This is a genomic window from Bacillus sp. 16GRE42 (genome assembly GCF_019837435.1).
Classification (GTDB): Bacteria; Bacillota; Bacilli; order Bacillales; family Bacillaceae_G; genus Bacillus_A; species Bacillus_A wiedmannii.
Window position 1 is genome coordinate 747,096 of sequence record NZ_JADAXF010000003.1, and the last position, 44,134, is coordinate 791,229.

The 44,134-nt window shown below is 31.9% G+C and carries 31 protein-coding genes and 2 pseudogenes (1 of these 33 running past the window's edge); 26 read left to right on the plus strand and 7 right to left on the minus strand.

The features are described 5' to 3' along the window. A protein-coding gene (locus ILS93_RS20275; protein WP_064475200.1) for a WXG100 family type VII secretion target crosses the window boundary here: on the minus strand, nt 1-606 show its 5' portion. It extends 375 nt beyond the left edge of the window; only the first 606 of its 981 coding nucleotides appear in the window; it begins with the start codon at nt 604-606; its stop codon lies beyond the left edge, outside the window. A 332-nt stretch (nt 607-938) separates the two neighbouring features. Here ILS93_RS20275 and spoIISB point away from each other — a divergent pair, with 332 nt between their 5' ends. Together spoIISB and pepD are read left to right on the plus strand one after the other, a co-directional pair. Further along, nucleotides 939-1,115, plus strand: a complete 177-nt coding sequence (gene spoIISB, locus ILS93_RS20280; RefSeq protein ID WP_000852619.1) for a stage II sporulation protein SB — start codon at nt 939-941, stop codon at nt 1,113-1,115. A 140-nt stretch (nt 1,116-1,255) separates the two neighbouring features. Further along, nucleotides 1,256-2,725 carry a beta-Ala-His dipeptidase gene (gene pepD, locus ILS93_RS20285; RefSeq protein WP_064475201.1) on the plus strand — a complete coding sequence of 490 codons (1,470 nt, stop codon included), beginning with the start codon at nt 1,256-1,258 and terminating at the stop codon, nt 2,723-2,725. Nucleotides 2,726-3,312: 587 nt separating this feature from the next. Here the strand turns inward: pepD and ILS93_RS20290 are convergent. Beyond that, nucleotides 3,313-3,783: a DUF5065 family protein gene (locus tag ILS93_RS20290; RefSeq protein ID WP_098111442.1), complete on the minus strand. Its 471-nt coding sequence runs from the start codon at nt 3,781-3,783 to the stop codon at nt 3,313-3,315. Nucleotides 3,784-4,236: 453 nt separating this feature from the next. Between ILS93_RS20290 and ILS93_RS20295 the strand changes: the two genes are divergently transcribed. From ILS93_RS20295 to ILS93_RS20325, 7 genes are all read left to right on the plus strand, one after another. After that, entirely contained in the window at nt 4,237-4,896 is a 660-nt protein-coding gene (locus ILS93_RS20295) for a CatB-related O-acetyltransferase (RefSeq protein WP_000682543.1), read from the plus strand. Nucleotides 4,897-5,161: 265 nt separating this feature from the next. Further along, complete coding sequence (locus ILS93_RS20300; RefSeq protein ID WP_064475203.1) at nt 5,162-6,475, plus strand: D-alanyl-D-alanine carboxypeptidase family protein; 1,314 nt, start codon at nt 5,162-5,164, stop codon at nt 6,473-6,475. 517 nt (nt 6,476-6,992) lie between these two features. Continuing rightward, nucleotides 6,993-8,141, plus strand: coding sequence for an acyltransferase family protein (locus tag ILS93_RS20305; RefSeq protein ID WP_222661180.1), 1,149 nt, complete (start codon nt 6,993-6,995; stop codon nt 8,139-8,141). A gap of 187 nt (nt 8,142-8,328) precedes the next feature. Continuing rightward, the gene (locus ILS93_RS20310; protein ID WP_064475205.1) at nt 8,329-8,922 is read left to right on the plus strand and encodes an SGNH/GDSL hydrolase family protein; all 594 of its coding nucleotides are present in this window, start codon (nt 8,329-8,331) and stop codon (nt 8,920-8,922) included. Nucleotides 8,923-9,376: 454 nt separating this feature from the next. Further along, nucleotides 9,377-11,347, plus strand: coding sequence for a penicillin-binding transpeptidase domain-containing protein (locus tag ILS93_RS20315; protein WP_149173319.1), 1,971 nt, complete (start codon nt 9,377-9,379; stop codon nt 11,345-11,347). A gap of 599 nt (nt 11,348-11,946) precedes the next feature. Then, nucleotides 11,947-12,480, plus strand: a complete 534-nt coding sequence (locus ILS93_RS20320) for an RNA polymerase sigma factor (RefSeq protein WP_060488847.1) — start codon at nt 11,947-11,949, stop codon at nt 12,478-12,480. Next, a complete protein-coding gene (locus ILS93_RS20325; protein ID WP_064475207.1) occupies nt 12,470-13,297 on the plus strand; it encodes a hypothetical protein in 828 nt (275 codons plus the stop codon). The genes ILS93_RS20320 and ILS93_RS20325 overlap by 11 nt, the downstream gene beginning before the upstream one ends. Before the next feature lie 11 nt (nt 13,298-13,308). Here the strand turns inward: ILS93_RS20325 and ILS93_RS20330 are convergent, their stop codons facing one another. Next, on the minus strand, nt 13,309-15,069 hold the full coding sequence (locus ILS93_RS20330) for a peptidoglycan D,D-transpeptidase FtsI family protein (RefSeq protein ID WP_064475208.1): 1,761 nt from the start codon (nt 15,067-15,069) through the stop codon (nt 13,309-13,311). A gap of 393 nt (nt 15,070-15,462) precedes the next feature. Here ILS93_RS20330 and ILS93_RS20335 point away from each other — a divergent pair, with 393 nt between their 5' ends. The 8 genes and pseudogenes from ILS93_RS20335 to ILS93_RS28745 form a co-directional block, all read left to right on the plus strand. Then, nucleotides 15,463-17,601 (plus strand): peptidoglycan D,D-transpeptidase FtsI family protein, encoded by a 2,139-nt coding sequence (locus ILS93_RS20335; RefSeq protein WP_064475209.1) that lies wholly within the window; start codon nt 15,463-15,465, stop codon nt 17,599-17,601. Between the two features lie 279 nt (nt 17,602-17,880). Next, nucleotides 17,881-18,807 (plus strand): class A beta-lactamase Bla1, encoded by a 927-nt coding sequence (bla, locus tag ILS93_RS20340; protein WP_396021597.1) that lies wholly within the window; start codon nt 17,881-17,883, stop codon nt 18,805-18,807. 702 nt (nt 18,808-19,509) lie between these two features. Beyond that, complete coding sequence (gene hblC / locus ILS93_RS20345; RefSeq protein ID WP_064475210.1) at nt 19,510-20,829, plus strand: hemolysin BL lytic component L2; 1,320 nt, start codon at nt 19,510-19,512, stop codon at nt 20,827-20,829. Nucleotides 20,830-20,894: 65 nt separating this feature from the next. Then, on the plus strand, nt 20,895-22,121 hold the full coding sequence (gene hblD / locus ILS93_RS20350) for a hemolysin BL lytic component L1 (RefSeq protein WP_222661169.1): 1,227 nt from the start codon (nt 20,895-20,897) through the stop codon (nt 22,119-22,121). Between the two features lie 31 nt (nt 22,122-22,152). Next, nucleotides 22,153-23,286: a hemolysin BL binding component B gene (hblA, locus tag ILS93_RS20355; RefSeq protein ID WP_064475212.1), complete on the plus strand. Its 1,134-nt coding sequence runs from the start codon at nt 22,153-22,155 to the stop codon at nt 23,284-23,286. A gap of 511 nt (nt 23,287-23,797) precedes the next feature. Continuing rightward, entirely contained in the window at nt 23,798-26,407 is a 2,610-nt protein-coding gene (locus ILS93_RS20360) for a putative mucin/carbohydrate-binding domain-containing protein (RefSeq protein ID WP_222661171.1), read from the plus strand. A 538-nt stretch (nt 26,408-26,945) separates the two neighbouring features. Next, nucleotides 26,946-28,421 (plus strand): annotated as a pseudogene (locus ILS93_RS20365) (serine hydrolase). A gap of 475 nt (nt 28,422-28,896) precedes the next feature. Beyond that, nucleotides 28,897-29,131, plus strand: a pseudogene (locus ILS93_RS28745) (hypothetical protein); the annotation flags it as partial. A 220-nt stretch (nt 29,132-29,351) separates the two neighbouring features. Here the strand turns inward: ILS93_RS28745 and ILS93_RS20370 are convergent. Next, nucleotides 29,352-30,641 carry a glycosyltransferase family 2 protein gene (locus ILS93_RS20370; protein WP_064475259.1) on the minus strand — a complete coding sequence of 430 codons (1,290 nt, stop codon included), beginning with the start codon at nt 30,639-30,641 and terminating at the stop codon, nt 29,352-29,354. 269 nt (nt 30,642-30,910) lie between these two features. Between ILS93_RS20370 and ILS93_RS20375 the strand changes: the two genes are divergently transcribed. The 9 genes from ILS93_RS20375 (at nt 30,911) to pseI (ending at nt 40,249) form a co-directional block, all read left to right on the plus strand. Further along, nucleotides 30,911-31,678: a glycosyltransferase family 2 protein gene (locus ILS93_RS20375; RefSeq protein WP_001124411.1), complete on the plus strand. Its 768-nt coding sequence runs from the start codon at nt 30,911-30,913 to the stop codon at nt 31,676-31,678. A gap of 4 nt (nt 31,679-31,682) precedes the next feature. Continuing rightward, nucleotides 31,683-33,086: a CDP-glycerol glycerophosphotransferase family protein gene (locus ILS93_RS20380; RefSeq protein WP_098101938.1), complete on the plus strand. Its 1,404-nt coding sequence runs from the start codon at nt 31,683-31,685 to the stop codon at nt 33,084-33,086. Nucleotides 33,087-33,313: 227 nt separating this feature from the next. Next, on the plus strand, nt 33,314-34,339 hold the full coding sequence (locus ILS93_RS20385; protein ID WP_064475262.1) for an SDR family NAD(P)-dependent oxidoreductase: 1,026 nt from the start codon (nt 33,314-33,316) through the stop codon (nt 34,337-34,339). Then, complete coding sequence (locus tag ILS93_RS20390; protein ID WP_064475263.1) at nt 34,336-35,298, plus strand: NAD-dependent epimerase/dehydratase family protein; 963 nt, start codon at nt 34,336-34,338, stop codon at nt 35,296-35,298. Before ILS93_RS20385 ends, ILS93_RS20390 begins: the two co-directional genes overlap by 4 nt. Then, nucleotides 35,298-36,503, plus strand: a complete 1,206-nt coding sequence (pseC, locus tag ILS93_RS20395; RefSeq protein WP_064475264.1) for a UDP-4-amino-4,6-dideoxy-N-acetyl-beta-L-altrosamine transaminase — start codon at nt 35,298-35,300, stop codon at nt 36,501-36,503. Before ILS93_RS20390 ends, pseC begins: the two co-directional genes overlap by 1 nt. Further along, complete coding sequence (locus ILS93_RS20400) at nt 36,504-37,499, plus strand: cytidylyltransferase domain-containing protein (RefSeq protein ID WP_064475265.1); 996 nt, start codon at nt 36,504-36,506, stop codon at nt 37,497-37,499. 39 nt (nt 37,500-37,538) lie between these two features. Then, a complete protein-coding gene (pseG, locus tag ILS93_RS20405; protein ID WP_222655326.1) occupies nt 37,539-38,639 on the plus strand; it encodes a UDP-2,4-diacetamido-2,4,6-trideoxy-beta-L-altropyranose hydrolase in 1,101 nt (366 codons plus the stop codon). A gap of 1 nt (nt 38,640) precedes the next feature. Then, nucleotides 38,641-39,201 carry a UDP-4-amino-4,6-dideoxy-N-acetyl-beta-L-altrosamine N-acetyltransferase gene (gene pseH, locus ILS93_RS20410; RefSeq protein ID WP_064475267.1) on the plus strand — a complete coding sequence of 187 codons (561 nt, stop codon included), beginning with the start codon at nt 38,641-38,643 and terminating at the stop codon, nt 39,199-39,201. After that, nucleotides 39,194-40,249, plus strand: a complete 1,056-nt coding sequence (gene pseI, locus ILS93_RS20415; protein WP_064475268.1) for a pseudaminic acid synthase — start codon at nt 39,194-39,196, stop codon at nt 40,247-40,249. Before pseH ends, pseI begins: the two co-directional genes overlap by 8 nt. A gap of 727 nt (nt 40,250-40,976) precedes the next feature. On the opposite strand, the gene ILS93_RS20420 is transcribed toward pseI, so the two are convergent. From ILS93_RS20420 to ILS93_RS20430, 3 genes are all read right to left on the minus strand, one after another. Continuing rightward, complete coding sequence (locus ILS93_RS20420) at nt 40,977-41,954, minus strand: CgeB family protein (RefSeq protein ID WP_064475269.1); 978 nt, start codon at nt 41,952-41,954, stop codon at nt 40,977-40,979. A gap of 31 nt (nt 41,955-41,985) precedes the next feature. After that, nucleotides 41,986-42,231, minus strand: coding sequence for a hypothetical protein (locus ILS93_RS20425; protein WP_000477970.1), 246 nt, complete (start codon nt 42,229-42,231; stop codon nt 41,986-41,988). Nucleotides 42,232-42,447: 216 nt separating this feature from the next. Next, nucleotides 42,448-42,681 (minus strand): hypothetical protein, encoded by a 234-nt coding sequence (locus ILS93_RS20430; protein ID WP_064475270.1) that lies wholly within the window; start codon nt 42,679-42,681, stop codon nt 42,448-42,450. Between the last annotated feature and the right edge of the window lie 1,453 nt (nt 42,682-44,134).

The following is a 44,134-nucleotide window of genomic DNA, read 5'->3' on the forward strand; positions in this document are numbered from 1 at the left end:
TATACCAAAGGGTTTCATATTTTTTATAATATGCTTAGAAATATTAGATTCTTTAATACTATTTTTAGGAAGAGATTTATCTAATTTCCCTAATGATGCAGCGGTTTTTTCTAATGTTGAAAAGTCTTTTAAGGGAATTAATTTATTCCATATTTCTCCTGCCTTACCATTAACCCATTTACGAGTGACGATATCTACTAAATCATTTCTTTTTTTGTTAGGAATAACATTTAATACACCTGCCATTATACCTAATTTAACGGTGGGAGATAAGGAGGTCATCAATCCCTTTTTGAGAGATTCAAGCAAACTTCCCTCATTTGTAGATAACTCAGCTCCTGTTTCACTATCTACTTTTCTGAATTTTTCGGCCGATCTTTTTAGTTGAATTTCAATCTGTTGAAGGCAATGAATATATTTATTCATTACTTGGCTAGATTGTTGAAAATCATAATAAAACTTTTCTTTGGTAGAACCATACCAAATTGATTCAAGATATGAGATATCTTGTCGAAGGTTAGTGAATTGTACTTGTGCTTGCTCTTGAGCACTTTTAAACTTGTTAGCAGAAGCTTCTAATAATTCTGGAGTCACGATAATATTCAATATGGTTAACCTCCTTGTGTGAAAAATTATTTTAACCAAAAATATATTAGATTATAATTCCATTAAAATCTACTTTTTTATAATATCAAATATTATTATTAAATAGTAGATTAATATTGGTAATTTTATGATAATTAACAAAAATAAAAAAGAGAGAATGCCGGGTAGGAGTTAAAGATACAACTGATTTCTCGTTAATAAAAGGAGATACTTTGCAGCAAGTAGAAGAGTTAGAAGAAGAATTAAAAAGAAAATGATACGTGTACACGCTGTCTACATTTGCGATATAATATAAATAGAAGATTGTATCTTTTTGAAGAGGGGGAGAAGAGATGGCTGAAGTAAACGTACAAAAGTCTTCATTTTTTAAAGAAAAAAAAGAAGAACCAAATACAGATTTCTCTCTTGTGAAAGGTGCATTAACGGAAAATATAAATCGTTTAGAGAAATTAATGAATAATGGTACTTCAAAATATATGAGAGCAAAAAAAACGAAAGAAAATGCATAGTGCATTTTCTTTCGTTTTTTATACGATTAAATATTTAAAGGGTGGATTTTAAAGGATGAAATAGAAAGGGAAAGTAACGAATCATGGTATAATGATAGCAGACTTACATATTATTTTGTCATTTTGAGAGGAGCTTAAAAATGTATTCTACTTTAGAACAATTAACAAAGCACCCTGTATTTTATCATTTTGCAGAAATTTCAAAGATTCCTAGAGGATCTGGTAATGAAAAGGAAATTAGTGATTATTTAGTTGGTTTTGCAAAAGAGCGTAACTTAGAAGTGATTCAAGATGAAGAAATGAATGTCATTATTAAAAAAGACGCAACTACTGGCTATGAAAATGTACCAGCTATTATCATTCAAGGCCATATGGATATGGTATGTGAAAAAAATCAAGCAACCGTACATGATTTTGAAAAAGATCCAATTGAATTACGAATCATTGGGGACATGTTATATGCAAATCAAACGACTTTAGGTGCTGATAATGGTATTGCAGTTGCGTATGCAATGGCTTTATTAGATGCATCAGACATTTCGCATCCAGCACTTGAAGTAGTTATTACTACTGAAGAAGAAACAACAATGGGCGGGGCTTTCGCTGTTGATGCAAATCACTTTGAAGGAAAGATTTTTATAAATATTGATTCTGAAGAAGATCATAAATTACTTGTAAGTAGCGCAGGTGGTGCGAAAGCTGTAGAAACAATTCCAGTAATATGGGATGAAGTGCCAGCGAATACGGATGCATACCGTCTATATGTTGGTGGTTTAAAAGGCGGACATTCTGGTATGGAAATTGATAAACAACGCGGTAATGCGAACAAAGTATTAGGACGAGTATTACGAGATTTATCAGCAAATATCCAATTTGATATAAATGAAGTTCACGGCGGATTAAAAACAAATGCAATTCCGCGTGAAAGTGTAGCTACAATTGTATTAGCTACAGAAGATGTAGAGAAAGTAGAAGAAAAACTAGAATCATGGACAAGAGTATTACAAGAAGAAATGCGTGCTGTTGATCCAGATGTTCATGTAACTCTTACAAAATTGGATGAGAAAGTAGAAAAAGTATTTGCTAAAGAGACGCAAAAGCAACTTATTTCATCATTATTCTTAATTCCAAATGGCATTCAAAGTATGAGCATGGATATTAAAGGCCTAGTAGAAAGTTCAACAAATTTAGGCGTTATTGAAACGTTGCAAGATGAAATTAAATTACGTAACGAAGTGAGAAGTTCTGTCAGTAGTTTAAAACAACATGTTGCAAATGAAATTAAATGTATTGCCGAATTAGTTGGTGCAACATTTGAAATAGAGTCGGAGTATCCAGAATGGCCATACAATCCGAATTCGCAAATTCGTAATTTGTTTGAAAAAGTGCATCAAGAAAAATACAACAAAGATGCTGAAATCTTCGCTGTACATGCGGGTATTGAATGTAGTGCATTCGTTCAAAAGATGCCTGACTTAGATGCAATTTCATTCGGTCCAGATATATTCAATGTTCACACTCCAGATGAACATATTAGTATTTCTTCTGTTGTGAATAACTGGGGCTTCTTCGTTGATGTAATGAAGGGTACGAAAGAATTAGCTAAATAATATGAATGAAATGAAAAGTAGCCTATAAAACTTTATAGGCTACTTTTTTGTATATAGTTTTATTAGAAATTCATTTTTACGATATCATTTAATTTTTGCTTTTATTTCTAGGGGAGATTATACCAAAGACTGCTCCGGATATTGCACCGATTAAAGTCATAAAAATTGTACTCCATGCTGCAAATGACATTATTACACCTCCACATAATAAATTATTGTTTCTTAGCCTTTTGAATAGAAATGATAATTGCAACAACTATTAAGAAAATAAGAGGAGACCAAGAATAGAAAGACATGTAACATTCTCCTTTCAATACTAATTTTATACCTTTATATAAATGAATTATCGCATGTTTTAAAATTGAACATATAGAATATGCAATATTGCATATCGAATTGTAGGACATAAAGAAGTAAAAATGGTTCGTGAATAAAAATGCTAATTGATAAAGAAGGTAAGGATTTCTTCTAGCCTTAAAAAGGGGAAACGATCAAAAAAGCTCCCTATATATAAGGAGAGCTTTTAAAATGATTTTTGTCTAATAAAAATGTATCCAATATTTTTTTACTGATGAGATAAATGTAAATTATTTTGAGATTTTAAAGCTGCCCCCATAATAATAATTTTCTCCAAGTTTCATAACAGCTACATATGTTCCTGGATTATAAACATTAGTAATAGGTGTAACAAATCTACCATAATTATGTTTTAGACCTGAGTCATAAATGGTTTTATATCTATGCAAGTTTATTTCATCATTTTCATTTCCACTCAATTGATATATTTTTACAATACCAGTATCTTTACCACCAGTATATATAGTAACATCGAATGTATCTCCATGCTTTAAGTTACCAACTGCTAACTCTTCTAAAAAATCTGCATTATGATGTAATAAAAAATAGCTTTGCCACCGCCAATTATCTGTAAATCGTGATTCTTTTTGTATAAGTTGCGATTCAGCAGACACAGGTGGGAGTGTACCAATTGTATTCGAAAATAAAAATCCTCCAACAGTCAATGCGCCAATAATTGTTGATTGCCTTAATAGTTTCATGTTCTAAACCTCCTATTTACTTAAGGATTCAGAAATCGTTTTTGTGAAAAACTAGCTGTGAAATCTAATGGATGATAATATCTTCTATAATCATATTAACATTTATTGATTTATCAGACAAATGAATAAATAATAAAACTATATCGAGGGAGTTAAGGCTAATATAAGAAAGAGGTTAGATGTATAGCTAAAAAATCTTTATTATATGTAATTGGGATTTGTTATTTGAAAACTCGATTGTTTTAATGCTGAAATTTCAATTCATACTTCAAGTTTCAGTACATAATTTTACAATTTGACTTATATAATTTATCACGATATGATTCCTTTATAATAAAAGAAAGGCTTGAAGACAATGATTCGTCGTTTGAGAAAGCTAAAAAATGTAGCAGTCGTAGTAAGCTTCTAAGTAAATAGCAAAATATATAATACTTAGAAGCGAGGAATAAAGTTATGAAGCATCCATTATTTAATCATTGGTCAGAAACAAAGTATTTAAAAGATATAGTAACAAATTCACTCATTGAGGTAGGAGAGTACTCCTATTATTCAGGTTATTATGGTCATCAAAATTTTGAAGATGGCTGTGTAAGGTATTTGTGGGGGGATGCTAAGTCCCGAGCGCTGTTCAATCCAATTGAACAGATGGGATGGCATCTTGATAAACTCATTATTGGGAACTATGTTTGTATTGCGAGTGGAGTAGTCATTTTAATGGGTGGTAATCATAATCATCACTCAGAATGGATTACAGTATATCCATTCGCTGAGCAAATTGAACATTCATATGAACCGAAGGGCGATACAGTCATTAAAAGTGATGCTTGGATTGGAATGAATGCTATTATTATGCCTGGCGTTATAATCGGTGAAGGTGCAATCGTTGCAGCTGGATCTGTCGTAAGTAAAGATGTTCCGCCGTATACAATAGTTGGTGGAAATCCTGCTAAGGAAATAAAGAAACGATTCACTGATACAGAAATGAAAATGCTAATGGAAATGCGTTGGTTTGATTGGGATAGAGAATTAGTTGAGAAGGCAATGCCGCTTTTATCTAGTTCATCTATTGAATTATTATATGATTTTTATAACAAGGAAGTAAAAAATAGATAGATCTGTGAGGGAAACTACATTCTATATAGGATGTAGTTTTTTTATTATAAAAAATTAATAATATAGACTAAGGAAAATTCATCTCTGGTATGAGTATAGTAAATAGCTGAATTAAATAATTAAAATCCTTGATAGCTAATAAAACCAGTGTGTCTCGATATTTAATCGGGATACACTGGTTTTATTTTTTGTAAATATGGAACAAACGTATTATTTAGATTGTCTATTCATTGTAATCCTAAAAAATATATTGGAGGTAACAGAAGTGAAAGGTATGTTTTGCAAGAGATTTATAGCAATAGTAACAGTGCTTACACTATTTTGTAGCATAATTGTTACATCTGGAAGAGCAACAGCGGAAACAGTCCCTGTTTTAGATGTAGAAGCAGGATCAGCAATTTTAGTAGAAGCGAATTCCGGAAAAATTTTATATGAAAAAAATGCGGATGAATCACTAGCAATTGCTAGTATGACAAAAATGATGAGTGAATATTTAGTTCATGAAGCGGTGGATAAAGGAAAACTTAAATGGGATCAAAAAGTTAAAATCTCTGAATATGCACATAAGATTTCACAAGATCGCTCATTATCAAACGTTCCATTAGAAAATGGTGGCTCTTATACAGTAAAAGAGTTATATGAGGCAATGGCAATTTACTCTGCAAATGGTGCAACAATTGCTTTAGTTGAAGAAATTGCTGGAAAAGAAGCCGATTTCGTGAAAATGATGAATGATAAGTCAAAAGAGTTTGGAATGAAAAATTATAAATTTGTAAATTCTACAGGCTTAACAAACTATGATTTAAAAGGATATCACCCAGAAGGGACAACTCCAGACGAGAAAAATAAAATGTCCGCAAGAGATTGTGCGATTTTAGCACAACGTCTTATTCAAGATTTTCCGAAAATGTTAGATACTGCAAAAATCCCTAAAAAAACATTCCAACAGGGTGGTAAGTATCCAATTGATATGACGAACTTTAACTGGATGTTAAAAGGTTTAATTAAGCAATACGAAGGTGTAGATGGGTTAAAAACAGGAACTACCCCAGAAGCTGGTGATTGTTTCACTGGTACAGTAGAAAGAAACGGTATGCGTCTAATATCTGTAGTGATAAAAGCAAACTCTCATGCAGCACGTTTTGATGAAACGAAGAAATTATATGATTATGGATTTGCAAATTTCGAAGTGAAGAAGGCCTATGGAAAAGACTCAGTAGCAAAAGGGCATGAAACAGTGCGAGTAGCAAATGCGAAAGACAAAGATGTTGTTGTTCAAACGAAGCAAGCTGTTTCACTTCCGATACCAAAGAACAACAAAGACGTATATAAAAAAGAATTTAAAGTATTGAATGAAGAACAAGAAGCACCTATTAAAAAAGGTGTAACAATAAGTAAAATGATTATCTCGCCTAAAGATAGTACAGATCCAGGGTTCTTATTAGGTAAATCATTACAAGTAGACCTTGTAACAAAATCTGATATAGAACAAGCAAATTGGTTTACACGTTTTATGCGTAACATCGGATCTTTTTTTAGCGGTATGTGGGATAGTGCGGTTGATATAGTAAAAAGCTAAATTTATAGGATAAAACTAAATATTAATCTGAAAAAAGAGTTTCGAAGTTTTATAAATTCTTATGTAGATAGTTTGGAATGGAAGATGGTATTAATTTTCAAATTGGATTCTTCGGAACTTTTCTTATTGTAATCAAGCTAAGCTAAATTTGTATCTATAAAAACAAAAAACGCTATTCTTTTTGTAGAAATATACAGAAAGGATGGCGTTTATTATGTATTTTTTGATTCAATGCATTCTAGTACAAAGTTAGTTTAATAAAGTTACATGAAGAAAAAACATCCATTTTTGCATCAAATGACAATAAAAAATGAATATCCGTTACTTATTTCTGTAAAAAGATTTTATAAAAATTTAATAAAATCTTTTCTTTGTATTAAATATTTTGTTTTAAATTATTTATATAAGGAAATGGAGACCAGAAAACAGATGCATAGATTGACTTTGAACTGCTTATATCTGGGATCTAGATAGACATTATGTACAATTCTCCCACTACACTAGTATAGTGGCCTTTATGAACAGCAAAATCTACAATTTACAAGGAGAACATTTTATGAGTAAGAGAATAAAAGAATTAGATTCTATACGAGGGTTAGCGGCACTTACTGTGGTATTTGGACATTTTTGTTTAATGCTACCATCGTTGCCTAATTCTATTAAATTTTCCCCGCTTAGGTTTTTATGGGCGGGTGGGGAAGCTGTTATCGTTTTTTATGTACTAAGTGGTTTTGTGTTATCTATGGCACTTTATCATTCAAAAACAAATTATTGGGGATATTTAATTAAGAGATTTGTAAGAATCTATATTCCTTATTATTTTTGGATAATCATTACCTTTGTTTTATTTATTTTATTTTCGTCGTATGAAGTGGTAGGACTACGGGATTGGTTCTATGATAGGTGGCAAGGGTCTATAACAAAATTAGATATTCTAAACCACTTTGTGCTTCTTAATAACTTTTTTACGGAAAATTATAATCCAGTTATTTGGTCATTGGCTCAAGAAATGCGTATATCTATTGTGTTTCCTTTATTATTCCTTCTTTTTTATAAACTGAATTGGAAGAAAACGATACTATTTGCTTTGAGCTTTTCTTTCATTAGTGTTTTTCTTAATATGTTGCATATTGGGAAAGCTGAAGGATTTTATAATGGTTATGCTGATACACTGCATTTTACATCTATGTTTATGGTTGGAATGTTACTTTTTAAGTATAAGGAAAAACTTATTTACTCATATAGGAATATGAAAAAATTTAAAAAAGGATTTCTTATTGCATTAGGGATTATTTTATATTTATATTCCATTTTAATTTATGGTTTTTCCCGTAATGATACTACTTTCTTATTAAAAGATTGGGGTGTCGTAATGGGGGTTAGTATATTTATTATAATGGCTATGAGTAACCTAAAAGTAAAAGCATTTTTAAATAAGAATGTATTTGTATATTTAGGAGAAATTTCATACAGTATCTATTTGTGTCATTTTCCAATCATGATGTTACTATTTAAACTTTTGTATACAAAGATACCTATCTTTTTCCTTCTTACTTTGTGCATTGCAATGACACTACTTTTTTCTATAATTTCGTATCATTTAATCGAAAAGAAATGTATCAACTGGGCAAAACAAAGAACAACCAATTTTTTGAAAAAAGTATAATTCCTAGAGAGATTTTATTTCTTTAGTAAATATACGAATATGACCGATTCCTAAGTATACTTAGGAATCGGTCAATTTTGGATTCTAAATGTAAATATAATTGAAATCGAAAACTACTTAGAAATAACAATTACGGTGTGAGCTATTGTATAGTATAGATATGGTTAATAATAAAGGGGGACTACATATGTGGAAGCGATTTGTATCGATTGGTGATAGTTTTACAGAGGGCATAGGGGATGAAGTTGAGGGAATAGCATTAAAAAGCTGGGTAGATCATTTTGTTCAACTTTGTGTAAACGATATAGAATATGCTAATTTTGCAAAGCGTGGGTTAGTAACTAAAGAAATACGCTCACAGCAATTGGAAAAGGCATTAACGTTTAATCCAGATTTGGTTAGTCTAATTGCAGGTGCAAACGATGTTTTAAAAGGACGTTGGGATCATCAAGCATATAAGAACGATATGGAATTTATGATAGATACATTAAGTAAAACAGATGCTGATATTATTATAGCAAACCTTCCAGATTTTACAGTTCGGCTACCTATTTCTTCTGAAAAAAAACAAGTGTTAAAAGAACAATTATTAGAGGCAAATGAAATTATACTTTCACTGAGTAGAGAGTACAAGCTTCATCATGTTGACTTTTGGAATCATCATTTAGTTAATGATAATACGCTTTGGTCTACGGATTTGATTCATCCAAACTCAAAAGGATATGTAAAAGTTGCTGAATTGATTTTTAGTAGTTTGCCTGTACATGACTCTTCTAAATAAGCTTTAGAATGAACGCATCGAATCCCCTGTCGCATACAGCGCAGGGGTTTTGATGCGAAATAGAAGGATATAAAGCGCCTATAAATTATACTTTCAGTAATTCTTTTTATTGTTTATACTTAGTTATTTTCTATTGTAGGACCCTTAGTATAAGGGGTCTTTTTTGTTTCAAATATTTACAAAAAAGATAAGAGCGGAGAACTCAAACTAAAAGGTATTTTAAATAAAATTGTTAAAACAGCACTAATAATGACACCGATTGCTAAATAGATTCGCTTTTTTATTTGTAAGAATTTTAAAATCTTCCCCTTCGAATGCATCTGAACCATAAATTAATTTCTTTTGTAAATATGGAACAATCTCATTACTTACACTGTCTATTAAGCGTTACAACATTTTTTATTTAATATATCAAGAAAGGAATAAATATTTTTAACTAAGGGAGAAGATTGAATTGAAAAAATTATGGATGTTGGTTTTCTTTTGTTTTGCAGTTATGTTGGTAGGATGTAATAAAAACGAACCGCCAAAACAAGCATTTGAAGAATATATAAATTTATGGAATGATAAAAAATTCGCAAATATGTATGATCATTTATCAGAACATGCCCAAAAAACGATTTCTAAAAAGGAATTCACCGAGAAATATCAAAAAATCTATGAGGGTATTGGAGTTAAGGATTTAAAAATTAAAACGAAAGGAGAGAATGCTAAAGATAAAGAACTTTTTCTTTTTGAAGTTAATATGGATACGGATGGAGGAACAGCTTCATTTATCCATGAAGCAAAACTTGTAAAAGAAAAAGAATCTTGGAAAATAGATTGGACACCAGATTTCATTTTTCCAGGTATGAAAAAAGATTACAAAGTACGTATGCAAATAGAACAAGGAAAACGTGGAGAAATATATGATCGAAATGGGAAAGGTCTTGCAACGAATGGTAAAGCGACTGAGGTTGGAATTATTCCAGAGAAAATAGGAGAAATGGCGGCTCAAACAAAAGAAATAGTAGCACAATTACTTGATATGTCTATAGAAGAGGTCAATCAGAAGCTTACAGCGAAATGGATAAAACCAGACTCCTTTGTACCAATTGGTATTTTAAAAGAGGGAACTAGACAGAATGATTATATTGAATTAGAAGGAGTTTCATCTCGCCCAGTAAATATTCGGACGTATTCATTAGGAGAAGCGGCGGCACACTTAACTGGTTATATAGGAAAGGTGAATGCAGAGGAGTTAAAATCGCTTCAAAAAAAAGGTTATCAAGCTGATGATTTAATAGGTAAGACAGGTTTAGAGAAAGTATTAGAGAATAAATTGCGTGGCGAAAAAGGTGGACGCGTATTTATAGAAGATGAGAGTGGGAAAGAGATTAAAAACGTAGCAAAAAAAGAAGCGAAAGCAGGGGAAAATGTTACGTTAACAATTGATGCTGCAATTCAAGAAAAAATCTTTAATGAGATGAAAAATGAAGCAGGATCTAGTGCAGCGGTCAATCCTAAAACGGGTGAAACTATTGCACTTGTAAGTAGCCCTGCTTATAATCCAAATACAATAGTTAGAGGAGCATCAAAAGCCCAACGAGAAGCATGGAATAACGACTCGAAACTACCAATGATGAATCGTTTCACACAAGCATTTGTACCAGGTTCCGTATTTAAAACGATTACTGGTGCAATTGGTTTGGAAACAAACACTATAAACCCTAAGGAAGAATTTAAAATTCAAGGATTAAAGTGGACAAAAGATTCATCTTGGGGAAATTATTATGTAACACGTGTGAAGGAAGCTAGTCCAATTGATTTTGATAAGGCAATGAAATACTCTGATAATATTTATTTTGCTCAACAAGCTTTGAAAATGGGAAAAGATCAGTATGTAAATGAATTTAAGAAATACGGATTTCATGAAAAATTACCAATCGAATACGAATTTCCTATTTCAATCATTGCAAGAGATGGGATAAAAAATGAGATTCAACTAGCAGACACGGGATATGGACAAGGACAAGTATTAATGACACCACTTCATTTAGCATTAACATATGCACCGATTGTGAATGAAGGGAATATTCCGTCGCCTCATCTTTTAAAAGAAGCAAAAGTAGCGGGGAATTGGAAAGAAAATGTGGTTTCTAAAAAGAATCAAGAGATATTAAAGAGCGCATTAATAAAAGTCATTAATGACCCTGATGGCGCGGGGAGAATTGCTAAGGTCGATGGTATAACTCTTGCTGGTAAAACCGGTACAGCAGAACTGAAGGAGTCGAAAGAAGCAGACGGAAAAGAACTTGGATGGTTTGCAGCTTTTGATGCAAATGCGCCCGACATGATTGTTACCATAATGATCGAAGATGTAAAAGGAAGAGGGGGGAGTAACGTTCCAGGCGAAAAAGTAAAACATGTTTTTCAGAAAAAATAAGTAACTATAAGGTGAAATCTTTTACTACATTCATTGTTTGCTTAACACGAAGGTATAAATTGAGCAATACAAAGAACAATTAAGTTTCGAAAAAGCATTCTCCTTAATTGAGAATGCTTTTTTGTTGTGGCTGAATAAAGATGATAACACATCTTTGTTTTCATTTTTGAAAGGTTGGTATTGCTAATAGTAAATAGAAGAGTAAAACAAATTGAAAGGGACAAGTGAGGGGGAATTATAAATGTTAACAAAACAGTTATTTAGTAAAACATAAATAGAGCACACAAATAAGTATGCTCTAAGAAAAAAGGTGATACAAGTGGAGTGTTGCGTGAAATGTAAAAATAATAATCAGATTTTTTTTGAGTGTATTTTTAACATTGTATGCTTTACTTGTTTTTAAGAGCTTGTCATGTTAAAGAATGTATAGATGATTATTTTATGAAAGTAATTGCACACCTTTACATTTTTAGGAGGATTTTTTTATCAAAAAAAGATAAAGAACGGAACAAATGAAACTTGTATCTTGTCTATATATTGAAACCATAATAAAAGTGAGGGCAGTTTTATCTTTATTCAAATAAGTTCGAGGTGTGGAAATGGAAGAGACGTTTATTGAAAAGTGTATTCATGATGAGCTTGACTATGTTATAAAAGACTATTGGCAAGATGTATGGAATTATTCATTTATTATTACGAAAGATCCACACTTATCAGATGATATCACGCAAGATGTGTTTATAAAGGTATTTAAAAATTGGAATTCATTTCGAAAGGAGTCATCTATTAAAACGTGGATATTAAAAATTACAAGAAATACAGCAATAAACTATTTGAAATCCTCCTATTTTAAAAGGATATCATTAGTAGGTTTTTTTAGTGACGATAAGCAATCTCCATCGGCAGAACGAGAGTTTTTTAAGCAAGAGGAAATGAATGAAGTGTGGGATGTTGTTTTAAAGCTACCTAAAAAACACCGTGAAATAATTATTTTAGATGCAAAATATGAATTATCTTATGAAGAAATGGCCGAAACATTAGGTGTATCCATTGGAACTGTTAAATCTAGATTAAGCCGAGCGAGAAGTAAGGTTTCAAAACTAATAGGGGAGGGTAGTAGTGATGAACAATAAAAAAAATCCTAACTGGTATAGTAAATTGAAAAAAGGCCCAATGGAGCATCGGAAAGATGAAGAAGAATTTATTTATAAAATAAAGCAATCGGTATATCAAAATAGTGAAGTAGATTCTGCAACATATAAGAGACCATTTCGTAAAAAAGCATTGCCTGTTGTAGTTGTTTTGGTTTGTACAATGTTATTTTTTATTGTTCAACAACCTTGGCTTGATGATAATAAATCACCGGTACAAAGTAGCACTCAAATTAAGCCTAAAACAAAAGATGAATCTGCTCAAGATCCATCATTAAAACAATTTATGTATGATTTATATCAAAGCACAAATTCAAAAAATGAAAATGATTTGTATAGAGCATTAAATGATGAAGTTCTATTTAAAGGGAAGAGTTATAAGAAGGATGAATTGAAGTTTGATGAAGATATTTTTCATGAGTTGCAAGTCGCTCTTACAATGGGGGGAGAATTTGCAAATGATACAAAAAAAGTATACAAAGTACCAAGTGGATTGACAGAAAGTAACGAACCAAAGCAAGCGCATTTTATATATGCAACGGTTACTGGAAATAAAACAAAAATTTTAGCTGAACCAAAACGAGAATCACAAGTTTTATATGAAGTATCTAATGAAATGGTAAAAGCTTGGATTCCAGAAAAAGTGCAAAATGATGAATATATAAAAATATCGACAATTAACGGTAATACTGGATATGTACAAAAAGAGTATGTTTTAACTGATATTAAGTATTCATTTATGTTCGAAAAGAATGATAATGGTGATTGGAAAATAATAAATATAGATTCTATATGGTAAAAGAGGAAGGTTCACTTTAATGAACCTTCCTCTTTGCTATTATCTTTTTTTTGAAGTGTATGCCAAGACTCTAAAATTTCCGATGTAACGAGAGCAGCGATGTTTTTTTCTGAATTACTACCAGGAATAACGACAGAAATGGCGATTTGTGGATCTTCGGTAGGAGCATATGCAATGAAAAGAGAATGATTTATCATTTTTGCTTGCTCATTCGGAAAACCTGTAATACCCGTTTTACCTGCGACATGAAAGGGTAAGTTTTTAATCTCCTCTATATTTTGACTCATTCCGCCTTGCACGACACTCCAAAATTTCACCGGATAACGATTAGAACTTTCTAAAATTGGTTTAAACTTTTTTGTTTCCTTACCATTTTGATCAATAATAGCACTTACGATTTGAGGTTTATATTTATCACCTTTACTTGCTAAAGTTGCTGCATATTGAGCGAGTTGAAGAGGAGTGTGTACTTCATTTCCTCCCCAAGAGGCATTTAATAAAGCGGAGATACCATTTTCAAACTTGTTTGTTGGATGAAATTCATATTGTCCGTCTTCTTCAAAAGGTAAATCAACCCCGGTTTTAGAACGAAGGCCAAATTGCTTTAAATACTCTGTCCATATATGTGCAACTTTTTCTATATTCCCATTATTTTGGTTGAATAAGGGTAGAGCTACTTTTGCTGTCATAAATGTGTTAGATGAATTAATGATAGCCTGCCTCGGTGTAATCTCACCTGTTGGCGTTCCAGGTGCATTCGTAATGTTATTTTGATTATCATATTGAAAAGTACCTTTATCTAAATAAGTATCTTCAGGTTGAAAAAGCTTTTCGTTTAATCCAATTAAAATAGTAAGTGGCTTTATAGTTGAGGCCATATTTACATAAGATTCACCATACTTTAATTTTTGAATTGCTTTATTTTGCGAAAGTGATTTAATGTTTTCATTTTTAGATGATACATGTGTATTTAATGTATTTGGATCAAACACTGCCGAGTTGGCCATAGTTAAAATTGCGCCAGTTTTTACATCGGTTACTACAACATAACCAGCTTTAGCATCACGTATTTTCTTAATTTGAGATCTTAATGCTTCCTCTGTTTTTTGTTGCAATTTAGAGTCTAAAGCTAGCTGGACATCTTTTCCTTTTTGAACTTTTTGAATGTTCCATAAGGATTTTTTATTATTCATTTTAAAAATCAGTGTTTTTCCGGGTTTTCCTTTTAAATCATTTTCATATTGAAGCTCAATCCCACTTTTTCCAACAGGTCCATACTTAGAATTAAGGTCATTTTCTACATACCCAATTAGCTGTGAACCAACTTCGTGTTTAGGATAATATCGAATCCATTCATCTTTAATTATTACATTATTGGGTTTGTTCTTGTTTATGAATGTAAGTTCACTCTCATTTATGTCAGAGTATAACGGTAAATCATTCATAGTCTGCTTTTTACAAGATTGTTGTAATTGAGATTTTATGTCCACTGTAGAAATGTCATGTTGAAACTCGCTTGAAAATTGATTGAAAAAAGCCAATGTGTTTGCTGCATCTTGTTTCGATAGCTTCTCATCATTAAAAGTGCAATATAGAGACTTAACTTTCTTATTTGTAGCTAGTATTACACCATTTCGATCGGAAATTTTTCCTCTTTCAGCTGAAGAAGTTGCGATAGTAATTGAGATGAAGTTGATTTTTAATAAAATTAGTAAAATCAAACCTACAATAGAAAGAACCGCAAAAAATCTCCATCTTTTTATATGTAACATATAACCCTCCCTTATGTAGCCTATTTCATCTTATAGTTAATTATTTTTTTTGTAAATGTGGAACAATTTTATTATTTAGGTTGTCTATTAAGTATAACAGCATGAAGAAAGGAATAATTAGTATGAAAAGTTACTAGCAAGTCTATGTGTAAGCTTAATATGAGTCATTATACAGTTTAGCATTTCTAATGCAAGCAATAAAAAAATAGAGAGAAAAACAGGAAAGGGGATTTATCAATTACGCGGCTAAACGAAGAAGGCTTGATGCTTACAAGGATGTAGAAAAAAAGATAAGACACTATTTATAACTGAATGGTGATTTCTAATATATAGGGAACGTATTTATTTACTAAGTATTAGTGAGGAGTTCCGGAAGAATTATATGGAGGATTTATGAAAAAACAAAAAGAAAAAAAGCAACAGACATATATATCTATTCGATTAAATATAATGTTCCTTTGCATATTTCTACTATTCTCAGCCATTATTATGCAGCTAGGAAAAGTACAAATCGTTGAGGGAGAGGCTTATAAGAACCAAGTGGAGAGCAGTCAAAATGAAACAACTAGTATACCAGTTCCACGTGGACAAATACTAGATCGAGAAGGGAAAACAGTTGTTAATAATAAATCTCTTCGTACGATTACGTATACAAGGGTAAAGGGAATTACTAGTGAAGATATTTTAAAAACAGCAAAAGACTTAGCGAAAGTGCTTGAAATGCCTGAACAAGATATAAATAAATTAACAGACATCGATAAAAAAGATTTTTGGATGCAGTTGAATAGGCAACGTGCGGAGACAATGATTACTAAAAAAGATATAGAAAAGTTAAAAGATAAGGGAGTAGAGGGAAAAGAGTTAGATAAAAAAATAGAAGACTTAAGACGAAGTCGTGTTACAGAATTAGAATTGGCAGAATTAACAGCACAAGATTTAAAGGTGTTAGCTATTAAAAGTAAAATGAGTTCGGGTTATCAACTAACACCACAAATTATAAAAAAAGATGTAACAGATCAAGAGTATGCGCGAATAAGTGAAAACCTTGCTGAGTTTCCAGGAGTAGATGCAACAGTTGATTGGGAACGTAATTATGTAAATGGTAATTTATTCCGTTCTGTGTTGGGTAATATTACGAGTAGTGAAGAAGGGTTACCGAAAGAAAACTTAGATTCTTATTTGGTACGTGGATATAACCGTAATGATCGTGTAGGAAAAAGTTATATTGAACAACGATATGAAGATGTGTTACACGGTACAAAAGAAGAAGTGAAAAATATTACTGATAAATCAGGAAACATTATAAACACAGAGATAATCTCTAAAGGAAAAAGTGGTAATAGTTTAACATTAACGATTGATATGGAATTACAAAAGAAAGTGGAAGAAAGTATAGAGAAAAATTTGAGAGCGTTTAAGAGTTCAGAGCCACTGTTGGACCGAGCTTTTGTCGTCATGACGAATCCAAATAACGGACAGATTTTATCTATGGCAGGCAAAAAGATTGTAGAAAAAGAAGGGAAATTAGAGATTGAGGATTTGGCATTAGGTAACATGACAACTTCCTATGAGCTAGGGTCCGCTGTAAAAGGTGCAACTGTATTAACTGGATATGAGACAGGGGCAATACAGCCAGGAGATCAATTTTATGATGCACCTATGAAATTTAAAGGTACACAAGCTAAGAAATCGTGGAATGTATCCGGATTTGGTAATATTAATGATTTACGAGCGCTACAAGTATCTTCGAATGTATACATGTTCCAGACAGCTTTAAAAATTGCGGGAGTTAATTACGTACCAAATGGTTCATTGGATATAAAACAAGGAGCATTTGATACGATGCGCTATTATTTTAAACAATTTGGATTAGGAGTTCCAACAGGTATTGATTTACCGAATGAAATAGTAGGACAAACTAGAAAAGTAGATAGTCAGCCTGGGTTTTTACTAGATTTTTCTATTGGTCAGTATGATACGTATACACCGTTGCAATTAACGCAATATATTTCAACGATTGCTAATGGAGGCTATAGAATGCAACCTCAAATTGTACAAGAAATACGAGAGCAATCAATAAAAGAAGAAGAGGTTGGCAAAGTTATACGCTCTATAGAGCCTGTCGTATTAAATCGAATTGATATGAAGACAGAACATATTGATCGAATAAAAGAAGGGTTTAGATGGGTATTCCAAGAAGGTGATGGAACTGGCGTGAAATATTTCAAAAATGCTCCATATAAACCAGCAGGAAAGACAGGGACAGCTCAAACTGTATATGGTGGAGATGATCCAATTGGTAGAAATGCGAAAGGGGAACGTATGGAATGTTACAACTTAACATTAGTTGGATACGCCCCATATGATAATCCAGAAGTAGCATTCTCAGTAGTAGTCCCATGGCTTCATGATGATAAAAATGGTATTAATTCTATAATTGGAAAGGAAGTTTTAGATGTATACTTTGATTTGAAAAAGCAACGTATACAAGGTGAAACTGCTAGTACAGAGAGTTCGAATCAAAATCATTAATAATTGTGTACTTTTCTCAGGGGAAGAGATCCTGTTTATATAAAAGCCTTTATAAGTTAAAGAAAAAGTAAGATTTGAAATAAGAGTTAGTAGCTATCATAGTTGCTATCTCTTATTTTTGTTAATATCTTGGTTACTAGTTAAAAAAGGTTTTAAATTTATGGAACAAACTTGTTTCTTAGATGGTCTATTATGTGTACGTATAAAAACAGGTATTCAAATAGATACATTGTATTGAATTTACTACTTGTTTTCAGTATTGAAAATTTGAAAGGAATGATGATTTTGAAAAATAAGAGGATGCTAAAAATAGGAATATGCATTGGTATATTAGGTATAAGTCTTACAAGCCTAGAAACTTTTACAGGAGGGGCATTGCAAGTTGAAGCGAAGGAAAAGACAGGGCAAGTTAAACATAAAAAGCATGCGACATATAAAGAATTCTCTCAACTTGAGAAAAAATTTGATGCTCGATTAGGTGTGTATGCTATTGATACGGGTACACATCAAACAATAGCTTATCGACCTAACGAAAGATTTGCCTTTGCATCAACCTACAAGGCGTTAGCCGCAGGAGTATTGCTAAAGCAAAACTCAACTAATAAATTAAATGAAGTTATCACTTATACGAAAGACGACTTAGTGGAATATTCACCTGTTACAGAGAAACATGTAGATACCGGAATGACACTAGGAGAAATTGCTGAGGCCGCCGTTCGTTCCAGTGATAATACTGCAGGGAACATTTTATTTAATAAAATAGGTGGACCTAAAGGATATGAAAAAGCGCTTAGACAGATGGGTGATCGGATTACTATGGCTGATCGCTTTGAGACAGAGTTAAACGAGGCTATTCCAGGAGATATTCGTGACACTAGTACAGCGAAAGCAATTGCTACGAATCTGAAAGCTTTAACGGTCGGAAATGCGCTTCCAGCTCATAAACGTAATATTCTTACAGAGTGGATGAAAGGAAATGCTACAGGAGACAAACTTATTCGTGCAGGCGTACCAACTGACTGGATAGTTGGAGATAAATCAGGAGCTGGAAGTTATGGGACACGAAATGATATTGCTATCGTTTGGCCTCCGAATAGAGCACCTATTATCATCGCAATTTTATCTAGTAAAGATGAGAAAGAGGCTACCTATGATAATCAACTAATTGCAGAGGCAGCTGAAGTTATAGTTAAAGCTCTTAGGTAATAATCTCTCAATTCTTTATTTAATGTAATTGAAAATATGAACTTGGAAAGCGATTCTTTTAAATGTGAAAAGAATCGCTTTTTTGTATTCCTATAATGAATAGTAAGTATATAAGCGAAAATTATTATTTCATGGACAATTTATCCCCTAAAGTGCATGAGGGAAATTTTCTCCTGTGGTGTTCGTAGCAATAATATTATTATGTATACGATAATAATATTTTGGACTAGTTAAGCTAGATACTCCTATATGGATATGTAATTTTACATATCCATATAAAAGACACATATGTGCTAATCCCTATTAAATTATATTAAAATCATTTTTAGGTAAGGGGATTCATATAGATTTAAGGGAATCAAAGAATTTTTATGTTTAATTATCATAGTATAATTATTTCACTTTATGAAATGAAATTTGTATATAACTTTTTTAAATATAATATTTTTAAATTCGAATAATAAATATCTGAAAAATCAAATTTAATCAATGTGATTTTCAGGTTTACTTATGAAAAACATAGTGTTTAAAATGAGGGGGAAGTAAGGTCCTTATATTCTATCAAAAATAAATAAAAAACGAGATACGATTACTCTATCGAAAAAATTTCTCTCCTCAAGTGTGTGTGATGAAATCCTAACGTTAGGTTGTACAACATTTACGATTAAAACTGTAAAAAACAATAGTGAAGAGGTGTACGGAATGAAGAATAAAATTATGACAGGATTTTTAATAACATCAATCGTTACTGGAGCGACTATTCCTATCAATACTCTCGCAATGCCAATCGTTCAGGCGGAAACGAAACAAGATAATATAGATATTTCCTCAGCATTACGAAAAATAGGTGCACACTCCAAATTAACACAAACCTTTATAGATGGAGCCTTAGCAAGTCCGAATGTGCAACTTGAAGAAGTTCCATCTTTAAATACAACTCAATTTCTAATTAAACAAGATATGAAAGAGTGGTCATCAGAACTATATCCAAAATTAATTCTATTAAATTCAAAAAGCAAAGGATTTGCAACCAAATTTAATAGCTATTATCCAACATTAAAAGGATTTGTAGATAATAAGGAAGATAAAGAAGGGTTTTTAGATAGACTGGAAGTTCTTCAAGATATGACTATAACAAACCAAGAAAACGTGCAACGTCAGATTAATGAGTTAACAGATCTTAAACTACAGGTAGATAAGAAACTGAAAAATCTTGATACAGATGTGGTAAAAGCACAGAGTGTACTTAGTTCAGAGGGAACAGGAAAAATAGACAAGTTAAAGAATGAAATGCTAAATACAAAAAAATCAATTCAAAATGATTTACAGCAAATAGCATTATTACCAGGAGCTTTAAATGAACAAGGGCTAAAGGTATTCCAAGAAATTTATAGTCTATCAAAAGATATCATTGAACCGGCTGCTCAAACAGCAGTAGTAGCGTATAACAAAGGAAAAGAAATAAACAATGCTATTGTAGAAGCAGAGAAGAAAGCAGAGCAAGAGGCAACAGAAAAGGGAAAATCAGCTATAGAAATTGAAGTTGCCAAAAAAGAGGCACGTGAAACGATAGAGAAAAGTAAAAAAGGTGAAATTGCTGCAGCTGCAGTTACGAAAACGAAAGAGTATGATCTTATGAAAGTAATTGATCCTGAAAAAATTAAAAAAACATATAGTACTTTTGCAGAAATTAATAAACTAACAGCAGAGCAACGAGCGCATTTAGATGATCTAGAGAAACAGAATCAAAAATTATATGACTTAACAACTAAATTAACAGTAGCAGATTTACAAAAATCAATGATTCTTTTCATGCAAAATGATTTGCATACATTTGCTAATCAAGTAGATGGAGAAATTGAGCTAATGAAACGTTATAAAGAGGATTTGAATCTAATAAATAATAGTATTACAAAATTATCGACTGAAGTTGATACTAATAACACTCAGTCTCAAAAAGATACATTAAGACGACTAAAAAATGTAACAAATCAACTCGAAGAACAAGTTAATAAATTTTAATATTAAGAAATAATATTTAACGAAAAAATTATAACGCAATTGAAAATAAGGAGGAGAATCAAAAAATGAAATTTTCATTTAAGGTCATAACTTTGGCCGCTTTAGCAACGGTTATAACTGCTACGAATGGTAGTACTATTCACGCACTTGCACAAGAACAGACAGCACAAGAACAGAAAATAGAAAATTATGCGTTAGGACCTGAAGGGTTAAAGAAAGTGTTGGCTGAAACAGGCTCTCATATTCTTGTAATGGATTTGTACGCAAAAACAATGATTAAGCAACCGAATGTAAATTTATCCAACATTGATTTAGGTTCAGGAGGTGGAGAATTAATCAAAAACATTCACCTGAATCAGGAACTGTCACGAATCAATGCAAATTACTGGCTAGATACAGCGAAGCCAAACATTCAAAAGACAGCACGTAATATTGTAAATTATGATGAACAATTTCAAAATTATTACGACACACTAGTAGATACTGTAAAAAAGAAAGATAAGGCGGGCCTCAAAGAAGGAATAGGGGATTTAATCGGTACAATTCATACAAATTCAAATGAAGTTACGGAAGTTATTAAGATGTTAGAAGCTTTTAAAACAAAGTTGTATACAAATACTGTAGATTTTAAAAATAATGTTGGAGGTCCAGATGGACAAGGGGGATTAACGGCTATATTAGCGGGAAAACAAGCACTAGTCCCACAACTTCAGGCCGAAATTGAGAATTTACGTTCTACGCAGAAAGCACATTTTGATAATGTATTAGCCTGGTCAATTGGTGGTGGATTAGGAGCAGCTATTTTAGTTATTGGAACGATTGCAGGAGCGGTAGTAATTGTTGTGACCGGTGGCACAGCGACACCAGCTGTTGTTGGTGGTCTAACAGCTCTAGGGGCAGCTGGTATCGGTTTAGGAACAGCAGCTGGTGTTGCGGCATCTAATCATATGAGCTCCTATAACGAAATTTCTAATAGAATCGGAGAATTAAGTATGAAAGCCGATCTTGCTAACCAAGCAGTTATTTCACTTACTAATACAAAAGACACGTTGACATATTTGTATCAAACAGTGGATCAAGCAATCATGTCTCTAACGAATATTCAGCAACAATGGAATACGATGGGAGCGAATTATAAAGATCTATATGATAATATCGACCAAATGCAAGAACATAAACTTTCTTTAATACCTGATGATTTAAAGGCTGCAAAACAAAGTTGGAATGATATTCATAAGGATGCAGAATTCATTTCAAAAGACATTGCTTTTAAACAAGAAAAAACAAACTAAAAATCAATATATATGTATAGGAGGAATTAGAATGAATAAAAACTTTCCTTATAAACTACTTGCTGTATCGACGTTTTTGACTCTGACAACAACTACTGTAGTTTCTCCAGTGGCAGCCTTCGCAAATGAAAGTAAAATGGAACAAACTAGTACCGAAGATATATCTCTTTCTGTAAACAGCGAAAAGATGAAAAAAGCTTTGCAAGATGCTGGGGTATTTGCAAAGTCTATGAATGATTACTCTTATTTGTTAATTAAAAACCCAGATGTTAACTTTGAAGGAATTGACATTAAAGGATATACAAATCTACCTAGTCAAATTCTACAAGATCAAAAGAATGCAAGAGAGCATGCTACGAAATGGGATTCACACATAAAAAAACAACTTTTAGATACACTGACGGGGATTGTAGAGTATGATACTAAATTCGACAATTATTATGACACATTAGTAGAAGCGATTAATGAAGGGGATGCAGACACATTAAAAGAAGGCATTACAGATTTACAAGGTGAGATTAAACAAAATCAAGTATATACACAGAATTTAATACAAGAACTGGCTGAGTTAAGAGATAGTATTGGAGAAGATGTCCGGGCATTTGGAGGTCATAAAGATATTTTGCATTCGATTCTGAAAAACCAAGCATCTGGAATTGATGAAGATGAAAAGCGCCTAAATGAAGTTTTAGAGCAAGTAAGACATTTTAAACAAGTAGAATCAGATGGAATTATAACTGTATCAATTCCCTCAATTCCTACGTGGATTGCTGGTGGTGTAATGATAGGGGTAGCAAGAAATAATTTAGGTACGTTAGAGCCATTGTTAGCACAATTACGTCAGACTATAGATTATAAAGTAACATTAAATCGTGTAGTTGGTGTTGCGTATAATAATATTAATGAAATGCACAATGCGATTGGATCGGCTATTAATGCACTTACCTATATGTCTGCACAATGGCATGATTTAGATTCTCAATATTCGGGAGTGCTTAGTCATATTGATAAAGCATCCCAAAAAGCGGATCAAAATAAATTCAAATTCCTAAAACCTAATTTGAATGCAGCGAAAGATAGTTGGAAAACATTGAGAGCGGATGCGTTTACATTAAAAGAAGGGATAAAAACATTAAAAATGGATCCTGTTTCTTCAAAAAAATAGCGGAATACGGTATTTGTTGCAAGGGCATTTATACAGTTATAAAATGATTTTTTGTTCTTTATAAATTGAAAAGACGGAGGTATAATCAGGCCTCTGTCTTTTGTTTTATTGAAATATTTTTATAATTCCATCCTATATGTAGAAAGTAGTTATACAAGTTTGAATTTTTAAGGTGAATGATTTTTATGAATTTTTCCGTAAAACCTAATCTATGATTAGTGAGCTTTATATTCTTATTTTCCTAATTGAATACTTTTATACAATTAGATGGAAGTTAAGAATACTAAATCAAAACATAATAGGTTGTTATTGATGAGTTTATTGTAAAGTTGTTATTTTATGTGTCATCAAATAACATTTATAAACAATTAGAAATAAAGAAAAGGAGACTATTATGAGAAAAAATAGAGTATTAGATACAACATAAATAGCGTAAATAGTTTTTGATGTAAAAACATGATAAATAAAATAATAGTCCTTACATGTACTAAGGGAAAATGAGGGAGATAATATGGGGAATAACTCAAAATATAAAACTAGAAAAATACTTGCAGCCACCGCTACAGTAACTATGCTTGCAACTGCAATGATTTCTACAACAGATATCATTGCAGAGGAAACAAAGCAGCAAAAAAAAATATCGACATTACTGCAAGAGGGAAAGTCAGTTAAATCAGAAAACAGAACATATACAGTCCCAGGAAAAGGGGATGTTGAGGTACTGAAACAACAGGAAAGAAAAAGTATGGCATTTAGTCCATATGAACCCACTGGTTTATATGCAAAGCCAAATGAACAAATAACGATTAATGTAGAAGGAAATCAAAATATTCAAGCATACATTGGAACGTATTCGTATGATGCTTCTTGGAGAGAAGATTCTAAAATAAAATCATTTACATTAAAACCTGGTATAAACACGATTCAATCTCCAAATGGGGGGATGATTTATTTTTATAATAAACAACAAGGTGGCACTATTCGAACAACAATCACAACGGGTGGAGCGACTACTCCTTTCTTTGAACTAGGCAAACATACGAAACAAGATTTAATAAACATGCTGGACCAATATCCAAATGCACATGCGGTGGAGTTAAAAGGAGAACGTGTATTAATTACGGCCAGCCCGGCACGTGTTAAGAAATATTTGTTAGGTTCTAATACAGATCCTGTACAACTCTTAAAAAAGATGGATGAAGCTACTCGAATTCAAGACAAAGTAGCTGGATTATCTGAAGAACAAGCAGATAAACATTATATTCATTACGTAGAAGAAAATCATTCTCCTGATTATTATATGTATGCAACTTCTTATCGAACCGCATATGTGGGAGACGCAATCCAATACGTGTTAGATATTAATAAATTTATAAAAGATGGTTGGGGTCCATGGCATGAGGCAGGGCATTTGAGACAGCAATCACCTTGGAAGTTTTATAATATGACAGAAGTACAAAATAATATTTACAGCCTTTCTGTAGAAAAAGCATTTACATCTAATCAACCTTTTAGATTGCAACAAGAGGGTGCTTATACTAAGGCATTTCAATACTTAGAACAATCTAATAAAAATTATGATGAAATTAGTGATGCTTTTGTTAAGCTTGTTATGCTTTGGCAACTACAATTAGCATATGGAGAAGACTTCTATCCTAAACTGCATCAATTGTATAGAGATATGCCTTCTGATGAACTTCCACAAACAGATGAAAATAAAAAACAATTATTTATGATCTCAGCATCAAAAGTAGCCAAACAAAATTTGATGCCTTTCTTTGAGAAGTGGGGATTACGTCCAAATAATGATACCATTCAAAAAGTGGCTGCATTAGGATATCCAATTTTAACAGCAGAGATTTGGAAGGGTACTGATTCTAATCCGATTAAACCAAATGTGCCTAATGCAAATAATATTTTAGAAGGAAGACAGTTTGCGTGGTCAATGAAAGGAATTAGTGATTTCGAGTTTGCTAAAATCAATTTCAATAAGTCGTCAGAAGAAATGCAAGTGGACTTAAAAGCAGGCGTACCGCATCACTATTTTAATGAAACATATGCGAGTATTAAAGTACAAAATGCATCAGGCAAAGTAGTATACAAGAAAGACATTTATGGAAACAAACAACAAAATGCTGAATCGCAAAAAGTTCCAGTTAAAGTAGGGGATTATATTGAGTTAACACATCTAGAAGGTGTGCATAGAGCTACTTTAACAAATGTAGATAACAGTAAACAAGAAAGCTTTGGAAAAAAAGCAATGTATGAAGTTACAAAAGAAGGCATGAAGAAAGTAGAAAAAATGCCAGAATCAACAATTTTAGATGGGAATCAATTTGCATGGTCACTAAAAGGAATAAGTGATTTTGAGTTTGCTAAAATCAATTTCAATAAGTCGACAGAAGAAATGCAAATGGACTTAAAAGCAGGCGTACCACATCACTATTTTAATGAAACATATGCGAGTATTAAAGTACAAAATGCATCAGGCAAAGTAGTATACAAGAAAGACATTTATGGAAACAAACAACAAAATGCTGAATCGCAAAAAGTTCCAGTTAAAGTAGGGGATTATATTGAGTTAACACATCTAGAAGGTGTGCATAGAGCTACTTTAACAAATGTAGATAACAGTAAACAAGAAAGCTTTGGAAAAAAAGCAATGTATGAAGTTACAAAAGAAGGCATGAAGAAAGTAGAAAAAATGCCAGAAACAACGGTTTTAGACGGAAATCAATTTGGTTGGTCTTTAAAGGGATATAGTGATAGGGAAATCGCAAAAGTAGATTATAATAGGGCAACAGAGAAAATGCAGGTGAATTTAGAAGCAGGTGTACCACATTCTTACTTTAATAATACGTATGCAAGTATTAAAGTACAGAATTCATCCGGTAGTGTTTTGTACAATAAGGAAATAGTGGGAAATAGACAACAAACTGCTGAAAGCCAAGCCGTGCCCGTAAAAGTGGGAGATTACATTGAGTTTACCCATATAGAAGGGGAAGCAGTAAAGGAAAAGACACGCGCTACACTTATTAACCTTGAGAATAATAAACAAGAATATATAGGCAAAAAAAGAACCTATCAAGTTACTTCTACGGGATTAAACAAAATAGATTAACATGAAGAATATTCAAATTATTAGTAAGATGCTAAATAGCAGTTCATTATGAACGGCTATTTGGCTTTTATTTATATAAAAGTGAAATGAAAATACTCTCTCTATTATATATACTCTTGTTTTCATCAACAGCTATATTTTTTAATGTAACTTGTAAAAAACTCACATTATTAACTGTTTCCCATTCATTCAAGCTATTGAGAGATAGTTAATGGTTTTTTGAATGTTTTATTTCAATTAACTATCGAGTGAATATAAATAGAATATCTTCTTAGAAAAAGCGAACTGACACGGGGTACTCTTTTTTATGGTCGTAATGTCCCACAAGAATAAGTACTAGTATCTACTGATATTGGAAAGTGAATAGCCTGAAAAATGTACGGGATTGATTTTTATTACAAATTTGTAAGGTTATGTAATGAAAATCGATAGAATTGGATGTTTGAATAAAATAATCTGTATAAAGAATAGAATATTATGAAAAAGTAAAAGAACATCTAGTTTTTTTAAAAATGCTGTATGCATATTTATATTCATTATGAGTGAATTGACTTCCACGAAAGTAGTAAGGGCACAATCGAAAATTTTAGCTGATAGGAGCATAGAAAACTTTAAGAAAAAGATGGATGAGCAAGTACCTAAATGGCAGCAGGATTATGATGTACCAGGGGTTGTGATAGGAGTTGTAAACAATGGGCGTATTGCTTATACACTAAATTATGGTTATGCAGATAAAAATAAGAGAAAAGAAGTGAATGATTATACTTTATTTCAGGCAGGTTCGGTGTCCAAAAGTCTTACTGCTTGGGGAGTTCTACATCTTGTAGACGAAGGGCTTCTATCATTAGATGAACCGGTGGGCAACTATCTAAGTAAATGGAAATTACAAAATTCGAAGTTTGATAATAATGAAGTCACGATAAGAAGGTTATTAAGCCATACGGCAGGATTGTCCACACATAAAGGGTATTTAGGAGTGGTACCTGGGGAACCGCTCAATGCTATTGAAGAATCACTGTCTGGGAAATGCAGGAATAGTGATTCTGTTGAGATAATTAAAAAGCCAGGTTCAGAAGCGATATACTCCGGGATTGGCTATACGATTTTGCAGCTTGTTATTGAAGAGGTGATAGGAATTCCCTTTGAACGTTACATGGGTAAACAAATTATGGAACCATTAGGAATGAAATCTAACTCATTCCGACAAACCCCGGATAATTCAAATCTTTCGAAAGCTTACGGATACTTTGGCCAAGAAATCCCGAATTATCAATATACCGAACAGGCTGCTGCAGGTCTCAGAACAAATGTTACGGATATGATGACTTTCATACTGGCAAGCATGGAAACTACTGATCATAAAGGTAAGGGGTATGGTGTCATCAAAAGTGAACGTGTGGAGGAAATGCAAAATCCGGTATTAGGTGAGAATGGTTTAGGTATATTTGAGAGTAAGTTATCTAATCAATGGAAAATGATGTACCATTCTGGTGATAATCGGGGGTGGCATTCCTTTTATGGCTACCAAAGGATGGATTAGTCATTTTCACGAATGGTGAGAATGGTAAAGATGTAAGACAGGACATTTACCATGAATGGATAAAACACGAGACTGGGGAAGTTCCTCGAAAGTTATTTTGCCTTCGAAGAGCAAAGAAAAATAAATGCTATTATATCCGTCGTTATTGGGGCAGTACTTGGTATATACTTGCTACTATTTGTAATTAGATTTAAACAGAGGAAAAGAGCTTTTATTTTGAAACACGAGAAAAAAACTTACATTAGAGTTGGAGTTAGAACACTTCTACTTTTTAGTATTGCTCTGTACTTGTTTTGTCGCACCTACATGTGGAGCACTTTAAGTTTAAGTGCAAGCAATAGAATAAATATAATGCTCATACTGGCATGGATGTTGGCGTTATTAATTGTAGGATTCTTTCCCCAAAAAAAACGAAGTAGCACAAATAAAACGCTAAAGTCTGAAGCTGTTGGTTATAAATCAAAAGGGAATTAAACGTTATGTAGCTGGAAGCTGGGAAAGATTTGTTATTGTACACTTCTAAATTTTGAAGTGTTATATATCTAATTGATAATGACATGTTTAGTTGGGGTTAATTCCTAAAAAATAAAGTGGTAAGTACTTAATATAAGTGTATATTAACGTGCAAACAGGGCTGCAAGTAATTGGTAGTCCTGTTTGTAATGTTAAATAAAGACTCGCTGAGGATCTAATGAGAAGAAAAAGAACCCTATAGGGTTCTTTTTCAAGGCATATTAACAGTAAGGAGAACCATGAAATGCTACTTCAAATCTTTATTAGGGGAAAGATTTTGAAAAGCTTAACATACATCTATTTTTACATAAATGTAATATATAGTGAATTGATAATGTTTATACTTACTATTACTAATATTCAATTAAGATAGTTAACGCTATGTGTATAGTGTTAATGAACGTTTAATGCAGTATACATTTAAAAATATGAGTAAATAATAAATTGTCTTACAAATATCTTGTTTTTTAATACTTATATCTATAACGTTTATCAAGATGAAAATTAACACATGGATGGCTTTAGGATTTACGTTGGTTGTAATAGAAAAAGGTATTAATGCAGGATATGACTTTTACAAACATGATTACTATGGTGTCAGTTGGAGTTTAGCTATCATTATCTATTGCATATATGAGATGAAAAATTATCATATTGAAACAAATAAATAGCCGCAAAAAAATAAGGTTTTAGTAGGCGAAATGCTTATTAAAATATACAATAAAGAATGGGGAAAAGTGTATTAGTTTTAGAAATTTGAGTTGAAAAGCGGCTAACAAAAGCTAAGAGTGATTAGAGCATTCATAGATGTAATAAAAAGAGGTTAACCCAAGTAGCTATTCAGCTATATTTGAGGCAACCTTCTTTTTATATTTATTTGTAAAATCCCTGTCACTCTTCTCGGTATTCTTCAGCTAAGTGAGAGGGATATGATGAAATAGGAGGACCAATCTTAAAGTGGGCTAAATTGGTCTTTGAAATTGCTATACAGTTCTTTAATAAATAAAGTTTTTGTAATATATCTTTATCTATTGGATGAAGCATGTGATTTGTCATAATGAAATAATTGTTATGATAAATAAATACTTTTCCTTCAGGGAGGATTGTTTGATTGGATAAATTCGGATGAATAGGTGGTCCATCTGAAAATTGATCTAAACTATTTTGTGAAACTTTAATAATTTCTTGAGCTGTAAATTTAAATTTGCGAAATGCTATCGTGTTAATGAAAAGACGTTTTTGATTATTTTCTATATAAAACAACTCTTTTTTTTCGTTTTGTACAACCCGTAAATTTGGAATTGATTCTGCAAGGGTTATGGGGGGACCTTCTGTATATTTGTAGATGAATGGATCGGGGATTAAGACAATTTCATTTTGATTATATTTGAAGTAGGAAATCATGTCTTTTGAAATGAGCCTACGTTTAAAATTATCAATCAAAAATACTTCACCTTGTGAATTACTAAACAAAATACCATTTAAATCTTTTGAAGGGAGGTTAGCATATAGGTTTTGGAAAGAAAATGGTGTCTTAAAAGTAATATCGAGCACTTTGCTAATAGGATAAAAAGGTTGGAATGTATTTAGGCGTTTCCAAAACATTGCATCTCCAACAAACCAATATATAGGGTTTGTATCCCAATATTCGCAATATTTTTCATAAACCTGTAATAATATTCTTCTAGTATGCATAACTGAACAGTGATCTACAACATTTGCAGCTGTATATAAAATTTTTGAAGCTTCTCTCACAAATTCATGTATAGGCTGTAGGTTGTAATCAACATATTTTACGTATTGAGAAGAGTACACTACATCTATTTCAGGATGTTTTTCTAAGAAAGATAACATTTCAGCTAATCTATTTGGAAGATACATAGTATCATCCGTTAAATAACAAATATAATCTCCATGGGTTAATGGAAGTGCCTCATTGATAAGAGTTGCATATCTTGTGGTTTTATATCTCTCATTATCTTGTATAATACTATTTTTATAATTAATTCGAGGATCATCTAAATAATTTTTTATAATATTTATAGTTTCCGGACAGGAGTTATCATCCATAATAAAAAGTTCCCATTCTTTATAAGTTTGCATTAGGACACTTTCAATAACTTGATTAATTAATGTTGGTTTATTGTAGCTAGTAAGGATAATTGATATTAGGGGTTGCAAAGTCTTCACCTCTTTTGAGAATATTGAATGTGGTTTTTCTAGTGAAATCTAATAATTAAACCTGTATTGATACTTTCTTATTTATACTTGAATAGTTTATTACTTTGTAATAGATATGGTATGGATTATAGTGGAGTGGAAAAATACATGCTGCTATAAATTTTAATAGATATATAAATCTTTTTAAAAATTATCGGAACGGATTGTCCTTCTTGTTTATATAATAACGTAACTGTTTTTGTATTTGTTGATAAGGAGGAGAGGGAGATTTGCCTAAAATTTCAGTTATAATGACAAGTTACAATAAGCCTACGTTTGTTGAAAAATCAATATTAAGTGTATTAAACCAAACTTTTCAAGATTTTGAACTTTTTATTATGGATGATGATTCTAATGAAATGACCCAGAAGGTTATTCGACCATTCATAAATAAGGAAAATGTACATTTTTATAAAAGTAATGTGGCTCATATTTCTGAACGCACAAAAAAAGTCAGATATGCGGCTTTAATTAATGAGGCACTTAAGCAGGCGAAAGGGGAATATATAACTTATATTACAGATGATAATCAATATGAAAAAGAACGCCTTAAAAAGATGTCTAGTTATCTTGATGAGAATAAAGAGGTTCAAATTATTTATTCTGCATCAAAAACGATTCATGTAGATGAATCAGATTTACCTATTAAAACGGTTGAAAGACCTGCTAAAAAAATTACGAATAATGCCCCATGTTCAATTGATCATTGTTCTATTATGCATAGAGCCTCTGTTTTACCAATTCTTGAAAAAAGGTGGAATTCTTACTGGGATGAAGATCCTCAGTTTTATCGGATAGGAGATGCTCGCTTTTTTTGGAGATTAAATCACTATTGGGATTTTTATCCCTTAGATGAAATTTTAGATATTAATTATATTACTCCTCATTCAATACATGCGCAGTTATTTGCCGAAGAAAAAAATGAATTTGTACAATTATTACCACCACAAAGAACATGTAAAGAATTAAGAGAAGACCTAAGAAGAAAAAGAGGGTGAAAAATTGAGTGATATTTATTTGAAAAATTACTGGTTATTAAATCTAGAGTATATAAATGTTTTTTCAGAGTTAAAGCATTATAATATTCCTTTACCATTACTGAGTAATTTTTATCAATATTTAGATGCAGATGTAAAAAATAAAATGAAAGAAAATAATCTTAATAAGCAACTGTCAATCGAGCCCATAGAGGAAATGCAGTTACAGTTAGAGTTTGAAAAAATAATGTCTTCATTTCAATCAAAAATAAAAAGCAAGAATCGAAATGGAACAATTCTCCTAAATTCAGATTATCTCCGTTTTTCAGTAAGTAACTTTACTCACTTTAACCCAAATCAAACAAAGATATTAACAAGATCAAAAAAGACAGAACTTTATGGTCTTCCTACAATTTGTGCACCAGATTATATAAATAAAGCCTCTAATAATGCACATGTTTTTATAGAAAAAGCTAAAGAAATCTTTTTAAAGTTTAATAAGCACCCACTATTTTCAAACATGTTTTTTCAAAAAAAATTAATTAGTGATCTCCCTATCATGATTGAGAAACTTAATATGGCCTATTTCATTTTTAAAGAACAAGATATTTCTGGTGTGATTGTTGGTACTACGGAAGATATAGCAAGTCGAGCTCTTACTTTTCTTTCTAGAAGTGAGGGGATACCAAGTTATTGTCTGCAGCATGGTGCAATAATGGGAGAAGAGGCATACTTTCCGGTTTTTGCAACAAAGCAGGTCGTATATGGAAAATATGAACAAGATTGGTACCTTCAAAGAGGAGGCAGTGAATCTCAAATTGAGATTTTAGGGCACCCCAGATATGATGAAATCTTCAATAGGACATATATGGATAAGAAGGAGCTTTTTAAAACATTAAAAATAGATCCCACTACAAAAGTGATTTTTATTGCAACCCAGCCATTTAAAACTTCATTTTATACTGAACTGACAGAAAAATTAGTGAAAGACAAAAAAATTACGGTTATTATAAAGCCACATCCTTGGGAAAAAGGACGTAACCTAGTGGGAGAATACATTAAGTTAAGTAACTTATATCCTAATGTTAAATATATAACAAATGAAGTAAATATGTATGATGTTATTTTACATGCAAATCTTGTGGTTATCTCAAATTCAACAGTAGGGTTAGAAGCAATGTTATTAGATATACCTGTAGTTGTTTATAAATCGCTATTAGAAGATAGAGATTATAAATATTACGATACACTAGATGGGCTTGTAAATCACTCTATTGAGGATTTGCTTAGCACGGTTGAAAAGGTTTTAAATGATTCTTCACAATCAAGTCTAGCGAAAGAATTAAGAAGAAAATTTATTAATGAAAACTATCCGCAAGAAGCATGCACGAAAAGATTAATAAATTTAATTCAAAGTGAAAAAGATTGAGCCTATCATCACTTATTTTTTTGGAAGTAAGGGATTCCTAAAACAACATCATATCCTCAGATTTCAATAAACAATATGTAACATAAATTTGTAATAAAAATGTATGTTTCAATATGCAAAAAGCTAGTTTATCTCTCACTTAATTGTTTGCCAATAGAATTACACCAGAATTAAGGAGAGATTGTTCTTGGCTCAAAGTAACTTTATAAGAGGAGGTATACATTTCTATGTTTTTTAAAGGTAAAAACGTTTTAATTATTGGTGGAACAGGAACAATTGGAAAAAGCATTCTTTCTAAAGTTCTACAGGAAAAGCCAAAAGTGGTAAGGGTTTTTAGTAGAAGTGAATATAATCAATTTTTATTACAAGAAGAATTCAGGGATGAAAATCAAAATATTCGTTATTTAATTGGGGATATTCGCAATTATGATCGAGTGTTTAGTGCGATGGAAAATATTGATTATGTGTTTCATGTGGCCGCAATGAAGCATGTTTCTTTTTGTGAATATAATCCGTTTGAAGCAGTTTTGACCAATATTTTTGGAACACAAAATGTAATAAAAGCGGCAATTGCTCAGAAAGTAAAAAAGGTGATTTTTACAAGTTCTGATAAAGCAATTTCACCAACAAATAATTACGGTGCAACAAAATTGACTGCTGAGAGATTGATTACGTCAGCGGAATATTCAAAAGGTTCAAGTGAAACGATATTTGCCAGTGTTCGTTTCGGAAATGTTATGGGGTCAAGAGGCTCTGTCATTCCTTTATTTGAAAATCAAATTAAACAAAACCAAAAAATAACCGTAACGGACCTTAGTATGAGTAGATTTATGATGACACTGAACCAAGCTACTATGTTAACAATTGAAGCGATGAAAATAGCAAAGGGTGGTGAAACTTTTATATTAAAAATGCCAGTTATTTTATTAAACCATTTAAGTGAAGTGATGATAGAAGAAGTCACAAAGTTATATGGGTTGCCCAAGGAGAATATTAAAATTGAAGAAATTGGGTTAAAACCTGGTGAAAAAATGTATGAAGAACTTATGACACATGATGAATCTTTACAGGCTTTTGAATTACCAGATATGTTTATCATTCCTAGCCCATTAAAAAAGGGTACCCAATATGAAAATGCAAAAAGGGCGAAGGCAGGATTTTACCGTTCTGATCATCAAAATGCAATTACAAAAGAAGAGCTTAGAAATTTAATATTAAACCAGCAACTACTAACAGGAGGGGATAAACTATGAAAATATTAGTAACTGGTGGTGCGGGTTTTATTGGTAGGTGGGTTGTAAAGAGATTATTGCAGGATAAGCATGAAGTATGGATAATAGACAACTTAGCAAATTCAACTACTGTAAATATTACCGAGTTTGCACACGATCTAAATTTAAAGCAATGCATTCAAGGAGATATTAAAGATAAAAAGTTAATTGCTCAATTATTTGAAAATAATTCATTTGACCTTTGTTATCATTTAGCAGCGAGTATTAATGTTCAAGATAGTATAGATGATGCTAGAACAACTTTTGAAAATGATACAATAGGTACTTTTAATTTGTTAGAACAATGCCTTAAGTATCATGTCAAAATGGTCTTTATGAGTACTTGTATGGTTTATGATAAAGCTACTAATATACAAGGGATATCAGAATTAGATCCGATTAAACCAGCTTCTCCATATGCTGGATCAAAAATTGCTGCTGAAAACATGGTTTTATCTTACTATTATGCTTATAAGCTACCTGTAGTGGTTATTCGCCCATTTAATACGTATGGCCCATTTCAGAAAACAGGTGGTGAAGGTGGGGTCGTTGCTATTTTTATAAATAATAAATTAGATAATGTACCACTAAATATTTATGGGGATGGAAAACAAACGAGAGACCTTTTATACGTTGAAGATTGTGCGGATTTTGTTGTGGCAGCAGGATACTCTGCAAAAGCAAATGGTCATATTATCAACGCTGGAACAGGACAAGATATATCCATTAATAAATTAGCAGAATTGATTTCGGGAAATCAAGTAAGTATTCATCATATAACTCATATCCATCCACAAAGTGAAATTCAAAAATTATTATGTAACTATGAAAAGGCAAAAACAATATTAAACTGGGAGCCGAAAGTTTCTTTAGAAGATGGAGTTATTAAAACAGAAGAGTGGATCAAATCTTTAAAAATTGCCCCTAAGGAGAAAAAGTGATGGTAAAGAAAATTCTTGCTATACACGGAGGAAAGCCTGTTAGAGAAACATATTTACCATATGGTCAGCAACAAATTGATGAACATGACATTCAGGCGGTTGTAGATATATTAAAAGGGGATTTTTTAACGACAGGCCCAACGATTCAACAGTTTGAGAAGTCTATTGCGAAATATGTGGGAGCAAAATATGCTGTTTCTTTTTCAAATGGTACAGCTGCATTGCATGCTGCCTGCTATGCAGCTGGCATAACTGAGGGAGATGAGGTAATTACAACTCCAATGACATTTGTAGCAAGTGCAAATTGTATTTTATACCAGGGTGGAAAGCCGGTCTTCGCCGATATTGACAATGAAACATATAACATTAGTCCTAAATCAATAGAGGAAAAGATTACAAACAAAACAAAAGCCATCATTCCCGTACACTTTACTGGGCAGCCTGTAGAGTTAGATGCAATACAAAAAATAGCAAAAAAAAATAATTTGATTATCATTGAAGATGCAGCCCACGCATTAGGAGCCACATATAAAAATAAAAAGATTGGTTCTATTGGTGATATGACAATGTTTAGTTTCCATCCGGTGAAACATATTACTACCGGAGAGGGTGGAGTAATTACCACAAATAATCCTCTGTTTTATGAAAAACTTGTTCAATTCCGTACGCATGGAATTGAAAGGAATCCTCAAAAACTCCTTGAAAATCATGGGCCTTGGTATTATGAAATGCAATTCTTAGGTTACAACTACAGATTAACGGATATACAAGCTGCTCTTGGTTTATCACAGTTAAGTAAATTAGACTCTTTTATTAAGATTCGAAAGAAATATGTAGACATCTATAATAAAGGATTTAGTTGTTTATCTGAAATCACAGTACCAAAGCAATTGCCTCAAACCGATTCAAGTTGGCACCTTTATATTTTTCGTTTAAATACTAAATTATTAAAATGTAATCGAAAAGAAATTTACGAGGCATTACAAAGAGAAAATATCGGTGTGAATGTGCACTATATACCCGTACATTTACAACCGTTTTATCAAAAGTTAGGATATGGAAAAGGTATTTGTCCACAAGCAGAAAACGTATATGAGGAAATTATTACGCTACCTCTATTTCCTAAAATGACGGAAGCTGATGTGTGGGATGTAATAAAGGCAGTAAGAAAAGTTCTTTCGTTTTATAGAGTTGCTAAAAATTAAATGAAAGGGGTGTTATTAAAATTGCAAAACCAAAAATTATTAAGAGCAGTTACAAAAGTTGATATTAGAAAAGGAGAGATTATTACAACTAATAAAGTAACTATGGAATTAGATGTTGTAGAAAATGCGCTGAACGAGCTTGAAGCAGAGGGATTATTACCTCAGGTAGCTCTATATAATTTGTCTGCAGGTACCCCATTAACAAAAGAGGTTATTGAGCCTCCAAAGGTAGTAATAATTGTACTTTGCCGGTTAAAATCTACTAGGTTACCTTTAAAGGCGATATTGCCAATACACGGAGTTCCTTCCATTGAACGATGTCTTATAAATACATTAGCTATTCAAGGAAAACACCAGATCATACTTGCTACTTCAGATATTACGCAAGATGACCCTTTGGAAAAATTTAATTTAGACGGGAAAGTTAAGATTTTCAGAGGTGATCCAGAAAATACTGCTGATCGCATGTTCCAAGCTGCAAAACAAGAAAATGCAAACATAGTCATACGGATTACAGGGGATTGCCCAGCTGTGTCACCAGAAATTAATACTTTTTTACTAGATGAACATTTAAAAAGCGGTGCAGATTATACACAGGCAGAGTTAAGTACGTTACCTGTCGGAACAGCAGGCGATATTTTTACATTAGAGGCAATCGAACGACTACTACAAACCCCAAAACCTTTAACCTATGCAGAATACCTTCCGTTTTATTTTATAAATAATCCACACTTATTCCGCGTCAATATAGTAAAACTCCCTCCATCATTTTGCTATCCTTCTTGGAGGTTAACATTAGATGAACAACCAGATTTAGATTTGTTCAATGAACTTTATAAAGGTCTGAATGTAAAATCTAAACCATTATTTTTTCATCAAATAAAAGATTACATCTTTCGAAATCCTGAACTTATTGAAATTAATAGTCATGTGAAATTGAAATGGGCAAATCAACAATCTTTAGTAGATGAGCTAAATAGAGAAACGATATTATAAATTATTAAATTGTAGTGCTTTTAGTGAGGAGGGAGTATTTTGCTTGAGAAAAAAATTGCCTTTCGCGCCGACGCATCTATTGAAATAGGTACCGGTCATATTATGCGTTGTTTAACATTGGCCCATGAGTTACGGAATAAAGGTGCTCAAGTATATTTCATTTGTCGTAAGCTGCAAGGTGATTTACATCAATATATTTTAAATAAGGGATTTCATGTGTTTGTATTAGATGGAGATGGTGAGAATACGAATTTCTTAAGGACAGAACACGGGAGTTATTTAAATTGGCTAAAATATCATTGGTTTGTTGATGCACAGCAGACCAACGATATTTTATCGCAACTTCCCAACTTTGATTGGTTAATTGTTGATCATTATGGATTAGATAATAAGTGGGAGTCTGCTTTAAGAAAAAATGTAAGAAAAATAATGGTAATCGATGATCTTGCAAATCGAATGCACGACTGTGATTTGTTACTAGACCAAAATTTATACAATAACCTTAATGACCGCTATAAAGATTTAATACCAGAGCATTCATTAGTAAAACTGGGACCTAAATATGCTATATTACGGCCAGAATTTCATGCCGCTAATAAATTTTCACGAAAAAGGACAGGAGAAATTGAAAGGATCTTTATTTTTTTTGGTGGACATGATGTAACAAATGAGACATTAAAAACGTTAAGAGCCTTACAAAATATAGATAAAGATAACTTAAAAATAGACGTTGTGGTAGGAAGCCAAAATCCGCATAAAGAGGAGATTCAAACTTATTGTAAGAGTGTTTCTAACGCTTCGTTTTATTGTCAAATAGAGAACATGGAAGAGTTTCTCATACGAGCGGATTTAGGGATAGGAGCTGGGGGCACAACCACATGGGAACGATGCTTTCTTGGATTACCTTCTATAACAATTACAACTGCCCAAAATCAAATTGAAGTAACCAAGACTGTAGCGAAGGTTGGAGCTACATGGAATATTGGTACAGCTGAAAGTGTTTCGGATAAAGCAATTACGAAATGTCTAAACAAACTTTTATCAGATTATCAAATAGTGAAAGAAATGTCTAATAAAGCTCTTTCTATACAGTGTGCGAGTAATTCAAATGAAATAGCAAAACTTATTTTAGGAGGATAGTATGTTAAATATTAGGGATTTTCAATTGGAAAGGTTAGAAAAGAAAGATTTAGAACTTATTTTACAGTGGCGGAATACAAAAGAAATTCGCTCGGTTATGTATGAAGATCATCAAATAACAATAGACGAACATTTAAAGTGGTATGAAAAACTAGTAGTGGATGATACAAAAGTTGCAAGATTATTAACATATAAAGAAAAACCAATTGGATTTGTTAATTTTACAAAAATAGATAAATTGGATCGGACTTGTTATTGGGGATTTTATATAGGTGAAAAACAAAGCGTAAAACGTGCTGGAACGGTATTAGGTTTATTAGCGTTAGACTATATTTTTGAAAAAAAAGACATACACAAAGTGTGTGCAGAAATAATAGAATCAAACCGTATTAGTTTAAATTTCCATCAGAGATTTGGGTTCCAAGAAGATGGAAGATATGAAAACTATATTTACAGGGATAATGATTATATTGATGTTATTACAATGGCCCTGTCTCATGAACAATGGGCGGAAAGGAAAGAAGCAATAAAAAAAGAACTTGAAGGTGAAAAAGATGAGTAATGTATATATCAGAGGTAGAGAGATTGGCAATAGCTTGCCACCATTTATTATTGCAGAAATGTCAGGGAATCATAATCAATCATTAGATAGGGCGTTGCAAATTGTAGAGGCAGCTGCGGAGGCTGGGGCACAAGGATTTAAAATTCAAACATATACACCAGATACAATGACTTTAAATATAGAAAATGGTGATTTTTTAATTCATGATACAAAAAGCTTATGGAAAGGTAAATCACTTTATCATTTATATAAAGAAGCTTATACACCATGGGAGTGGCATAAACCCATTTTTGATCGCTGTATAGAGTTAGGGATGGTACCATTTAGTACGCCGTTTGATGAAACAGCTGTAGACTTTCTAGAGTCATTAAATGTTTCTTGTTATAAAATCGCATCTTTTGAAAATACTGATATTCCCCTCATACGTAAAGTAGCAGCAACAGGAAAACCAATAATCATTTCGACAGGTATGGCTTCGATTGCTGAACTAGATGAAGCAGTAAGAGCTGCGAGAGAAGAGGGATGTAAAGAATTAATTCTATTAAAATGTACAAGTACGTATCCTGCATCTCCAAAATCTACAAACATAGTTACCATACCTCATATGAAGGAGTTATTTAAGTGTGAGGTAGGTTTATCTGATCATACACTTGGAGTAGGGGTATCAGTAGCGAGTGTTGCCTTTGGGGCAACAGTAATTGAGAAACATTTAACGCTCTCGAGATCGGATGGAGGAGTTGACGCTGATTTTTCAATGGAACCAGCTGAATTTAAATTATTAGTAAGCGAAACTGAAAAAGCATGGGAATCTTTGGGGAATGTATATTATGGCCCTACTGATATAGAAAAAGATTCGTTAAAATTTAGAAGATCATTATATGTAGTAGAAAACATAAAAGCGGGAGAAGTCTTTACAAATGAGAATATTAAAGCTATTAGACCAGGGAATGGTTTATTGCCAAAACACTTATCCAAAATTATCGGAAAAAAAGCGAGTAAGGATATTAAAAAAGGTACACCTATTTCGTGGGATTTAATTGGATACTGAGGAAATTAGAGCATTTATAGAGGGATTTATAACAAAAATGCTATTTTAGTAGAGAATAAATTTTAAAGGGACATTTAATAACTGAAGGTACCTTTATATTACTATTATTGGAATATGGATACCATATGTTGGGTGTTGAGAAATAAAAAATTCATTCGGCACAACAAAGCAGTCAGCGAAGTTAGCTAACCACCTGTTGAACAAAAGGAAATTAGGCCCTGCAAGTAATAGATGTGTAACCTAAAGTTACATTTATAGTGTAAACAAGATTGCATATGGTATACGAAATTGTATGTAATAAAAATTTCATTTTGTAGAAATAAAAAAGGCAATCGTCGCCGAATCGCCTTTTGATAAAACAGAGCACTTTCAAACATAATGTATTCGAAGTCTTACGATATGTGTAAATAAAGGAGCAGCTAGTAAAAGCTAACTGCTCAATACAGAAAAGAGAAGAACTACAGGGACGGTTAAATTCGCCTATCTTTATTATTGACGGAATGTTTAGTTTTATTCTGATAAACCTAAAAAGAGCACATTTAAAAAGTGCTCTTTAAGGAAAAAGTGAGATATCTCGAAGTAAATTAGGGTTTTTTACTTGGAAATAATATATGATTAATTCATCATAATGTTACTTCTTATTTATCTATGAACATTATCTGTAGAACGAATAGATTAATTTGAAAAAATCCCCTTGTGCACCTATATGCAGAAGGGGATTTTTATTTTAATGAAGGTGTGATTGTAAAATAGTCGTTATAAAATGGATTCTCTCATGAAAAGTATGCTGGGTAATAATTTTTGTATGAATTTTTCCGACCATTAATTCTTTTAAAATCGTATCATTCAAATGAAGAGATACTTTATTTAAACAGTCTTCAAAGCTGTTATAGGATATAATTTCATCTTTATTGAAGAAAGATGAAAGGTCAGGTTTTTCTTCAATAATTTGAAATCCTTGGCAAGCTGCAATATCAAAGGTACGATTATTAATAGTATTATTTTTCACTCTATTTTTATTTTTATTCTGTGGAAATAGATGACTACGATGAGGATTTAATATAAGACTAGCGTTATTATAATAGAGAGCAACTTCTTGAGGTGGAATCCATTCTTCTATAATCTTAATTCTTCGGTGATTCTTCCATTTTTTTAATAACTTATTTCTCCAGTGCTTACCAATAATGGTATAGTGATAAGGGGTTTTTTCCAAAAGAAACTGTATCAATTTCACACGGATTGGATAAGGATATCCAATGAACAAAACTTCACTTTTATATTTTGGATTTTTTAGACTAGGTTTAAATACATCTATATTAGTTGCTAATGGTAAGTGATATACATTGATATATCCTAAAGCTGTGTAATATTTAAGTGCTTCGCTATCAATAGTAAATATAAAATCAAAGTTATTTAATAGAAGAAGCGAAGTATCTATATAAAATGGATCCTCAGTTAACCAGACAGCTAATTTAATGTTCCTTTTTTTAAAATAATGAATTGCTTTTTGTGGTAGATGATTCCCTAATAAGGTGAATACAATATCAGGATGAAATGTTGCCGTAATGAAATCCAATTGTTCGAGTAATTCACACGGCTGTACTGCTAACCATTCAAAATTTTGATCGATAAATGCTCTCTGTATGCTTTGATCTAAATATTGATAGATTTTTGAGTAACCAGAAGTAATGTATAAGAGTTTCATATTTCAATCCCTGCTTTAGGTTTAAAATATATTATGAGATAAACGTAACACTTTCTATTTCTTTACAACTGATCTTAGTAATACTTGTAGTAGGAGGAGTAACTGAATTTTCCTCTTCTAATGTGACGATACAAGTATTAGGATTGAAATTTGTAAAAATAGCAGGTCCGATAATATTTCCAGATTTACCAGTAACAGTAACGACTTCGCCTGGTTGTAAATTTTTAAAAATACTACATACTCCACCTGAACAACCAAATAAATTGCATAAGAACAAATTTATCCCTCCTTTAAACAATATACTATATCATATGAAAGTTTGTAGAACGATGTGTAGACAAGTAACCTTTAGAAGAGAAAAAATTGAAATTAAAGCAATTTATTGAAACAATATAATGGTATATTTTGGGGTAAGTTGATTAGATTTTTCATGAAAAAAGACATTCATTAGAATGTCTTAAATATGGATTAAGCTCGAACCATCTGAATCATCTTAAGGAGTGGCTAAAGTAACACTTTCAATATCTTCACAACTTATAAATATAGTATTGGTAGAAGAGGGGGTAATCACATCTTCTTCAACTAAAACCACCGCACAAGTATTCGGAATGAATTGCGAAAAAGTAGCAGGCCCAATAATTTGACCCGATCTAGTAGTAACTGTAACAACTGTTCCCACTGGCCATACAGAGAATATAACACAAGCTAAACCTTCACATGCTGCCATATTAAACCCTCCTAACTCTAAGTATTAATAATGTATTAAATTCCAAACATTTTATAGTGTATGTGATAGTAATGTGAAGTGTTTGGACTAATAGAAGTCACCTCTGGGCTTTATCCCTTCATAATCAATTTGATAACTATTAAACCAATCCAAAGGCTTAAAAATACAATATGGTTAGAAGGTTTATATGTAACTATTTTTAAAAGGGCTTGTTAAGGGGAAATAAATGTTTTAAAAATGTGGCAAAAAATTGAACAAAAGCGTTATCTAAAAAAGAACACAAATCAGTGCTCTTAGAAAGTAGACTATATGGTTTTTGGATTAGTATATAATATCATATGCTAGTTTCTTTTAAGTGTGTAAATAAAATTAAATAAAAAGAACCAAAATACATATGTGCTCCATAAAAAGGTGACAGCTCACAAGGACTAATTTGCAAGCTGAATATAGATGCCAATCCAACTAATATATGCATTTTCCCATGCAGAGTTAAAAGATTCTATTATTTTCTCCGATAGAAGTACCCTTTCTCAAAAATTGAGTTTAATAGTGAAAGTGAAGCTCTAAAGAGCTTGAAATAATAAGCAGAAGGAGAATGGTTTTCAACCAATTATTTATCGTAACAAATAGGGGTTAGATGAGTTATTGCCAATTTTCACCCCAAAGCTTAAGCAGAGTTTTTAATAGAGGGAGTTCTTAATTGTTTTGTAATATAATGGGCTCCTATCCGAGGAGCTTTTTTTTATTACAATTTAACAATTTCATGTACCGTAATTATTAATAATAAAATCAAATATCTACAACAAAGGGATTCAGTTAAAGCTAGGTCAAACTAGGCTACAGTACTACATTAATATATAATGCATAAAAAGCTTATATTCATCTTTTTTCTTACCGTAGGTAAATAATGTAATTTTATAATAAGTGTTTACACAGCAGCTCAATTATTATATATACCGACTGCTCACATTATTGAGGGACTGGAAAAACAACAAAGACGTTCTCAAATGCATGTATAGATATTTATAATAAAGATTCAAAAAAGAATAGGTAATATAGCTATTGGAATAAGATTGTTTTTGTCTATCTCCTGAAAAGGAGGATGGACAAACCATACCAAAGAAACTTGCATTTCATTATCTATAGAAGTGTAATGTCATTAAAGTGAGATAGAATACAGGCTAATATTGAGAAATGTAAAGTTTGTAGAGTTTGAAACAAATTAAAGAAGTAACATAAGGGATTTAAGCATATAGTAATGTCGACGGATAACGTTAACAGAATATTCTTTTTAATAAGACAAAATAATAGTATTTTTATCTTATAATATTGTTACTACGATGAAATAAGGCTAATAATTAGTTAACTTAAAAATTAAATTCAGATAGGAAGAGGATAATGAAGACCAGAGATAATTATAAAATTATTGTGATTGGCGCTGGGACTGCAGGAC

Bases quoted from the DNA above. Each gene is read 5' to 3' on its own strand.
- ILS93_RS20330 (WP_064475208.1), bottom strand. From the start codon at position 15,069: ATGTTACATATAAAAAGATGGAGATTTTTTGCGGTTCTTTCTATTGTA.
- hblA (WP_064475212.1), top strand. From the start codon at position 22,153: ATGAATAAAAACTTTCCTTATAAACTACTTGCTGTATCGACGTTTTTG.
- spoIISB (WP_000852619.1), top strand. From the start codon at position 939: ATGGCTGAAGTAAACGTACAAAAGTCTTCATTTTTTAAAGAAAAAAAA.
- ILS93_RS20400 (WP_064475265.1), top strand. From the start codon at position 36,504: ATGAAAGGGGTGTTATTAAAATTGCAAAACCAAAAATTATTAAGAGCA.
- ILS93_RS20335 (WP_064475209.1), top strand. From the start codon at position 15,463: ATGAAAAAACAAAAAGAAAAAAAGCAACAGACATATATATCTATTCGA.
- ILS93_RS20385 (WP_064475262.1), top strand. From the start codon at position 33,314: ATGTTTTTTAAAGGTAAAAACGTTTTAATTATTGGTGGAACAGGAACA.
- hblD (WP_222661169.1), top strand. From the start codon at position 20,895: ATGAAATTTTCATTTAAGGTCATAACTTTGGCCGCTTTAGCAACGGTT.
- ILS93_RS20390 (WP_064475263.1), top strand. From the start codon at position 34,336: ATGAAAATATTAGTAACTGGTGGTGCGGGTTTTATTGGTAGGTGGGTT.
- pseC (WP_064475264.1), top strand. From the start codon at position 35,298: ATGGTAAAGAAAATTCTTGCTATACACGGAGGAAAGCCTGTTAGAGAA.
- ILS93_RS20290 (WP_098111442.1), bottom strand. From the start codon at position 3,783: ATGAAACTATTAAGGCAATCAACAATTATTGGCGCATTGACTGTTGGA.
- pseI (WP_064475268.1), top strand. From the start codon at position 39,194: ATGAGTAATGTATATATCAGAGGTAGAGAGATTGGCAATAGCTTGCCA.
- hblC (WP_064475210.1), top strand. From the start codon at position 19,510: ATGAAGAATAAAATTATGACAGGATTTTTAATAACATCAATCGTTACT.
- bla (WP_396021597.1), top strand. From the start codon at position 17,881: ATGATTTTGAAAAATAAGAGGATGCTAAAAATAGGAATATGCATTGGT.
- pseH (WP_064475267.1), top strand. From the start codon at position 38,641: ATGTTAAATATTAGGGATTTTCAATTGGAAAGGTTAGAAAAGAAAGAT.
- ILS93_RS20310 (WP_064475205.1), top strand. From the start codon at position 8,329: ATGTGGAAGCGATTTGTATCGATTGGTGATAGTTTTACAGAGGGCATA.
- ILS93_RS20360 (WP_222661171.1), top strand. From the start codon at position 23,798: ATGGGGAATAACTCAAAATATAAAACTAGAAAAATACTTGCAGCCACC.
- ILS93_RS20295 (WP_000682543.1), top strand. From the start codon at position 4,237: ATGAAGCATCCATTATTTAATCATTGGTCAGAAACAAAGTATTTAAAA.
- ILS93_RS20305 (WP_222661180.1), top strand. From the start codon at position 6,993: ATGAACAGCAAAATCTACAATTTACAAGGAGAACATTTTATGAGTAAG.
- ILS93_RS20320 (WP_060488847.1), top strand. From the start codon at position 11,947: ATGGAAGAGACGTTTATTGAAAAGTGTATTCATGATGAGCTTGACTAT.
- ILS93_RS20325 (WP_064475207.1), top strand. From the start codon at position 12,470: ATGAACAATAAAAAAAATCCTAACTGGTATAGTAAATTGAAAAAAGGC.
- pepD (WP_064475201.1), top strand. From the start codon at position 1,256: ATGTATTCTACTTTAGAACAATTAACAAAGCACCCTGTATTTTATCAT.
- ILS93_RS20430 (WP_064475270.1), bottom strand. From the start codon at position 42,681: ATGGCAGCATGTGAAGGTTTAGCTTGTGTTATATTCTCTGTATGGCCA.
- ILS93_RS20420 (WP_064475269.1), bottom strand. From the start codon at position 41,954: ATGAAACTCTTATACATTACTTCTGGTTACTCAAAAATCTATCAATAT.